General features: G+C 67.4%; 53 protein-coding genes (1 of these 53 cut by a window edge). 18 read left to right on the top strand and 35 right to left on the bottom strand.

The features are described 5' to 3' along the window. Positions 1 to 378: 378 nt before the first annotated feature. A complete protein-coding gene (locus VH326_RS07175; RefSeq protein WP_329631121.1) occupies positions 379 to 1356 on the bottom strand; it encodes an L-threonylcarbamoyladenylate synthase in 978 nt (325 codons plus the stop codon). Between the two features lie 40 nt (positions 1357 to 1396). On the opposite strand from VH326_RS07175, the gene VH326_RS07170 reads away from it, so the two are divergent. Next, the gene (locus VH326_RS07170; RefSeq protein ID WP_329631120.1) at positions 1397 to 3112 is read left to right on the top strand and encodes an acyl-CoA dehydrogenase; all 1716 of its coding nucleotides are present in this window, start codon (positions 1397 to 1399) and stop codon (positions 3110 to 3112) included. Continuing rightward, complete coding sequence (locus tag VH326_RS07165; protein WP_329631119.1) at positions 3109 to 3927, top strand: arylamine N-acetyltransferase family protein; 819 nt, start codon at positions 3109 to 3111, stop codon at positions 3925 to 3927. Before VH326_RS07170 ends, VH326_RS07165 begins: the two co-directional genes overlap by 4 nt. On the opposite strand, the gene VH326_RS07160 is transcribed toward VH326_RS07165, so the two are convergent. Both VH326_RS07160 and VH326_RS07155 read right to left on the bottom strand, forming a co-directional pair. Next, positions 3924 to 4271, bottom strand: a complete 348-nt coding sequence (locus VH326_RS07160) for a GntR family transcriptional regulator (RefSeq protein ID WP_329631118.1) — start codon at positions 4269 to 4271, stop codon at positions 3924 to 3926. The genes VH326_RS07165 and VH326_RS07160 overlap by 4 nt on opposite strands. 39 nt (positions 4272 to 4310) lie before the next feature. Then, the gene (locus VH326_RS07155) at positions 4311 to 4889 is read right to left on the bottom strand and encodes a nitroreductase (RefSeq protein ID WP_329631361.1); all 579 of its coding nucleotides are present in this window, start codon (positions 4887 to 4889) and stop codon (positions 4311 to 4313) included. Positions 4890 to 5002: 113 nt separating this feature from the next. Between VH326_RS07155 and VH326_RS07150 the strand changes: the two genes are divergently transcribed. Beyond that, positions 5003 to 6808 (top strand): peptide MFS transporter, encoded by a 1806-nt coding sequence (locus tag VH326_RS07150; RefSeq protein WP_329631117.1) that lies wholly within the window; start codon positions 5003 to 5005, stop codon positions 6806 to 6808. Between the two features lie 10 nt (positions 6809 to 6818). Here VH326_RS07150 and VH326_RS07145 read toward each other — a convergent pair whose 3' ends face one another. Together VH326_RS07145 and VH326_RS07140 are read right to left on the bottom strand one after the other, a co-directional pair. Next, a complete protein-coding gene (locus VH326_RS07145; RefSeq protein ID WP_329631116.1) occupies positions 6819 to 7820 on the bottom strand; it encodes an aldo/keto reductase in 1002 nt (333 codons plus the stop codon). After that, complete coding sequence (locus VH326_RS07140) at positions 7817 to 9088, bottom strand: dicarboxylate/amino acid:cation symporter (RefSeq protein WP_329631115.1); 1272 nt, start codon at positions 9086 to 9088, stop codon at positions 7817 to 7819. The genes VH326_RS07145 and VH326_RS07140 overlap by 4 nt, the downstream gene beginning before the upstream one ends. A gap of 71 nt (positions 9089 to 9159) precedes the next feature. Between VH326_RS07140 and glmM the strand changes: the two genes are divergently transcribed. Continuing rightward, a complete protein-coding gene (gene glmM, locus VH326_RS07135) occupies positions 9160 to 10500 on the top strand; it encodes a phosphoglucosamine mutase (RefSeq protein WP_329631114.1) in 1341 nt (446 codons plus the stop codon). A 68-nt stretch (positions 10501 to 10568) separates the two neighbouring features. Here glmM and VH326_RS07130 read toward each other — a convergent pair whose 3' ends face one another. The 4 genes from VH326_RS07130 to VH326_RS07115 are packed head-to-tail and all read right to left on the bottom strand — an operon-like array spanning position 10569 to position 14231. Continuing rightward, entirely contained in the window at positions 10569 to 10949 is a 381-nt protein-coding gene (locus VH326_RS07130; RefSeq protein ID WP_329631113.1) for a VOC family protein, read from the bottom strand. Beyond that, the gene (gene nudC, locus VH326_RS07125) at positions 10928 to 11833 is read right to left on the bottom strand and encodes an NAD(+) diphosphatase (RefSeq protein WP_329631112.1); all 906 of its coding nucleotides are present in this window, start codon (positions 11831 to 11833) and stop codon (positions 10928 to 10930) included. Before nudC ends, VH326_RS07130 begins: the two co-directional genes overlap by 22 nt. Further along, a complete protein-coding gene (locus tag VH326_RS07120) occupies positions 11830 to 13185 on the bottom strand; it encodes a serine hydrolase domain-containing protein (RefSeq protein ID WP_329631111.1) in 1356 nt (451 codons plus the stop codon). The genes nudC and VH326_RS07120 overlap by 4 nt, the downstream gene beginning before the upstream one ends. Next, entirely contained in the window at positions 13185 to 14231 is a 1047-nt protein-coding gene (locus VH326_RS07115; protein ID WP_329631110.1) for an A/G-specific adenine glycosylase, read from the bottom strand. The genes VH326_RS07120 and VH326_RS07115 overlap by 1 nt, the downstream gene beginning before the upstream one ends. Before the next feature lie 14 nt (positions 14232 to 14245). On the opposite strand from VH326_RS07115, the gene VH326_RS07110 reads away from it, so the two are divergent. From VH326_RS07110 to VH326_RS07100, 3 genes are read left to right on the top strand one after another with little or no spacing between them, the layout of a single operon-like run. Continuing rightward, positions 14246 to 14833, top strand: coding sequence for a DUF721 domain-containing protein (locus VH326_RS07110; RefSeq protein ID WP_414714256.1), 588 nt, complete (start codon positions 14246 to 14248; stop codon positions 14831 to 14833). Positions 14834 to 14855: 22 nt separating this feature from the next. After that, positions 14856 to 15593 carry a DsbA family protein gene (locus tag VH326_RS07105; protein WP_329631108.1) on the top strand — a complete coding sequence of 246 codons (738 nt, stop codon included), beginning with the start codon at positions 14856 to 14858 and terminating at the stop codon, positions 15591 to 15593. A 31-nt stretch (positions 15594 to 15624) separates the two neighbouring features. After that, positions 15625 to 19023 (top strand): chromosome segregation SMC family protein, encoded by a 3399-nt coding sequence (locus VH326_RS07100; protein WP_329631107.1) that lies wholly within the window; start codon positions 15625 to 15627, stop codon positions 19021 to 19023. Here the strand turns inward: VH326_RS07100 and VH326_RS07095 are convergent, their stop codons facing one another. Then, positions 19024 to 20427: an oligopeptide:H+ symporter gene (locus tag VH326_RS07095; protein ID WP_329631106.1), complete on the bottom strand. Its 1404-nt coding sequence runs from the start codon at positions 20425 to 20427 to the stop codon at positions 19024 to 19026. A gap of 77 nt (positions 20428 to 20504) precedes the next feature. On the opposite strand from VH326_RS07095, the gene VH326_RS07090 reads away from it, so the two are divergent. The 3 genes from VH326_RS07090 (at position 20505) to VH326_RS07080 (ending at position 24844) form a co-directional block, all read left to right on the top strand. Beyond that, positions 20505 to 21992, top strand: a complete 1488-nt coding sequence (locus tag VH326_RS07090; RefSeq protein WP_329631105.1) for a peptide MFS transporter — start codon at positions 20505 to 20507, stop codon at positions 21990 to 21992. Between the two features lie 192 nt (positions 21993 to 22184). Continuing rightward, entirely contained in the window at positions 22185 to 23429 is a 1245-nt protein-coding gene (locus VH326_RS07085) for a putative DNA modification/repair radical SAM protein (RefSeq protein WP_329631104.1), read from the top strand. Between the two features lie 32 nt (positions 23430 to 23461). Beyond that, positions 23462 to 24844 carry a UdgX family uracil-DNA binding protein gene (locus VH326_RS07080; RefSeq protein WP_329631360.1) on the top strand — a complete coding sequence of 461 codons (1383 nt, stop codon included), beginning with the start codon at positions 23462 to 23464 and terminating at the stop codon, positions 24842 to 24844. Positions 24845 to 24886: 42 nt separating this feature from the next. Here VH326_RS07080 and VH326_RS07075 read toward each other — a convergent pair whose 3' ends face one another. Beyond that, positions 24887 to 25837 carry an HNH endonuclease gene (locus tag VH326_RS07075; protein WP_329631103.1) on the bottom strand — a complete coding sequence of 317 codons (951 nt, stop codon included), beginning with the start codon at positions 25835 to 25837 and terminating at the stop codon, positions 24887 to 24889. A gap of 11 nt (positions 25838 to 25848) precedes the next feature. Between VH326_RS07075 and VH326_RS07070 the strand changes: the two genes are divergently transcribed. Further along, positions 25849 to 26478 carry a DedA family protein gene (locus VH326_RS07070; protein WP_329631102.1) on the top strand — a complete coding sequence of 210 codons (630 nt, stop codon included), beginning with the start codon at positions 25849 to 25851 and terminating at the stop codon, positions 26476 to 26478. On the opposite strand, the gene VH326_RS07065 is transcribed toward VH326_RS07070, so the two are convergent. The 12 genes from VH326_RS07065 to VH326_RS07010 all read right to left on the bottom strand — a co-directional run bounded on the left by VH326_RS07065 (position 26465) and on the right by VH326_RS07010 (position 36124). Further along, positions 26465 to 27163 (bottom strand): DJ-1/PfpI family protein, encoded by a 699-nt coding sequence (locus tag VH326_RS07065; RefSeq protein WP_329631101.1) that lies wholly within the window; start codon positions 27161 to 27163, stop codon positions 26465 to 26467. The two genes, VH326_RS07070 and VH326_RS07065, sit on opposite strands and share 14 nt — an antisense overlap. After that, positions 27163 to 28539: a hypothetical protein gene (locus VH326_RS07060; RefSeq protein ID WP_329631100.1), complete on the bottom strand. Its 1377-nt coding sequence runs from the start codon at positions 28537 to 28539 to the stop codon at positions 27163 to 27165. Before VH326_RS07060 ends, VH326_RS07065 begins: the two co-directional genes overlap by 1 nt. A gap of 5 nt (positions 28540 to 28544) precedes the next feature. Continuing rightward, on the bottom strand, positions 28545 to 29054 hold the full coding sequence (locus VH326_RS07055; protein WP_329631099.1) for a hypothetical protein: 510 nt from the start codon (positions 29052 to 29054) through the stop codon (positions 28545 to 28547). Between the two features lie 55 nt (positions 29055 to 29109). Then, positions 29110 to 29556, bottom strand: coding sequence for a hypothetical protein (locus tag VH326_RS07050; RefSeq protein WP_329631098.1), 447 nt, complete (start codon positions 29554 to 29556; stop codon positions 29110 to 29112). A gap of 25 nt (positions 29557 to 29581) precedes the next feature. Then, positions 29582 to 30118: a demethoxyubiquinone hydroxylase family protein gene (locus VH326_RS07045; RefSeq protein WP_329631097.1), complete on the bottom strand. Its 537-nt coding sequence runs from the start codon at positions 30116 to 30118 to the stop codon at positions 29582 to 29584. Then, entirely contained in the window at positions 30115 to 30585 is a 471-nt protein-coding gene (locus VH326_RS07040) for a disulfide bond formation protein B (protein WP_329631096.1), read from the bottom strand. Before VH326_RS07040 ends, VH326_RS07045 begins: the two co-directional genes overlap by 4 nt. Positions 30586 to 30592: 7 nt before the next feature. Beyond that, the gene (locus VH326_RS07035) at positions 30593 to 31918 is read right to left on the bottom strand and encodes a S41 family peptidase (protein WP_329631095.1); all 1326 of its coding nucleotides are present in this window, start codon (positions 31916 to 31918) and stop codon (positions 30593 to 30595) included. Positions 31919 to 31959: 41 nt separating this feature from the next. Beyond that, on the bottom strand, positions 31960 to 33156 hold the full coding sequence (locus tag VH326_RS07030) for a murein hydrolase activator EnvC family protein (protein WP_329631094.1): 1197 nt from the start codon (positions 33154 to 33156) through the stop codon (positions 31960 to 31962). Between the two features lie 4 nt (positions 33157 to 33160). Next, positions 33161 to 33583 (bottom strand): 23S rRNA (pseudouridine(1915)-N(3))-methyltransferase RlmH, encoded by a 423-nt coding sequence (locus VH326_RS07025; protein ID WP_329631093.1) that lies wholly within the window; start codon positions 33581 to 33583, stop codon positions 33161 to 33163. A gap of 103 nt (positions 33584 to 33686) precedes the next feature. Then, complete coding sequence (gene rsfS / locus VH326_RS07020; RefSeq protein WP_329631359.1) at positions 33687 to 34004, bottom strand: ribosome silencing factor; 318 nt, start codon at positions 34002 to 34004, stop codon at positions 33687 to 33689. A gap of 77 nt (positions 34005 to 34081) precedes the next feature. Then, positions 34082 to 34717 (bottom strand): nicotinate-nucleotide adenylyltransferase, encoded by a 636-nt coding sequence (locus VH326_RS07015; protein ID WP_329631092.1) that lies wholly within the window; start codon positions 34715 to 34717, stop codon positions 34082 to 34084. A gap of 132 nt (positions 34718 to 34849) precedes the next feature. Next, complete coding sequence (locus tag VH326_RS07010; RefSeq protein WP_329631091.1) at positions 34850 to 36124, bottom strand: glutamate-5-semialdehyde dehydrogenase; 1275 nt, start codon at positions 36122 to 36124, stop codon at positions 34850 to 34852. 75 nt (positions 36125 to 36199) lie between these two features. Between VH326_RS07010 and VH326_RS07005 the strand changes: the two genes are divergently transcribed. After that, a complete protein-coding gene (locus VH326_RS07005; RefSeq protein ID WP_329631090.1) occupies positions 36200 to 37279 on the top strand; it encodes a DUF3667 domain-containing protein in 1080 nt (359 codons plus the stop codon). 33 nt (positions 37280 to 37312) lie between these two features. Here the strand turns inward: VH326_RS07005 and ftsH are convergent, their stop codons facing one another. The 8 genes from ftsH to VH326_RS06965 all read right to left on the bottom strand — a co-directional run bounded on the left by ftsH (position 37313) and on the right by VH326_RS06965 (position 46730). Continuing rightward, entirely contained in the window at positions 37313 to 39271 is a 1959-nt protein-coding gene (gene ftsH / locus VH326_RS07000; RefSeq protein ID WP_329631089.1) for an ATP-dependent zinc metalloprotease FtsH, read from the bottom strand. A gap of 80 nt (positions 39272 to 39351) precedes the next feature. Then, the gene (gene tilS / locus VH326_RS06995) at positions 39352 to 40338 is read right to left on the bottom strand and encodes a tRNA lysidine(34) synthetase TilS (protein WP_329631088.1); all 987 of its coding nucleotides are present in this window, start codon (positions 40336 to 40338) and stop codon (positions 39352 to 39354) included. Next, positions 40316 to 41242, bottom strand: coding sequence for a tetratricopeptide repeat protein (locus tag VH326_RS06990; RefSeq protein ID WP_329631087.1), 927 nt, complete (start codon positions 41240 to 41242; stop codon positions 40316 to 40318). Before VH326_RS06990 ends, tilS begins: the two co-directional genes overlap by 23 nt. Positions 41243 to 41323: 81 nt before the next feature. Next, the gene (locus tag VH326_RS06985; RefSeq protein ID WP_329631086.1) at positions 41324 to 42277 is read right to left on the bottom strand and encodes a helix-turn-helix domain-containing protein; all 954 of its coding nucleotides are present in this window, start codon (positions 42275 to 42277) and stop codon (positions 41324 to 41326) included. Between the two features lie 95 nt (positions 42278 to 42372). Further along, a complete protein-coding gene (ptsP, locus tag VH326_RS06980; RefSeq protein WP_329631085.1) occupies positions 42373 to 44649 on the bottom strand; it encodes a phosphoenolpyruvate--protein phosphotransferase in 2277 nt (758 codons plus the stop codon). A gap of 58 nt (positions 44650 to 44707) precedes the next feature. Next, positions 44708 to 45262: a hypothetical protein gene (locus tag VH326_RS06975; protein ID WP_329631084.1), complete on the bottom strand. Its 555-nt coding sequence runs from the start codon at positions 45260 to 45262 to the stop codon at positions 44708 to 44710. A gap of 105 nt (positions 45263 to 45367) precedes the next feature. Continuing rightward, positions 45368 to 46075 (bottom strand): hypothetical protein, encoded by a 708-nt coding sequence (locus VH326_RS06970; RefSeq protein WP_329631083.1) that lies wholly within the window; start codon positions 46073 to 46075, stop codon positions 45368 to 45370. Positions 46076 to 46151: 76 nt separating this feature from the next. Next, positions 46152 to 46730, bottom strand: coding sequence for a YdeI/OmpD-associated family protein (locus VH326_RS06965; protein ID WP_329631082.1), 579 nt, complete (start codon positions 46728 to 46730; stop codon positions 46152 to 46154). 82 nt (positions 46731 to 46812) lie between these two features. On the opposite strand from VH326_RS06965, the gene VH326_RS06960 reads away from it, so the two are divergent. Both VH326_RS06960 and VH326_RS06955 read left to right on the top strand, forming a co-directional pair. Next, the gene (locus VH326_RS06960; protein ID WP_329631081.1) at positions 46813 to 47151 is read left to right on the top strand and encodes a PadR family transcriptional regulator; all 339 of its coding nucleotides are present in this window, start codon (positions 46813 to 46815) and stop codon (positions 47149 to 47151) included. Then, on the top strand, positions 47151 to 48119 hold the full coding sequence (locus VH326_RS06955; protein ID WP_329631080.1) for a hypothetical protein: 969 nt from the start codon (positions 47151 to 47153) through the stop codon (positions 48117 to 48119). The genes VH326_RS06960 and VH326_RS06955 overlap by 1 nt, the downstream gene beginning before the upstream one ends. A 3-nt stretch (positions 48120 to 48122) precedes the next feature. On the opposite strand, the gene VH326_RS06950 is transcribed toward VH326_RS06955, so the two are convergent. Continuing rightward, complete coding sequence (locus VH326_RS06950; protein ID WP_329631079.1) at positions 48123 to 49154, bottom strand: NAD(P)H-dependent flavin oxidoreductase; 1032 nt, start codon at positions 49152 to 49154, stop codon at positions 48123 to 48125. Positions 49155 to 49251: 97 nt separating this feature from the next. On the opposite strand from VH326_RS06950, the gene VH326_RS06945 reads away from it, so the two are divergent. Both VH326_RS06945 and VH326_RS06940 read left to right on the top strand, forming a co-directional pair. Next, positions 49252 to 49506 (top strand): endonuclease domain-containing protein, encoded by a 255-nt coding sequence (locus tag VH326_RS06945; RefSeq protein ID WP_329631078.1) that lies wholly within the window; start codon positions 49252 to 49254, stop codon positions 49504 to 49506. A 1-nt stretch (position 49507) separates the two neighbouring features. Beyond that, positions 49508 to 49924, top strand: a complete 417-nt coding sequence (locus tag VH326_RS06940) for a secondary thiamine-phosphate synthase enzyme YjbQ (RefSeq protein WP_329631077.1) — start codon at positions 49508 to 49510, stop codon at positions 49922 to 49924. On the opposite strand, the gene VH326_RS06935 is transcribed toward VH326_RS06940, so the two are convergent. Beyond that, positions 49921 to 51192, bottom strand: coding sequence for an aspartate kinase (locus VH326_RS06935; RefSeq protein WP_329631358.1), 1272 nt, complete (start codon positions 51190 to 51192; stop codon positions 49921 to 49923). The two genes, VH326_RS06940 and VH326_RS06935, sit on opposite strands and share 4 nt — an antisense overlap. 52 nt (positions 51193 to 51244) lie before the next feature. On the opposite strand from VH326_RS06935, the gene ubiG reads away from it, so the two are divergent. Continuing rightward, complete coding sequence (gene ubiG, locus VH326_RS06930) at positions 51245 to 51988, top strand: bifunctional 2-polyprenyl-6-hydroxyphenol methylase/3-demethylubiquinol 3-O-methyltransferase UbiG (protein WP_329631076.1); 744 nt, start codon at positions 51245 to 51247, stop codon at positions 51986 to 51988. A 25-nt stretch (positions 51989 to 52013) separates the two neighbouring features. Here ubiG and VH326_RS06925 read toward each other — a convergent pair whose 3' ends face one another. After that, complete coding sequence (locus tag VH326_RS06925) at positions 52014 to 53633, bottom strand: alkaline phosphatase D family protein (RefSeq protein ID WP_329631075.1); 1620 nt, start codon at positions 53631 to 53633, stop codon at positions 52014 to 52016. Positions 53634 to 53718: 85 nt separating this feature from the next. Here VH326_RS06925 and VH326_RS06920 point away from each other — a divergent pair, with 85 nt between their 5' ends. Then, positions 53719 to 55173, top strand: coding sequence for a hypothetical protein (locus VH326_RS06920; RefSeq protein ID WP_329631074.1), 1455 nt, complete (start codon positions 53719 to 53721; stop codon positions 55171 to 55173). Here the strand turns inward: VH326_RS06920 and VH326_RS06915 are convergent. Next, positions 55162 to 55700, bottom strand: partial view of a glycosyltransferase gene (locus tag VH326_RS06915; protein WP_329631073.1) — the final stretch only. 652 nt of this gene lie beyond the right edge of the window; only the last 539 of its 1191 coding nucleotides appear in the window; the start codon falls outside the window, past its right edge; its stop codon occupies positions 55162 to 55164. The genes VH326_RS06920 and VH326_RS06915 overlap by 12 nt on opposite strands.

The following is a 55700-nucleotide window of genomic DNA, read 5'->3' as shown; positions in this document are numbered from 1 at the left end:
ACCGTCATTCGCCGCCATTGCCCTAATTCCTGTCGCCCTTGCCAGCGATCGTCTCGCCGGGGCTTGCAATGTTGGATTTCGTATGACAGCGTTCCTTGTTTGTTCTTTTAGGCGCACAGGCATGATGAAGGTGATTGCCCAACCTCATCCCCGCCGATCGATGGCGCGGCTCGGCGCTTCGCTCACTGCGCCGCCTCGCGCCCGATTCCTTGCACGCGGATAGTGTGCCCTTGGTGTGATCTTTGGATCGCCCGCCACCGCAGACAGTGTCAACTTCGTGTCAACTTCCGCGCCCGCCTCAACCCTATGGCCAGTGCGAACATTGGGAACATTCGCGCCCGCCGGCTTCGGCCCGAGCGCGTGATTAGCGGTCGCCGATCACCTCGCCGCGGGGGCGGCCGCGCGCCGCAGCCGGTCGTTGATCGCCTCGCCGATGCCATCGTCGGGGACCGGCGCGACAGCGATCCTCGGCTTTGTTGACGCGTCGGCTTTGTGGAGTAAATCGAACAATCGCGTCGCCGCCTCGGTCAGGTCGCCCGTCGCCGACAGCGTGGCGTCGCCGGGGGTCGCGCCGAAGCCGATCATCCATTCGTCCGCGGCGGCGCGCGGCGCGTCGATGCGCAAGGGTTTGCGGGGGGCGTAATGCGACGACAATTGCCCCGGCGCCTCGATCGTCGCGGCGTCCTCGCCCCCGGTGTCGAAGCGGTCGACCCGCGCCTTGCCCGCCGACAGCGCGGCGAGGATATCGGCACCCGCGATCGGGCCGTGGCGCAGGATGCGGGTCATCCCGAACACTTCGCGCACGATGGTCGATTCGATGCCCTGGCGCGTCGGGCCGTCGTCGATCACCAGCGGGACGCGGCCGCCCAGGCTGGCGACGACATGCTCGACCCGGGTCGGGCTGATCGTGCCCGATGCGTTGGCCGACGGCGCCGCGAGCGGCTTGCCGCACGCTTCGAGCAGCGCGCGCATCGCCCGATGCTGGGGCACACGGATCGCGATCGTATCGAGCCCCGCCGTCACCAGCGAGGCGATCCCCGACGACGGCTTCACCGGCAGCACCAACGTCAGCGGCCCCGGCCAGAACGCCTTGGCCAGCGTCTCCGCGCGGGCATCGAACGCCGCCAGCTTCTTCGCCGCGGCCATGTCGAGCACATGGACGATCAGCGGGTTGAAGCTCGGCCGGCCCTTCGTGGCATAGATCCGCGCCACCGCGGCGCCGTCGGTCGCGTCGGCGGCGAGGCCGTACACCGTCTCGGTCGGCACCGCGACGCATTGCCCGGCGGCGATCAGCGCCGCCGCCTCGGCGATATTGTGCGCGTTGAACGGCAGGATTCGAGTGTTTGGCGGCTCCATATTCGGCGGCTATAGCGCGCCCGTCCGAGAGAGGAACCCGATGCCGTTCACCCCCGCGTTGCGCGAACAACGCTTCGTCCTGGATCATGTCGCTCGCTTGGCCGAGCTCGCGGCGACCGACCGCTTCGCCGGCGCGACGCCCGACATCGTCGACGCGGTGCTCGAAGGGATCGGCCAATTCGCAGCGGGCGAATGGGCGCCGCTCGCCCGCGCGGGCGATACCGAGGGCGCGAGATGGACCCCGGATGGCGTGAAGATGCCAGCGGGCTACGCCGAGGCCTATCGCGCCTACGTCGAGGGCGGCTGGGGGACGATCGGCGCGCCCGAAGCATTCGGCGGACAGGGATTGCCGTTCGTGCTGGCGAGCGCGGTGCTCGAGACTTTGGGGTCGGCGAACACCGGCTTCGCGCTTGCCCCGACGCTGACCGTGGGCGCGATCGAGGCTTTGCTCCACCACGGCACGCCCGAGCAGCAGGCGGCATACCTCCCGCACCTCGCGACCGGCGCGTGGACGGGCACGATGAACCTGACCGAGCCGCAGGCGGGCTCCGACGTCGGGGCGCTCCGGGCGACCGCGACCCCGCGCGGCGACGGGACGTGGAGCATCAAGGGCACAAAGATCTTCATCTCGTTCGGCGACCACGACATGGCCGACAACATCGTCCACCTCGTGCTCGCCCGGACGCCGGAAGCGCCCGAGGGCACGCGCGGCATCTCGCTGTTCCTCGTTCCCAAATACCGGCTGGATGCCGACGGCAAACCGGGCGAGTTCAACGACGTCCGCGTCGTGTCGATCGAGCACAAGATGGGGCTGCACGCCTCCCCGACCTGCGTGCTGTCGTTCGGCGACCATGACGGTTGCATCGGCGAACTGATCGGCCTCGAAATGGGTGGAATGCGCGCGATGTTCACGATGATGAACAATGCGCGGTTGAACGTCGGGCTACAGGGCGTCCAGATCGCGGAGGCCGCGACGCAGAAGGCGGTCGACTATGCGCGTGAACGCATCCAGGGCGCCCGCGCCGGCTCGCCCGACAAGACCCCGGTTGCGATCGTCGAGCATCCCGACGTCCGGCGCATGCTGATGCGGATGAAAGCGCAGACGCAAGCCGCGCGCGCGTTGGTCTATCTCGCGGCCAGCCAAGTGGATCGGGCCGGGATGGGCGACGAAGCCGCGCGCGACCGGCTCGAAATCCTCACGCCATTGGCCAAGGCGCACGCCACCGATATCGGCAACGAAGTCGCCAGCCTCGGTGTCCAGGTCCATGGCGGGATGGGCTATATCGAGGAGACCGGGGCCGCGCAGTTCTTCCGCGATGCGCGAATCTTCCCGATCTACGAAGGGACCAACGGCATCCAGGCCGCCGATCTGGTCGGACGCAAGCTCGGCCTGTCGAATGGTGCGGCATTCGCGACGCTGATCGCCGACATGCGCCGAGACGCCGAAAGCCCGGATTTGCGAAACCTCATCGACGCTTGCGACGAAGTCGGCCGCCGTCTCGCCACCGCCGATGCCGACGATCGGCTCGCGGCGAGCTATCCGTTCCTCAATATGCTGTCGGTCGCGGTTTGCGGGTGGCTGATGGAGTGTCAGGGCCGTGCCGCCGACGGCGGCGACGATTTCTGCCGCATGAAGCGAGCGGTTGCCGATTTCTACGGCGAGCAGATCGTCCCCGAAGCGCTCGGGCTGCAAGCCGCCGCGACCGCTTCAGCCGCCGCGCTCTACGCCATTCCCGCCGACCTGTTCGCGGCATGAGCTTCGACCTCGACGCCTATCTCGCGCGGATTCGCTTGCCCGCGCGAGCGACGGTCGACGCGCACGGGCTCGCCGCGGTCCAGCGCGCGCATCGGCTCGCCATCCCGTTCGAGAATCTCGACATCCGGCTCGGGCGCGGCATCCGCATCGACAGCGAATCGGTGTTCGCCAAGCTGGTGACCGCCAGGCGCGGCGGCTATTGTTTCGAGCAGAACCGGCTGTTCGGCGACGCGCTGGCCGAGCTGGGGTTCACCGTCCGACCGCTGCTCGCCCGCGTGTGGCTCGGCGCGAGCGAGACGCCGGGGCGGACGCATACCTTGCTGTTGGTGACGATCGACGGACAGGATTGGATCGCCGACGCCGGGTTCGGCGGCAGCTATGCGCCGCCGATGCCGCTGGTCGCCGGTGCCGAAGCCGGCGCGCCCGATGGTGCGCTGTTCCGGCTGAGCGAAGATCACCGCGGCTGGGTGCTGGCGCGCAACGGGCACCCCGCCGCAACCGATGGTCGAGGCGGCGGCGGCGACTGGATCGATCAGTTCAGCTTCACGCTGGGCCCCGTCGCGCCGATCGACCTCGCCATGTCGAACCATTGGACCGCCACCGCGCCGGGCACACGCTTCACCGATCTGGTGGTCGTCAGCATCGCGCTGCCCAACGGCTTCGCATCGCTGACCGACCGCAGCTATCGGCGCTATGCCGGCGGCGAGGAAACATCGGCGCTCATCGACGATCCGCGAGTCTATCGCATGCGGCTTGGCATGATGTTCGGACTTGATCTGAGCGCGGACGAAGTCGCCGCGCTGAGATTGTTCTAAGCGCGCTCGAGCAAGTCGGCGGCATCCAATCCGAGCAGATCGATATGCTCGGCGATTCGCGGCCACTGGTCGTTGATGAAGCGCTGGCGCTCGGCGACGCGCAGCTTCTCGGCGGCGCCGGGGAGAACGAACATACCGACCCCGCGCCGAACCTCGACATAGCCGTCGTCCTGAAAGCTCTGATACGCCTTTGCGACGGTGAGCGGATTGGCGCCATTTTCGGCCGCAAGCGCGCGAACCGAGGGGAGCTGATCGCCGGCGCGATATTCGCCGCGCAGGATCGCGGCCGCGATACCACCGCGCAGGCGGATATAGACCGGGCTATCGTCGTTGCTGAGTGACATGCTGCCTTAATACAGCAATTGGCGGACGCGTCCAGTCGATTAACCGCGCCAATGCGAAATAATCTTGTCCAAATCGGGACGCGGCCTTTCCTCCAATTGCTTCGCTGGCGTGCCGAGAAAGATGAACCCGGCGATCCGTTCCGGCGCCGCGCCGAACGCATCGCGCACCCGGTCGGAATAGGCCGCCCAGCCGGTCAGCCAGCCTCCGGCGAACCCCATCGCGTGCGCGGCATGCAGCAGGTTCATCCCCGCGGCGCCCGCCGACAGCTCCTGCTCCCATAGCGGGATGTGACTTTGCGGATTGGGCGACGACAGCAGGACGACGAGCGTCGGCGCCTGATGGGCGAATTGTTCGAAGCTCTCGATCTCCAGCCGCGCCGCCTGCGGGCGCTCGGCGCGATAGGCATGGATGATCAGCGCCGCGAGCGCGTCGCGCCGGTGCGCGGGCACCACCACGAAACGCCACGGCGCGAGCTTGCCGTGGTCGGGCGTCCGCGCGGCGATGGTCAGGATCTGCTCGAGCTGGGCCGCATCGGGACCTGGCGCGATCAGGTCGCGCGGCTTGCCCGAACGGCGCGTGGCGAGCAGCGAGAGCGGGGTTGAGGCGTCGTTGAACATGCCCGTCATCTAGGCACGCGGCGCGAGTATTTACACCCGGGGCTTTGCCGCTAGTGTCGCGCGCATCCGAACCGCCGCATTCGACGGCGACGCATGCTTCAGGGGAGTGCAGAATGGTCGAGACACCGACGGCGGACAGCCCGGCCGAACCCGATATCAGCCATGTCGATCCGACCGCGAAGAGCACTTGGCTCGGCCATCCCCGCCAGCTCGCGCGGCTATTCTCGATCGAGATGTGGGAGCGGTTCGGCTTCTACGGCATGCGCGCGCTGTTGGTGCTGTATCTTACCAAGCACTTCCTGCTCGCAGACCATGAAGCGAGTGGCATCGTCGGCGGCTTCCTGAGTCTCGTCTATCTCACGCCGCTGGTCGGCGGCTGGCTGGCCGACCGCTACCTCGGATCGAAGCGATCGGTGAAATTCGGCGCGTTGGTGATGGCGCTCGGCTACTTCCTCCTCTGCTTCGGCGGACAGCAAGGCACGCCCTACGCGACGATCAATGGCCAGCGGTACAACGTGACTCAGGCGGCGCCCGCCACCCCGCTCGCGATCAACACCGCGCCGCAGACGATCAATATGAATGGCAAGGTGTTGACGATTCACGGCATGCCCGACGGATCGGTTCAACTGCTCGGCGACGGCGGCGCGGTGGTAAATACCGTCCCCGCGCAGGCGTTCAGCTCGGGCGCGGATCGCCAGCCGTTCTACACGACCATGCTACTCGTCGCGCTGAGCCTGATCGTGATCGGCAACGGCTTCTTCAAGCCCAACATCTCGACCATCGTCGGCTCGCTTTATGGGCCGGGCGATCGGCGTCGCGATGCCGGCTTCACCATCTTCTACGCGGGCATCAACCTCGGCTCGATCCTCGGGCAGGCGGCGTGCCCCTGGCTGGTCAACCATTTCGGCTGGTGGGCCGGGTTCCTGATCGTCTCGTTCGTGCTGCTGATCGCCTATGTGCTGATGCAGTTCGATGGCGGGCGGCTGTCGGGGTATGGCGAGCCGCCGACGCAGACGGGCCGCGATCGCGCGCCGCTCATCTACCTTCTGTCGTTCGTTTCGGTGATCGTATTCTGGCTGGTGTTTCAGAACGTGATGACGACCCCCGAGGCGAAGCCGGGCGCCGGCGTGATCGGCTACCTGATCGCCACCCCGTTTCTCGGCAAGGTGCTGCTCGGGATATTCCTTGCGGCGGTGATCGGCATACCGATTTGGTCGTGGCGCGTCGGCGAAAAGGTCGAGCGCGAGATGATGCTCGCAGCGATCATCCTGGTCGTGTTCAACGTTACGTTCTGGGCGTTGTTCGAGCAGGCAGCATCGTCGCTGACGCTGTTCGCGGACCGCAACACGACGCTGGAGATATTCGGGTTCCACATGTCGGCCGCAGCGACTCAGCAGTTCAATCCGATCGTCGTCGTGCTGTTCGCGCCGGTGATGAGTTGGCTGTGGCTGAGCCTTGCCAAGCGCGGGTTGGAACCATCGATTCAGGTCAAGTTCGCGATCGCGCTGATGCTGGTCGGGCTCGGCTTCGTCGTGCTGGCGCTCTGCGGATCGACCGCCAACGAAGCCTTCCGGGTGTCGTTATGGTGGCTGGTGCTGACCTATTTCCTCCACTCGATCGCCGAATTGTGCATCTCCCCGGTCGGGCTTTCGATGATCACCAAACTGTCGATCGCGCGGATCGTAGGGATGATGATGGGGGTCTGGTTCCTGTCGATCTCGGTCGGCGAATACCTCGCCGGCGCCGCGGCGCAGTCAGCGGCGGTGAAAACGGTCGGGGGGCAAGTGACCAACCCCGAGCTCGCGCTCCACACCTATCTCCACACCTTCATGACCGGCGGCGAGCTGACGATCGGCGCGGGGGTCGTGCTACTGGTGATCTCGCCGCTGCTCAAGCGGCTGATGCATGGGGTGACCTGATCGGGCCGAGCTACAGCTTGACGCGTTTCATCCCGGCTTCGTTGTAGCGCGGACCCGCCGTGCCGCCCGCCGGAGCGGCTGCGGCAATCGCGGCGACGTCTTCCGCGTCCAGCGTCAGGTCGGCCGCCGCGGCCGAATCGCGCATCGTAACGCGGCGCTTGACCCCGGGGATGGGCACCACGTCATCGCCTTGCGCAAGCAGCCACGCCAGCGCGACTTGCGCATTCGACACGCCGTGGCGCTCGGCCACCTCGGCTATCGCATCCACGATCTTGAGGTTCTGCGGCAGCGTGTCCGGCTGATAGCGCGGGTCGTTGCGGCGCCAATCGTCGGCGGCGAGATCGTCGAGGCTGCGGATGCCGCCGGCCAGGAACCCGCGCCCGAGCGGGCTGTACGGCACGAAGCCGATCCCGTTGTCGCGACAGGCATCGAGAATCTCACCCTCGATGTCGCGCTCCCATACCGAATATTCGCTCTGCAGCGCGGTGATCGGGTGCACTTTGGCGGCGCGGCGCACGGTGTCGGCGGCGGCTTCGGACAGGCCGATGTGACGGACCTTCCCCTCGTTCACCAGCTCGGCCATCCCACCGATCGTTTCCTCGATCGGCACGTCGGGATCGACTCGGTGCTGATAGAACAGGTCGATCGTTTCAATCCCCAGCCGCTTGAGCGATCCTTCGCAGGCCCGCCGTGCATTTTCAGGGCTGCCGTCGACGCCCACGGCCTCATTGCCGCTCCAGCGCATCGCGAACTTGGTCGCGATCACCAGCCCGTCGCGCTTGCCCTTGATCGCCTCGCCGACCAATTCCTCGTTCGAGAATGGCCCGTACATTTCTGCGGTATCGAAGAACGTGATGCCGAGGTCGATCGCTTCGTGGATCGTCGCGATCGATTCGTCGTCGTCGGCCGCGCCATAGCGAATATTGCCGCCGCGGATCATCGGCATGCAGCCGATGCCGATCGCCGAAACCTTGAGGCCGCCGTCGTGGCGGCCGAGCGTGCGATACTTCATCCAGGCGTTTCCTCGAGCATCCGATCGGTCTCGCCTTGCGGAGCGCCTCCGCTTCTGGCCGCGATCGTAGCGGTAACGGCCACATCCATCGTCACGTTGCCGACCGTGCGAAATAAATCCGGCACGGTCTCGACCGCGACCAGCAAGCCCAGCGCTTCGATCGGCACCCCCATCGCGATCGATACCGGCGCGACCGAGGCGAAGAAGCTGATCGTGCCCGGCAGCGATACCGATCCCATCGTCGTGATCGCCGCGGTGGCGACCCCGGCGGCGAGCTGGCCGGGGCCGATCACGGTTCCGGTCAAGTGCGCGACGTAGAGCGCGACCGCGAGGTTCATGCCCGGGCTGGTCGCGCGGAACACCGCGACCGCGATCGGCAGCACGATTCCGGATGTGCTCGCCGGCGCGCCGAGCGCCTCGCTCGACCGAAGCATCGTCGGCAGTGAGGCGAGCGACGATGAGGTCGACAGCGCGACGACCTGGCTCGGCAGCACCGCACGCGCGAATCGCCCGACCCCGACGCGCGCTCCGATCGCCGCGATCGGATAGGCCGACAGCAGCACCAGAATGCCAATTGTCGAGACGGTCGCGATGTAATGCGCCAGCGCCCCGAACGCCGCGGCGCCGGTTTCCATCCCGACCCCGAACGCGAGGCAGAACACGCCGAGCGGCGCGAGCACCAGCACCCAGCCGATGATCACCACCATCGCGTCGGCGATCGCCTGAAAGAAATCGATCAGCAGCTTGCGCGACGGCGCGGGGAGCCGTGTGATCGCGAACGCGAACACCATCGCGAACACGGTGAGCGACAGGAACGCGTCGCTCGACGCCGCGGCGATGATGTTGGTCGGGACGATCGAATCGAAGAACTGGCCGAGCCCGGGCACTTGCCCGCCCGACTTTGCGCTCGACAGCGACGCGCGCAGCGCCGCCGCCCAGTCGGCGCGGAGCGGGAACAGGTTGAGCAACAACGGCGTGACGATCGCCGACATGATCGTGTTGACCCACAGGATCACGACGAACGCGATCAGCGCGCGCACCGCGATCCGTCCGGCGCGCGCCGCCTCGGCCGACGCGGCGATGCCGATCACCAGCAGCGCGACGACCAGCGGCACGATCACCATCTGCAGCCCGTGCAGCCACGCACCGCCGACGGGCTTGGTGAAGGCGAGCAGCCAGCCGCCGGCCCCCGGCCCCCATTTGGCGAGAACGATGCCGAGGACCAGCCCGGCAACCAATGCGGTCAGGATACGAAACGCCTGGCTCATGCTCGCCCTTCTCCGTTCGCCGCGCTAAGACGCGGCCAAGACGCGCAAGATAGCGAACGGAAACGGGGACGATGGCAAGAAAATATTTCGGCACCGACGGCATTCGCGGGCGCACCAACGCCGCGCCGATGACCGCCGGGATGGCGATGAAGGTCGGCATGGCGGCGGGCGCGCACTTCGTCCGCGGCGACCACAAGCACCGCGTCGTGATCGGCAAGGATACGCGCCTGTCGGGCTATATGATCGAAGCCGCGATGGAGGCGGGGTTCACGTCGGTGGGCATGGACGTGACTCTCGTCGGGCCGCTGCCGACCCCGGCGATCGGCATGCTGACCAAATCGATGCGCGCCGACCTCGGCGTGATGATCTCGGCGAGCCACAACCCGTACGCCGACAACGGGATCAAATTGTTCGGTCCCGATGGCTACAAGCTCAGCGATGCCGACGAGATGGCGATCGAGAAACTGATCGACGGCGAGGTGCCGCTAGCGCCTGCGCCCGAGATCGGCCGCGCGCGACGGATCGACGATGCCAAGGGCCGCTACATCCACTTCGCCAAGTCGACCTTCCCGGACGATCTCACGCTCGACGGGCTCAAGATCGTGGTCGATTGCGCCAATGGTGCAGCCTATCAGGTCGCCCCCTCGGCGCTGTGGGAATTGGGCGCCGACGTGATCGCGATCGGGGTCAGCCCGAACGGCACCAATATCAATGACCAGGTCGGGTCGACCGCGCCGCAGACGCTGTGCGAGACGGTGGTGGCATCGGGCGCGCAGATCGGGATCGCGCTCGACGGCGACGCCGACCGGTTGATCGTCGTCGATGAGACTGGCCGAGTCATCGACGGAGACCAGTTGATGGCGGTGATCGCGACCGGCTGGGCGCGCGCCGGGAACCTCGCCAATGGCGGACTGGTAGCGACGGTGATGTCGAACCTCGGGCTCGAACGCCATCTGGCGGCACAAGGCATCAAGCTGATCCGCACCGCGGTCGGCGACCGCTACGTGCTCGAGGCGATGCGCGGCCAGGGCTATAACGTCGGCGGCGAGCAATCGGGGCACATCATCCTGTCGGACTATGCGACGACCGGCGACGGGCTGGTCGCGGCGCTGCAGATCCTCGCCGAGCTGGTGCGCTCGGGGCAGCCGGCGAGCGAGCTGCTCCACCGCTTCGACCCGCTCCCGCAATTGCTCAAGAATGTGCGCTTCAAGGGCGGCAGGCCGCTCGACGATGCGGCCGTCAAGGCGGCGATCGCCGATGCCGAGGGCGAACTCGAAGGCAAGGGCCGGCTGGTGATCCGCCCCTCGGGCACCGAGCCGGTGATCCGCGTCATGGCCGAGGGCGAGGATGCGGGCCAGGTCGAAGCCGTGGTGGATCGCATCTGCGACGCCGTGAGGGCCGCGGCGGGCTGAACGGCCAGTCCCAAAAGTCACGCTAGGGTCACACTATCGCGATGTTCTGCGGCCCAAGGTTACACCGGTTAGCCGCCAGCGAACGCGATCAAATTGCCGTCGGGGTCAGCGAGGATGAAGGTTTGCGCACCCCAAGGCTCGGGGCGCAGCTTCTGGTGAAACTCGACGCCCGCCGCCGCGAACTCGGTGTAGAGCGGGGCGATGGCATCGGCGACGATCGTCGCGGCCAGTGCGTCGGCCTCGTGCACCCGGAAGGCGGGGTCAAACACCGGCCCGTCGACATGCCGCAGGTTGAGCCGGGCGCCTTCGCGCGCAACTTGCGCATAGAAGGGCGGATCGCCGTGGACGAAGGCCGCCGCAAACCCGATCCGCGCGAAGAAGGCGCACGACGCGGCGATGTCGGTGACGAACAATTGCGGCTCGGCGATCAGCACGCCTCGTTGGCCCATGCGGTCAGCAAGGTGTGCGCGATCGCGTAATGCGGTGGGCTGAGGAACGGTGCCGAAGGATCGCCCGCCAGCACCTTTTTCACATCGGCGCGCGCGACCCACATCGCGTCCTGCAACTCCCTGACGTCGAGCGTTATCGCATCGTCCTCCGCCACCCCGATGCACGCCATCATCAGCGAGGAGGGGAACGGCCAAGGCTGGCTCGCGACGTAGCGCACGTTCGATACGCGCACGCCGGCCTCCTCCCAAATCTCACGCGCGACCGCTTCCTCGATCGATTCGCCCGGCTCCATGAATCCCGCGAGCGCCGAATAGCGTCCCGGCGGCCATTGCGGGCCGCGGCCGACCAGCGCTCGACCGTCATGCTCGGCGATCATGATCACGACCGGATCGGTGCGCGGAAAATGCTCGGCGCCGCACGTGTTGCACAGCCGCCCCCAGCCCGCGCGGAACATCGCGGTGGCGTTCCCGCAATTCGGGCAGAAGCGGTGGCGGCTGTGCCAGTCGAGCACGCTGCGCGCGGCGGCGTAAGTCTCAGCCTCGCCCGGCTGCATCTGGTCGAGCGCGCGGAACAAGCTGGGCGAGCGGCCCGCCGGTGCGCGCATCCCGTCGATATAAGCGGCGAAGTGCGGCTTGCCGTCGATCAGCCCGAGCAGCACCAGCTCGGCATCGGCGGGCGCGTCGGCCAGGCTGGTCCAGCCGAGCGTCCCGTCGCCGCTCACTTCCGGCTCGAAATTCTCGAGCTTGAGCAACTTCGCGCGCCCGTCCCCCATCGCCGCCGCCAGCCCTTCGGGATCGTGGCGCAGGTGGTCGGCGCGATCGAGGGGACTGCCAGTAAGACCTGGGGCAGTAAAACCTGGGGCTGTGAAACCGGGTGCGATCACCGCCGCGCGTATCGCGCCATGTCGCTCTGGAGCGCCTTCACCGTGTCGGCGCGCAGCGGCCATTTCTCGCCGGGGAAATAATTGACCATCACCGTCCCCCGCATCTTCCTAACCGGGTTGACCCAGGCGATCGTCCCAGCCGCGCCGCCCCAGCCATAGGTGCCGACGCCCATCGAATCCGCCTTGTCCTCGAGGATCACCGATCCGCCCGCACCGAACCCCATTTTCGGCCCCATCGTGCCGCCCGTATTGCCGGGCAGCGATCCGAACTCGACACTGCGCGGCAACAGGTTGGACATGGCGAGCTTCGCGGTTTCGGCGCGCATGATGCGCACGCCGTCGAGCTCGCCATAGTTCTGCAGCATGTGCAGGAAACGGTCGTAATCGCTCGCCGACATGACGAGCCCGGCGCCGCCATAGGGAAAGCTCGGCGGCGTCAAATAGACCGAAGTCGCGGCCGGATCGAATGCGATCATCGTACCGCCGGGGCCGAACGCGTAAACGGTGGCCAAGCGGCCGACCTCGCTCCTCGGCACCGTCCAGAAGCTCGACCGCATCTTGAGCGGCTTGAAGATGCGGGTGTTGACGAAGGTATCGAACGGCATCCCCGACACCTTCTCGATCACCGCGCCCATCAGGTCGAGCCCGATCGAATAGCTCCACTTGGTGCCCGGCTCGGCGATCAGCGGCAAGGTCGCGAGCCGGTTGGCGAATTCCTGGATGTTGGGCGCACGGACTCGGCGCGACTGCGCTTCCCCCGCGGCGTTGATCTGCGCGGGATTGATGCCAAGCATGCGGTATCGTTCGAGCAGCGTCCCTTTCGCCCCCACCGGCTGGCCGAGATCGTAGCCCAGCCCGGCGGTGTGCGTGAGCAGATTGCGGATCGTGATCGGCGCCTTGGCCGGGTGCGTGGCATCGACCGACCCGTTGGGATCGTCGAGCACGCGCATCGTCTTGAACGCGGGGAGCACGTCGCTGAGCGGCTCGTCGAGGCGGAGCTTGCCCTGATCGATCAGGATCATCGCCGCCATCGCGGTGACCGGCTTGGTCATCGAATAGACTCGCCACAGGCTGTCGAGCCCGGCGCGTCTGGCGTCATCGTCGCGCGCGACTCGCCCGGCCGAAACGAACAGTGTCGGGCGATCGCCGATACCGAACGCGCCGACCACGCCGGGCGTCTTGCCGCTCGCGACGTACGAATCGAACAGCGCCTGAGTCGCCGGCAACGGGCTGGCGCGGGCGGGCGCAAGCTGCGGCGCGGGGGCGACGGCGGTCTGCCGCGCGAGGGCGCCGCCGGCGAGCAACGCCGCGAGCGCGCCACCGGTCAGAACGGGAGTAAGAAACGCGCGCATCAGGCCCCTCCTCCTATCGCTTCGGCCGCTTTGGCGAAGACCGTGGGCAGCCCCGCTTCGCGCAACGACTCGATCGGCCACCAGATGGCGCCGTCCCCGGCTGCATGCCGCTCGACGCGCGCGGTCGCAAGCGCGAGTTGCAAATCGAAATGGGTGAAGCCGTGCGCGACCGTGGCGTTGCGCAAGCGCCAGTCGCCGACGATCGGAGCGTCGGTCACGCCCGGCGGATGGCCAGTCCATGACCCGGTCGGCAGCGCGCGCATCCCGCCGAGCAGCCCCTTGGGCGGGCGGCGGACGAGCAGCACCTCGTCGCCCGCTTGCGCCCAGAAGATCGTGCCATGGCGTTGCGGCTTGGGCGGCTTGGCGGGCTTCACCGGAAACGCCTCCTGATCGCCCGCCGCATACGCCGCGCAAGCGCCGCGCAGCGGGCAGAGCAGGCAGCGCGGGTTACTCGGCGTGCAGATCGCGCTGCCAAGGTCCATCATCGCTTGCGCGAAATCGCCCGAGCGGACGGGCGGAGTGATCGATTCGGCGGCGGCGCGAACGGCTGACTTGGTGCCGGCGCGGAACAGGCGCGAGGCGACTCGCTCGACATTGGCGTCGACCACCGTCGCCGGCTCTTCGAACGCGATCGCGGCGATTGCGGCGGCGGTATAGTCGCCGATCCCGGGAAGCTGGCGCAATGCGGCTTCGGTGGTCGGGAACGCGCCCGCATGCTCCGCCACCACCACCTTGGCGCAAGCGACGAGGTTGCGGGCACGGGCATAGTATCCAAGGCCAGCCCACGCGGCCATGACATCGTCGTCGGACGCCGAGGCGAGGCTAGCGAAATCGGGCCAGCGCTCGATCCAGGCGGCGAAGCGCGGAGCGACGGTCGCCACACCAGTCTGCTGGAGCATCACCTCCGACAGCCACACGCGATACGGGTCGGGCACCTCGCCCGGCGAGGCGCGCCACGGCAGCTCGCGGCGATGCCTGTCATACCAGCCGAGCAAGTCGTCCGCGATCGCCCCTGACGGCGTTGGTGGAGAATGCTTGGCGGCCACCCCGTGGCTATGGCATGGATGAAGCGATGAGCAAGCGCGCCACCCCCAAGGCTCCGGCCCAGCCCAAGGAATCCGGCCGCCCGCGCGGCGGGCCGGCGCGCGCGGTGGCCGATTTGCTCCCGCGCGTCGGCGGCGCGGCGTTCAAGCGCTACGGCTTCGTCCAAGCGGGGATCGTCACGCGCTGGGCGGAGATCGTCGGGGCCAAATATGCGGGCGTGTCGACGCCCGAATCGATCCGTTTCCCGCCGGGCAAGAAAGCCGACGGCGTACTCACCGTGACGGTCAAGGGCGCGCACGCCGCGATGATGCAGCACATCGCGCCCGAGATCGTCGAGCGGGTCAACCGCTTCTTCGGCTATGCCGCGGTCGCGCGGTTGGTGCTCAAGCAAGGCAACGTCGCGCCGCGCCCGTCGCGCACCGCGCCACCGAGCCTGCGCGCGATCGAGCCGCCCGCCGCACTCGGCGACGGATTGCGCGCGATCGCCGATCCCGAATTGCGCGCGGTGCTGACCGCGCTTGCCGCCGGCGTCGCCGCGACCAGCGGCCCGCCGATCGTCGGCGATGAGCTCAAGTCGCTCGTCGTTGCCGGAAAAATTCGATGACCTTCGCCTGATGGAGTTCCCAATGAAGTTTGCTGCCCTGCTCGCTGCGTTGCCGCTGCTCCTCGTTACCGCGTGCGGCGGCGGGGATGCCAACACCACCGCGCCCGCGGGCAGCGTCGCTGCGGTCAAACCGCCGGCGGGCAAGAACTGGCTCGAAACGGTCAGCAAGACGCCCGAAGGCGGGTTCCGCATGGGCAATCCCGACGCGCCGCTCAAGCTGGTGGAGTACGGGTCGCGCGCTTGCCCGTATTGCGGGATGTTCGACGCCGAGGGTTTCCCCGTGCTCAAGTCCGATTACATCGCCACCGGCAAAGTCAGCTACGAATTCCGCGAATATCCGATCCACGGCGCGCTTGACCTCGCGCCGATCCTGCTCGGCCAGTGCACAGGCGACACCGCCACGTTCTTCCCGCTGCTCGACCAGATGTTCAAGAACCAGGAAACGCTGTTGCAGAACGAGCAGGCGGTCTCCGCCAGGGTCCAGGCGATGCCGAACCCGACCCCGAACCAAGTCGCCACCGCTTATGCCGAAGGGCTTGGTTATATCGATTTCATGAAGCAGCGCGGGTTGCCCGAGGACAAGGCGCGTGCCTGCCTCAACGATCCGGCGGGCATCAAACGGATCACCGATCAGGCCAAGTTCGCCGAGGACAAGTTCCAGGTCAACTCGACTCCGACCTTCATCCTCAACGACGTCAAGCTCGATTCGGTCGATACCTGGGCGAAGCTGAAGGCCGTGCTCGCGCAGCGCGGCGCCTGACCGCCGCCGGCGCTGGGGGGCCACCGACGTCATGCAGATAAAAAGACTGCGCCTGTCGGGGTTCAAGAGCTTCGTCGACGCGGCCGATTTGCGGATCGAGCCGGGGCTGACCGGCGTGGTCGGGCCCAATGGCTGCGGCAAGTCCAACCTGCTCGAGGCCTTGCGCTGGACGATGGGCGAGAACAGTCCGAAGTCGATGCGCGGGTCGGGCATGGACGACGTCATCTTCGCCGGCACCGACAACCGCCCCGCGCGCGACTTCGCCGAAGTGGCGATCCTCGCGGAGATCGACGGCGGCGAGACCGAAGTGGTGCGCCGGATCGAACGCGGCGCCGGGTCGGCGTACCGGATCGACGGACGCGACGTGCGTGCGAAGGACGTCGCCCTGCTGTTCGCCGACGCCGCGACGGGAGCGCATTCGCCGGCTTTGGTCAGCCAGGGGCGGATCGGCGCGGTGATCGCCGCCAAGCCCGCCGAGCGCCGCGCGATGCTCGAGGAAGCGGCTGGGATTGCGGGGCTGCACGTGCGCCGCAAGGACGCCGAGCAGAAACTGCGCGCGACCGAGGCCAACCTCGCGCGGCTCGACGAGATCATGAGCGATCAGGAGGCGCGGGCGAACGCATTGCGGCGGCAGGCGCGGCAGGCCGAGCGCTATCGGGAGCTATCGGACAGGATCCGAGTCGCCGAAGGACGGATGATCTTCGCGCGCTGGCGCGACGCGGCGAACGCCGCCGATGCCGCCAAGGCGGACGCCGCGCAATGCGAGGAGAAGGTCGCGCAGGCGGCCGAAGCGCAGCGCGCCGCGGCGGCGCATCAGACCGCTGCCACCGAAGCACTGGCGGAGGCGCGATCGGCGGCGATGGCCGCGCGTGAGGCCGCGAGCGAAGCGGCGCATGCGCTGGCGACGTTGCGCGCCGAATACGGCGCGGCCGAGCGGCGGATCACCGAGCTCGCCGGCCAGCGCAGCCGAATTGCCGAAGATCGCGAGCGCGAGGGTGCGCTGGCCGTCGACGCGGCCGAGGCGCTGGCGCGGCTCGAGGCCGAGGTAAAGGCACTGGCCAGGCGCGCCGACGAGGCTGCGGCACGGCTCCCCGCGCTCGATTCGACCTTAGCCGAGGCCGAGCGCGCAGCCCGTGACGCCGATGTCGCGCTGGCCCAAGCGATGAGCCGGCAGGCCGCCGAGCTCGCCGACGCGCGCGTTGCCGAAGCGGCGGCGGCGGCGGCGAAGGCACGCCACGACCGCGCGTTACGCGACCAGGCGACGCTAGCGGCCGAGTTGAAGACGCTCGGCGATGCCGCGCCGCTGCGCGACGAGCGAGCACGTGCGGTCAAGGCGCGAACCGACGCGCTCGATTCGGCGGAAACCGCTCGAACCGCGCGAACGCGCGCGGACGCCGACGAACGCGCCGCGCAGGAAGCGCGCGACGCCGCCGAACAAGCACGCGCGGCGGCGCGCGCGGAGCTGGCGACGATCGAGAGCGAGTTGCTCGCGCTCGAAAAGGCGACTCGGCCGGCCGGGCGCGACCGCTTGCTCGACCATGTCCGCCCCGCGCCCGGTTACGAGCGCGCGCTGGCGGCGGCGCTCGGCGACGATCTAGAGACCGGGCTCGACGCCACCGCCGACCGCTATTGGGCGGGCGCCGAGCCGCAGCCGGGCGATCCCGGCGCGCACGGGCTGTCGCGGCTCGGCGATCACGTCGGGGCGCCCGCGGCGCTCGCGCGGCGGCTGGCGCAAGTGCTCGTCGCCGAGGCCGATACCGGCCAGAACCTCGCGGTCGGGCAAAGGCTGGTGACGCTGGCGGGGACGTTGCGGCGGTGGGACGGCTATGTTGCGCGGAGCGGCGGAGCGGCAGCAGCGGAGCGGCTCGAACGGATCAACCGGCTGGCGGCGCTCAACAAGGCGCGGCCGCAAGCGCAAGGCGCGCTCGACAAGGCGAATGCCCGGCTCGACGCCGCCGAAGCGAAGATCGCCGCGGCACGCACCGAGGCGGCGGCGGCGCGCGCGTCGCTCGAGCGCGCCGACGCTGCGGCGCGCGACGCGAGCCGCGCCGAGGACCGTGCCACGGCGCAGTTCGAACGCATCGAAGCGATGCGCGCCGACCTCGATACGCGCGGACGCCGCGTGGCGGGCGAAGTCGCGGAGGCCGAAGCCGAGTTGCAGCGGGCGGAGGCGGCGCGCGCGTCGCTCCCCAACGGCGCCCATACCCGCGCCGAGGTCGCGCAATTGCAAGCCGAGGCCGAGACCCGGCGGTCGAATGCGTCGAACGCGCGCGCCGAGCGATCGGCGGTCGACCGTGCGATTGCGGCCGACCGCGAACGGCTTGCCGCCGCCGAAGCCGAGCAGAAGGGCTGGAAAGAGCGCGCCGGCGAGGCCGCGAAGCGGATCGCGGACATGGCGAAGCGCGCGGCCGCGCTAGCGGCCGAGGCCGAGGCCGCCGCGGCGCGGCCGGGGGAGCTCGCCGCGCAGATCGAGGCGGGCGACGCGAGGCATGCCGATCTCCGCGCCGCCGCCGATACCGCCGCGGCGGCCGAACGCGACGCCGAGGCGCGCGTCCGCAGCGTCGAGGAAGCCGCACGCGTCGCCGCCGAAGCGCTGTCGCTCGCACGCGAGGCACGCGCCGGGGCGGCGGCGCGCGCGGAGAACCAGGATCTGCGCCGGATCGAGATGGCGCGGCTGTCGGGCGAGCGCTTCGCCTGCCCGCCGCCGCTGCTCGGCGAGCGCGTCGGGTTCGACACCGAGTGTGTCGGCGACCCGCAGGACGAATCGGTCGCGCACGACAAATTGCTGATCGACCGCGAGCGGCTCGGCCCGGTCAACCTCGTCGCGGAAACGGAGCTTGCCGAGCTCGACGCGGCGCGGCTCGACGCGGCGGGCGAGCGCGACGAGCTGGGCCAAGCGGTCAGCCAGTTGCGGGGATCGATCGGCACGCTCAACCGCGAGGGGCGCCAGCGGCTGCTCGCCGCGTTCGAGGCGGTCAACGGCCATTTCCAGCGGCTGTTTTCGACCTTGTTCAACGGCGGCGCGGCGCGGCTCGAGCTGATCGATTCGGACGATCCGCTCGAAGCGGGCCTGGAGATCATGGCGCAGCCGCCGGGCAAGAAATTGCAGTCGCTCACGCTGCTGTCGGGCGGCGAGCAGGCGCTGACAGCGGTCGCGCTGATCTTCGGGCTGTTCCTGACCAACCCGGCACCGATCTGCGTGCTCGACGAAGTAGATGCGCCGCTCGACGACGCCAATATCGAGCGTTTCTGCGACTTGCTCGACCGCATGACCCAGGAAACCAACACCCGCTACCTGATCGTCACGCACAACGCCGTGACGATGAGCCGCATGCACCGCCTGTTCGGCGTGACAATGGTCGAGCGCGGGGTGAGCCGTTTGGTGTCGGTCGATCTGGGCGGGGCGGAAACCTTGCTCGCCGCCGAATGATCAGGCCGGTTGGGGCCGGAGCAATTTTCCGAACGCCAGCTTCACCAGCAGGAATATCGCAGCGGCGCCTAGGATCGCGGCAACGTGGATGCCCCAGAATTGGGCCGGGGGCATGATGTCGAGCCACCCACCGACCAGCCCGACCAGCAGGTTCGCGGCGAACAGGAACAGGTAATAGATGCCGATCATCGTCGCGGCGATCGCGCGCGGCGCCGAGCGCGAATACAGCGCCAAGCTGACCGGGAAGAAGTTCGCGAAACCGAGATTGTTGAGCGTATTGACGACCAGCGCCACCCATAACGGGATTTTGCCGCCGGTCGCGACATGCTGGCTGGCGACCACCGCGACTAGGATGAACGCAAGCGAGGAAATGAGGCAGCCGACCACCATCTTGGTCAGCTCATCGGGTTCGCGCCGCCGTTTCCCATACCAGCGCCAAAAGATCACCACGCCGCCCAGCGTGAAAAAGCCGGTGATCGAATCGAACGAGACCAGGAACCCGGTCGGCATGCGGTACCCGAACAGCATGAACTCGTAGGACCGGTCCGCCCACACCAGATACGCGTTGAAGAATTGCTGGTTGCCCAGCGCGCCGATCGCCAGCACCGGGATCATCGCCAACAGCAGGATGAGAACCTTCCAGTCGCGCGATGTCATCGCGGGCGCGGGCTTGGCGGCGACCGCGCGCGCGACTCGCCGGTCGGGCGGCAAATGGCGACGGCCGCTCAGATAGACGATCAACCCGATCAGCATCCCGACGCCCGCGGCGCCGAACCCCCAATGCCACGCGATGTTGTCGGCGAGCGAACTGCACACCAAAGGCGCGAAGAACGCGCCGAAGCTGATCCCGAGATAATAGATCTGGAACGCGTCGGCGGTGCGGTTGTCGCCTGGCCCATAGAGCGCGCCGACCTGGCTCGCGAGGTTGCCCTTGAGGCAGCCCACACCGAGCACGAGCAGCAGCAGCGCAAGCAGGAACGACACCTCGAACGCCATCATGAAATGGCCCGCGGTCATCAGCAGCGCGCCAAGCGTGATCGTCCGCGTCTTGCCCAGCCAGCGATCGGCGACGATGCCGCCCAGGATCGGCGTCAAGTAAACGAGCGCGGTGTACGCGCCGAAGACATGCGACGACAGCGCCTGCGTGGTCGGCGCGGCGCCATAAATGAGCGCGAGCACGCCGCTGAACCAGCCGAACCCGGCGACATTTTCGATATGGCCCGGGAGCAGCAGTACCTTGACCATGTAGAGCACGAGCAAGGTCTGCATGCCGTAATAGCTGAACCGCTCGAACGCTTCCGTGCCGGCGATCACCGGCAGGCCGAGCGGATGTCCGAGAAACTCGCGCTTGTGCGGCGGGCGCATCAGTGCGTCGGGGCGAACGTCCGGTTCTTCGATCGTCATTGTCCGCTTCCCCCGCCAAAGAAGCAAAACCTAGCGCGATGCTTGCCCGACGCCAAACGCTGCGGCACGATCGTGAAATGAGCCATGCGCCGCCCACAACCGACACCGGCTTTTTCGGCCACCCCAAGGGCCTCGCCTACCTCGCCTTCACCGAATGCTGGGAGCGGTTCAGCTATTACGGCATGACGTCGCTGTTGACGCTGTACATGGTCGAGCAGTTGTTCAAGCCGGGCCATGCCGAGCACGTGCTCGGACTCGGCGCGCTGCGTCATCTGTTCGCGTGGCACGGCGCGTTGAGCGATATCGCGTTCGCCTCGCTGATCTATGGCTGGTATGGCGGACTGGTCTATTTCACGCCGATCCTAGGCGGGTGGATCGCCGACCGCTGGCTGGGCACCAAGGCGACGGTGGTGACGGGCGCACTGTTGATGTGCGCCGGGCATCTGGCGATGGCGTTCGACGCGTCGTTCCTGATCGCGCTGCTCTTACTGATCTGCGGATCGGGATGCCTCAAGGGCAATATCTCCGCGCAGGTCGGCGATCTCTATCCGGCCGCGGCGGAATCGCGTCGGACGCAAGGGTACACGATCTTTTCGGCGGGTATCAACGTCGGCGCGGTGCTGGGGCCGCTGACCTGCGGCGGGATCGCGGCGTTGTACGGCTGGCATGCCGGGTTCGGAGCAGCGGCGGGGCTGATGATGCTCGCGCTGATCGTCTACCTCGCCGGACAGCGACACCTCCCCAGTGGGCGAACGCAGGCCGACCGGGCCGAGCTGCCGCCGATGACCGCCGACGAAAAGCGGCGCACAATTCTGCTCGTACTGGTCGCGGCGATGACGCTGTTCCCCACGATCGCCTATCCGATGATCTGGAGCATCGGGGTGCTGTGGGTCGACCAGCACGTCGCGCTCGGGCCGGTACCGGCATCGTGGTTCAATTCGGTCGACGCGTTCGCCTCGATCGTCGCGGTGCCGCCGCTGGTGGCGGTGTGGGCGTGGCAGGCAAGGCGCAGGCGCGAGCCGTCGGACGTCGCCAAGATCGGGATCGGCGCGCTGTTGACCGGCGCGTCGGCCTTGTTTTTCGTGGCGGGCGACTTGCTCCCCGGCGCTGGCGGCAAGACCAATGTCGGCTGGGCGCTGGCGGGCTTTTTCGGGATGGGCGTGGCGTTTCTCTATTACTGGCCGGTGCTGCTCGCGCTGGTCAGCCAGGCCGCCCCCCCGTCAGGTCAAGGCGACCATGATGGGCGGGGTGTTCCTGTCATTCTTTCTCGGCAGCGTGATCGGCGGGTGGGTCGGCAGCTTCTACGACCAGATGACGCCGGCTTCGTTCTGGACGATCGACGCCGCGATCGGGATTGCCGGCGGGTTGCTCGTGCTGGCGGTGGCGCGACCGCTGGCGCGCGCGCTCGAGCCCGCTACCTGATCAGCAGCGGCAGCCCGCCGCCGAGCAGCCCGACCGTGGCGATGAAGAAGCCCGCCATCAGCTTCGCGTTGGTGGCCCCGGTGACGCCGGCAAGGGTCGCGTTCTCGCGGTACCACGCCTTGAGCGCGACGATTCCCATATAGAGCCCGGCGAGCCCGACGACGATGCCGATCCATGCGAGTACCATGCGCGCTTCCCCCTCAATTGAACGATGCGCCCGAGCCTAGGCGCTGCAAGCGCGCGCGCCTTGTAGGAAAAGGTCATCCGGCACGGTGCGTCGGGGCTGCTGAATAAAAGACAGTGACTTGTCGAGCGCGAGAACATAAAAGGAACACGTGCCGCAGCTCGATACCCGCCAAAAGCTCGCAATCCTCGCCGACGCCGCGAAATACGATGCGAGCTGCGCGTCATCGGGGTCGGTGAAGCGCAATTCGCGCGGTGGCAAGGGAATCGGATCGACCGATGCGGGCATGGGCATCTGTCACGCTTACGCGCCCGACGGCCGTTGCATCTCGCTGCTCAAGATCCTGCTGACCAACTCCTGCATCTTCGACTGCCATTATTGCATCAACCGCAAGAGCTCGAACGTGCGCCGCGCGCGGTTCACGGCGGAGGAAGTGGTGCAGCTGACGCTCGCTTTCTATCGCCGCAATTATATCGAGGGGCTGTTCCTGTCGTCGGGAATCATCGGATCGTCCAACTATACGATGGAGCAGATCGTCGAGGTCGCGCGCAGCTTGCGCGAGGAGCACGATTTTCGCGGCTATATCCATCTCAAGACGATCCCCGACGCCGATCCCGAGCTGGTGCACCGAGCGGGGCTGTATGCGGACCGCGTGTCGATCAACGTCGAGTTGCCGACGGTCGGCGGGCTCAAGCGGCTCGCGCCGGAAAAATCCGCAACGCAGATCGAAGGCGCGATGGCGGCGACCAAGGCGGACATTCTCGACACTGCGGACGCCAAGAAACGCTACAAATCGGCGCCGCGGTTCGCGCCGGCTGGGCAATCGACCCAAATGATCGTCGGCGCGGATGCGGCGACCGACCGCGACATCGTCACGCGCGCCGCCGGGCTGTACGGCAAGTTCGGGCTCAAGCGAGTCTATTACTCGGCCTTTTCCCCCATCCCCGATGCCAGTGCGGTGCTGCCGTTGAAGCGCCCGCCGCTGATGCGCGAGCACCGGCTGTATCAGTCCGACTGGCTGATGCGGTTCTACGATTACAGCCCGCAGGACGTCGCGGACGCCGCCGACGAGACGGGTATGATGCCGCTCGACATCGACCCCAAGCTCGCTTGGGCACTCAAATTTCGCGGGCGGTTCCCGGTCGACGTCAACCGCGCCCCGCGCGAGATGTTGTTGCGGGTGCCGGGGCTCGGCACGCGCGCGGTCGACCGAATCCTCACTGCGCGGCGCTGGCGGCGGCTGGCGCTCGCCGATGTCGGGCGGCTGACCGTCGGCCTCGCCAAGGTGCGGCCGTTCCTGATCGCGAGCGACTGGCGCCCGGTGGCGCTCGCTGACAAGCTCGACGTCAAGAGCCTGGTCGCGCCTAAGGCCGAGCAGATGGAATTGTTCGGATGAAACCGCCGCCGCCGCTCGCCGGTTGATTGGCGATGCGCGTCGTCACGATCGAGGCCGAGGACGATTTCGACGGCTGGCGCGACGCGGTGCGCGGGCTGGTGCTCGACCAAGTCCCGCCCGACCAGGTCGTCTGGCAAGTCGGCGACGGAGCCGGCGAACTGTTCGCGGGACAGGGGTCCTCGGGCGCGGCGCCGGCGCGCGCGTTCTCGGTGCCGCGGCCGTTCATCGACCTCGCGCGCAACGCGATCCTGCACCGCGACCGCGAGCGCTTCGCGCTGCTCCACACCTTGCTGGTGCGGCTGCGCGACCATCTGAAGCTCCTCGAGGACCAAGCCGATCCGCTCGTCCGCCGCGTCGAAAGCTTCGCCAAGGCGGTGCGCCGCGACATCCACAAGATGCGGGCGTTTGTCCGCTTCAGGGAAGTGCAGGACGACGACGGCGCGCGTTACGTCGCGTGGTTCGAGCCCGAATTCCACATCGTCCGTGCGAACGCTGCATTCTTCGTCGACCGCTTCGCGTCGATGCGCTGGTCGATCCTGACCCCGGAGCTATCGATCCACTGGAACGGCAAGCGCCTCAGCGAAGGCCCTGGCGCGAGCAAGGCGGATGCGCCCGATGGCGATCCGGTCGAGGCAGTGTGGAAGACCTATTACGCCTCGATCTTCAACCCGGCGCGGGTCAAAGTCGGCGCGATGCTCAAGGAGATGCCGCGCAAATATTGGAAAAACATGCCCGAAACCGCGTTGGTGCCGCAGCTGATTGCGAACGCGCAAAGGCGGGAGAGCGAGATGGTGACCACCGCCAAGACCAAGATCGGCGGCAATATCGAGGCGGCGTGGCACGCTTTGCGCGAGGAAGCGATGGGGTGCACGCGCTGCCACCTCTACAAGCACGCGACGCAGACCGTGTTTGGCGAAGGGCCGGTCGATGCCCGGCTGGTATTCGTCGGGGAACAGCCGGGCGATCAGGAGGATCTGGCGGGGAAGCCGTTTATCGGCCCTGCAGGGCAGATGTTCGACCGCGCGCTCGCCGAGGCGGGGGTCGACAGGGCGCGCGTCTACGTCACCAACGCCGTCAAGCATTTCAAATACGAGCAGCGCGGCAAGCGCCGGATCCATTCGAAACCCGACGCCGGCGAGATCAGCGCGTGCCGCTGGTGGATCGAACAGGAACTGGCGATCGTGAAGCCGCAAGTCACGGTGGCCCTCGGCGCGACCGCAGCGCGTTCGCTGTTCGGCAAGGTCATGACGATTAGCCGCGAACGCGGCCGCGCGCATCAGCTCCCCGATGGCGGCGAAGCGTGGATCACCGTCCACCCGAGCTTCCTGCTACGCCTCCCCGACCCGGACGCGCGGCATGCCGAATATGCGAAGTTCGTCGCCGACCTGAAGGCGATCGGCAAACGCATCGATTGATTTCAAAGATTAGCGCTGCAAACCCTAGTGCCCTCGCCGGCGCTAATGTTTGAAGCAATTCTCTCTATGCCAGCGCAAATAGTGCGCGTGCGGCCGCTCATCGGATCGGTCCGGAGCCAACGCGCGACCGGTAGAATTTATCATGCCCTTTACACCATCCGGATCATTGACCTGACGCGATACGAGTATCGACAAGTCGTCGTCCAAGCCGATGAGCCCGCGATCGAACATCCAATGCGCGGTTCCGCTGAGCGCAAGTCCATTTTGTAGGCTGTCTGGACCCCCCGCCTCAACTGGCCGGATATGCGCGGCTTCTACCTCGGCGCGCCCGCCGCCGTTGATCAGCTTCAATCCGGTTATCGCGCAGCGCGCGCCGTAGGCTTTCAAGACGACACGCCGAAACGCGCGATCACGGACTACCCGGGATACCAACGTCGTGGGCCGGTCAGTAATCTCGAAGCCAAAGGGCGAACGATCATCCTGCACGCGATCAGCCAGATTCCCGTCAAGGCGCGGCAGGATACCTTTCTCTTCGGCCAGTCCTCGGTCAACGATTCGCCGAAAGTCCGCGGGCGACAACGGCCGGACGGCCCATTGGGCATTGATCAGGTCACGCTCGACCGCCCCGTCGGCATCGGCGCGAGGCACCGGATCCGGAAAGTCGATATACGACCCCGGTTCGATCATCGCATAATACATCCCTTGCTCGCTGGCGTCTGGGACGATCGATTCGACCTTCGCGGTGGCGAAATAGCCCTTGCTGTCCGGTACCTTAACCGGCTCATAATACACGACCCAATCGCCAACGATCGGCCGGGCGCGATCCAAGTACTGCCGGGGGAAATGGTAACGCTCAGCCGGGGTGTCGTCGTAGCGCGAATCTTCTCGATGAATGAACACGCCGAAAGACATCGGCTGTGTGTAATCCGCGCGAATGTACGCCGCAACAATCTGCTTGGCGTGCGACTTGACCAGTCGGGCGCGCTCCCGCATCGCGCGCGGCCATGATCGAACGCATTCTGGGCTGGCTCGCCGGCATCGTCATCGCAGTGATTTCGGCGCTGGGCTATTTCGGCATCACCGGGCTGATGACGCTGACCGCAATGGGCATCGCGATCCCGTCCGAGCTGATCATGCCGTTCACCGGCTTCCTCGTCGCGCAAGGCAAGTTCAGCCTGGTGGGCGCCGCGACCGCCGCCGCGATTGGCGAGAATATCGGCGCGGCGATCGCGTACCAGATCGGCAAGAGCGGGGGGCGCCCGCTGATCCTGCGCTACGGCCGCTACGTGATGATCGACGCGCCGCATGTCGACGCGGCGGAACGGTTCTTCACCCGCTGGGGGAGCGCGGCGGCATTGGTCGGACGGTTGCTGCCGATCGTGCGCAGCTTCATCGCCTATCCCGCCGGGATTGCGCGAATGAATCGCGCCAAGTTCCACCTCTACACCACGCTCGGCTCGTGGCCGTGGTGCTTCGCGCTGGCGTGGATCGGCATGAAGCTTGGCAAGGCTTGGGACACCGATCCGCGGCTCAAGGCGGCGTTTCACTCGGCCGAACTGGTGATCGTGGCCTTGGGGGTCGCGGCAGTCGCCTTCTATATCTGGCACCGCGTTCGCGGCGTCAGGAAAGGCTGAGCTTGTCCGCCACCGCGCGCGTGCGGGCGTCGCGGTCGCTCGCCATTCGCGCCACCATCTTGCGGTAACGGTCGAGAATCTCGGGCTCTACCTTGTCGGGCGATCCGGCGTCGAACGGGGGCGCTGGATCGTATTCGATGCTGAGCTGGACGAACTTGGCATGGTCCTCTCCGCGGATCGCCGCGACCAAGGCCAGCCCGAAATCGATCCCCGCGGTGACGCCGCCGCCGGTCACGCGGTTGCGGTCGAACACCACGCGCTCGTGCACCGGAATCGCGCCGAACAGGGCCAGGTTATGATGCGATGCCCAATGCGTCGTCGCTCGATAGCCGTCGAGCAGCCCCGCCGCGCCGAGCAGCAGCGCACCGGTGCACACCGCCGTCACCCATTCGGCTTGCGCGCCCATCCGCCGCACCCAATCGACCGTTTCCGCATCCTCCATCGCCGGCACGACGCCGAATCCGCCTGGGACGAACAGAATGTCGGGCACGCGCGCAGTGGCGAAGGTCGCCGTCGGCTGGAGCGTGAAGCCGGCGTCGGTCGCGATCGGATCGAGCGACTTCGCGACCAGTTCGATGCTGGTATTGCCCATCCGGGTCAGCACTTGTGCGGGTCCGGTGAAATCGAGCTGAGTCATGTCGGGGAACAGCACAAAGCCGATATGGATCGCAGGGATACTGGCCATCAGGGACCTTTCGGTTGCGACCGCACGAGCAAGACTGCGAGCGGGATTGCGAGGATCAGGTAGAGCGCGACGCCGGCAAACGGACTCCAGCCGAGAAAGTCGCTTGGCAGCGTGCGCAGCGTTCCCGTCGCCCAGTCGGTCTTGAGGATCGGATCCCACAACGGAAAGCGATAGGTATCGGGCGTGGTGATGTTGGCCGCAGCGATCGCAAGGTTGATCGCGACCGACAGCCCGAGCAGCACCAGCGCGAAGGCTCGTTCCCACCAATAGACCGTCTGTGCCCAGAACGCCGCGAATCCCAAGGCGAGCAACCCGATCGCCGGGATGGCATGGCGCGGGCCGGTCGAATGCCCGCCGTCCCAATAGACATAGGCCGAATTGACCAGCAACACGACGATTGCGGCCACCGCCAGCATCGCCGCCATCCCGCGCTGACGCTTGCCGAGCTGCCACAGTCCGAACGGCGCGACGATCAGGATCGGCGCGACCCACACTATCCCGCGGCGCAACCCGACGATGATCTCGGACAGGACGGCGAGGCTGGGAACGGTCAGCCCGAACAGCCCCTCGTTCATTCCCGCAAACCCGACCACGCCTTGATAGCCGAGCCGCACCGGCGTTCCGAACGCGATCATGTTGTATGCGACGAAGGGGACGATCAGCGTCGCAGCACCCGCCGCCGCTGCGATCCCCAGCAAGCGCGGCGTGCGCAGCCGTGCGGCGCCCCACACCGCGACGACGCTCCCGGCGAGCACCGCCTGGAATTCGATGAGCACCGCCAGGCCCAGCGCGGCCCCGGCGAGCGCGGCAAATCGCCCCGTTCGCTCTTCGCCCGCGCGCCACAATACCCAGGTCGCGATCACGAACAAATCGGCGACCGGGGCGTGCCCAAACAAGGTCGTCGACCAGCCCCAGACCGGCGTCCCGAGCGCGAAGGCGGTCGCGGCGAACAGTGCGCCGCTCGCGCTGCCGGTCGTACGCAGCGCAAGATCGTACAGCGCGACCGCCGCGAGCGCGGTCAGGATTGCGCTCACCGTCGCGACCGCCAGCCGCAATCGCTCGGTCATCCAGTGTTCAAATGCCGGGTCCCAGACGGTGTCGGGGATCGGCGGGCGCGTCGACAAGCGATCGGCGGCGGCGGCCGCGGGCAGCGCGAGCAGGGTCATCCCCGGCGCCTTGTCGAGATAGACATGGCTATCGAACTGCGCCTTGTCGATCGTCAGCCGCTGATAGTCGTCGATCCGCCCGCGCTGCCCGTCGATCAGCGAAATCGCCGCGAAAGTTCGGGTCGAATTGTTGGGGTTGAGTGCCCACGACCCGAACCACACGCACGACAGCCAGACCAAGACGAACAGCAGCAGGCGCGTGCGAGCCACGCCGCTCAGCCGAACAGCCAGTGACCGAGCAATCTCGTCTCGATCAAGGTGAAATAACCCGCGACGAGCAATGCGCCGGTGACCAGCCCGCGCACCGCGCGGCGGTGGGCGGCGACATTGTGCGCTCGCGCGGTCAGCCACACCGCCGGCGCGATCGCCAACGTCACCGCCGACAGGATATGGATGATGCTGAAATGGCCGGGATGGCTGAGCCGCACGAAGAACGAAATCGCCGCCGTCGCGACCATCGCCGCCACCCAGATCTTGCCGAGCAAACGATGCGTATTCGTGCCGCGCGGACGGAGCAGCATGTACGGCGTCAGCGCGAGCGCGATCAGGATGGTGCCGAGATGCGCCCAGACGATGCCGGGCACCGCGGACCATTGCGTACGGCCCTTGACGAGCGCGAGCAGCACGATCGCGAGCAGCCCGCTCGCGGCGACGGCGAGCGCCCGCTCATACGCGTCGGGCGCGATCGACCGCAGCGGCTTCGATTTGACGAACAGGCTGGCCATGAATCCCCCGATTGCGCGGCCACACTAGCCGCGCGACCGGGGCTTGCGAACCCGCTTACTGGCCTTCGGTCTCGGCCTTCTTGCGGTCGCGATTTTCCTGCTTGGCCTCGCGGAACTGCTGCTGCGAGCAGCCGAGCGATCCGCCCGGCCCGATCGCCGAGCACGACCCGATCCCGCTCGCGCCGGTGTCGAGCGTGCCTTGCGCGCGCAATGCCCAGGCCTGGTTGCTCGGCGTGACCTTGAACTCGCGTAGTTCCTTGGGGACTCGGAACTGCTCGGCGGCATCGCGGCGCGTGCAGATCACGATCTCGTTGCCGCTGGCATCGGTCGGGCAACGCTCATTGCCGTAGAGCACGAGCACGCCGTTGATGGGCGCGTTCTTCGATACCGCGCCGGGCCCGCTGGGCTTGGGCGGCGGCGGCGTGCCCGGCCCTTGCGTCTGTTGCGCCGCGGCGGGCAGCGCGATCGTCACGGCGAGCATCCCGATCATGATCCTGCGCATTCGCATCCTCCTCCCAACCGTCGCGCTATACGCGCTTGGCGGTAGCAATTGCCAGCCGGCAACCGAGCCGGATCACCGCCGACATCAGCGGATAGACCGGCGCGCTTTCCGCCCCGTGCGCCAGCGCCGTGTCGCGATGCTCGACCTCCTCGGCTTGGAACGTCGCGATCGCCGCCGACAATTCGGGATCGCTATCGCCCAATTGCTGAAGCTGCTCTGAATAATGCTTGTCGATCTCGGTTTCGACCGCGGCGGTGCACGCCATCGCCGCTTCGGGACCAATCGCCGCGGTGACCGCCCCGAGCGCGAAACCCGCGACGTTCCAGAACGGCTGGAGCAAGGTCGGGCGCACGCCGCGCCGCGCCATCATGGCATCGAAGAACGCGCGGTGGCGTTCCTCCTGCCGCGCCATCCCGGCGATCTCGCGCGCGGCGATGCTACGGTCGCCCATCACGGCGAGCTGTCCTGCGTAGATCCGCGTCGCGCCATATTCGCCGGCCTGATCGACGCGGATCATCGAATCGGTCGCCGGACGGCGATCGCCGGGGCGCCAGCCGCTCATGCCGCGCGAGTCCGCCGCACCAGGAACCAGCCGATCACGCAGGCGCCGGCAAGCGAGACGATCGCGTTAAACCCGGCGAGGCTGATGCCGAACAGCGTCCATTGCGGCGAATCGCACCGCACCACGGGCGCTTTCATGATGTCGGCCAGGATGTCACCGCTGGTGCCGAAGGTCGCGGTGCAAGGGGTGAAGCCAGGCCACCAATGATATTCGACGCCCGCATGCGCGACGCCGATCATGCCGCTGACCGCGATCGCCACCGCCGCCAGCGCGACGAGCATGCGTTTCGGCGTGTGCGGCACGAACGACAGCAACGCGATGACCAGCGCGGCGTAATGCGGCCAGCGCTGCCAATGGCACATCTCGCACGGGTAGAGATGCCCGAACAGCTGAAAGCTCCACGCGCCAGCGAGCAATGCCGCCGGGATCAGCAGCGCAAGCGCGCGGGCCTTGGCGAAGCTCGTCATGCGCGTCTCACCGCTTCGCCATCGCCGCCGGCACGCGCGACAAGCGGCCAAGCGTCTGGAGCGCGTAGTAAAGCTGGAAGTCCGTCACGCCGCGCTTCTTCAATTCGTCGGGGGTCGCCGCGAAGCGCGGGTCGGTCTTGGTGTCTTCCTCGAGGATCGCGTTGTCGGCCTTGACCGCGTTGACCAGATGCCGGCGCAGATCGGCCTCACGGAAGATCGGGCGCGACTTGTAATCGGGGTCGGAAATCTGCGGCACCGAGATGTCCGGACGAACGCCGCCCTCCTGCACCGATCGGCCCGACGGCGTGAAATAGCGCGCCGTGGTGAGCCGCAAGGCGCTGTCGGGACCGAGTTGCAGGAGCGTCTGGACCGATCCCTTGCCGAAGGTGCGCTCGCCCATGATCAGCGCGCGGTGATGGTCCTGGAGCGCGGCGGCGACGATTTCGGAAGCGCTTGCGGTCCCGGCATTGACCAGCACGATTACCGGGAGCCCCGCGGCGACGTCGCCCGGGCGTGCGTAATAGCGCTCGATATCGGCCTTGTCGCGCCCGCGCTGGCTGACGATCTCGCCGTCGGACAGGAACGCGTCGCTCACCTCGATCGCCTGGCTCAGCAACCCGCCGCCATTGTCGCGCAGATCGACCACGTACCCGAGCGGCTTGTGCCCGAGCGACTTGTCGATCGCGACAATGGCCCCGCGCACATCCGCACCGGTATTCTCGCTGAAGGTGTTGATGTTGAGATAGCCGATGCCGTCCTTGACTTCCCACTTCACCGGCTTCTGGACGATGACTTCGCGGACCAGGCTGACCTCGATCGGCTTGTCGCGGCCGGGGCGGACGATCGTCAGCGCGATTTTGGTGCCGGGCGCCCCGCGCATCGCCTTGACTGCTTCGTCCAGCGTGCCGCCGAACAGCAACTGGCCGTCGATCTGCGTGATATAGTCGCCCGACTTGATCCCGGCGCGGAACGCCGGCGTATCTTCCTGCGGCGCGATCACTTTGACCGCGCCGTCCTGCATCGTGACCGACAGGCCGAGCCCGCCATAATTGCCGTCGGTCAGGATCTTCATGTTCTGAAAATCGAGCGCATCCATGTAGCTCGAATGCGGATCGAGACTGTTGAGCATGCCGTCGATCGCACCGCGGATCAGCATCTTGTCGTCGACCTTGTCGACGTAGTTCGCCTTCACCTGGTTGAACACCTGCATGAAGGTGTCGAGCTCGTGATAGGTGTCGCTGTCGGACGCCGCCGAAGCGGCGGTGACCGCGGGGACGAGCGCGAGCGCGCCGGCGATGGCGGTCGCCTGGAGCCAGGAAAATGCACGAGCCATGGGTAAGGTAACGATCCGATCGGAAGAGGGGGCGAATCTATTTAGCCGGTCAGCGCGACCGGGTCCACCGGGCGGCCTTTGCGGCGAAGCTCGACGGTGATGCGGCGATCGTCGCCGCTCTGCGCCGCACCGATCAGCGCGCCCTGCCCGACCGCTTCGTCGATCCGGACCGACAGCGTGCCCAGCCCCGAGATGAGGGTCGTCCAGCCGCCACCATGGTCGATGATGACGACGTTGCCATAGTCGCGGAACGGCCCCGCGAAGACGATCTTGCCCGCGGCGGGCGCCAAAACGTCGGCCTCGCCCGCGACCGCGAAGGTCAGCCCGCGCGACGTGACGCCGCCGTCGGAAACCTCGCCGAACCCGGTGACCAGCTTGCCGGTCACCGGCAGGCGCCAAGGTGCGGACGCCGTGGTCCAGGGCAGCGGCGCGGACGGCCCCTCGCCCGGCTGCGCCGGACGCGGCAGCGGTCCGGCGAGCTGCGCGAGGCTGCGGCCGGTCGTCGCGGCATCGCCGGTGACTTGCATCTGGTCGACCAAGTCACGCGCGCGTTCGCCGAGGCCGATCGCACGGTCGCTTTCGGCGAGCGCGGTGCGGCTCAAATCCTGCGACTTGAGGCGGTGCTCGGCCTCGAGTCGGGCGAGCGCGATTCGGTTGGTCTCGAGCCGGCGGCGGCTTTCGGTCAGGCTCTGCGCCGCAAGCACGGCATCGGCGCGCAACCGGCGCGTGCGATCGAGGTCGCCGCGCAAGCCCGCCGTGCGCGCTTGGACCAACGGCAACGTGCTGCCCAGCACCGCGCGGACATGGACGAGATCGGTGACCGACCCCGGCTGCATCACGCTGACCGCGCTGGGCTTGAGCGCGAGCGAGCAAAGCGCAGCCACGAGGCGCGCGATCGGCCCTTGCTGCACCGCAAGCCGCTGCTGCTGATCCCCCAGCAAGCGGTCGACCAAAGCAATTCGCGCGGTCGCCGCGGCGATGTCGGCTTGCGCTTGCTGCACCTTCGCGCCGAGCGCCCGTTCCTCGGCGAGCGCCTTCGCCGCTTGGTCGCGCTCGGCACCCGCGGCAGCGTCGAGCTTGGCGGCGCGATCGGCGGCGGCGGCGGATTGTGCGCGCGCCTCAACCAGGCGGCGCTGCTGGTCGGCGATGTCCGACGCGGCGCCGGATTGTGCATTGCCCTGCCCCGCCGCGATCGCGACGGCGAAAGGCAACAGGACGAGGGCGTAGGTAGCCTTCACGACCTTACCCTTCGCGATGATAGGGGTGGTTGGCAAGGATCGACGTCGCGCGCCACAATTGCTCGGCGAGCATCGCGCGCGCCATCATATGCGGCCAGGTCAGCCGCCCGAACGACAGCAGATAATCGGCTTGTGCGCGCTCCGTGTCGGAAAAGCCGTCCGCCGCGCCGATCAGGAACCGCACTTCACGCACCGCCTCGTCGCGCCACTTGCCGAGCCGCTCGGCGAAGGCGACGGAGCCGGGCATATCGCCGGTTTCGTCGAGCAGGACGATTTTGGTTTGCGGGTCGAGCGCGGGCAGCTTGTCGCCGGTGTCGGGGAGTTCGGTGACCTTGGTCGGCCAGCCCACGCGCTTCAGATAGCGGCCGACCAACTCGGCCTCCGGGCTGCGGCCGATCTTGCCGCGCGCGACGATGTGGATCAGCATCGCTCAACCCCGTTCGTGTCGAGCGAAGTCGAGACACGACCACGGACATCTCGAATGCGTGTCTCGACTGCGCTCGACACGAACGGGCATTGGTCCGATTCGATCAGTGCGAAACCGGCACCGGCGCGTCGCCGAACGCCCACATCCGCTCGAGATTGTAGAAGCTGCGCACTTCGGGGCGGAACAGATGGACGATCACGTCGCCGGCGTCGATCAGCACCCAGTCGGCCGTCGGCAGCCCTTCGATCCGCGCGGACCGCCCGGTCTCGGCCTTGATCCGCTCGGCGAGCTTCTGCGCCATCGACGCAACTTGCCGGGTCGATCGCCCGCTGGCGATGACCATGTGATCGGCGATCGAAGACTTGCCGGCGAGCGGGATCGAGATGGTGTCGACCGCCTGGTCGTCGTCGAGGCTCGCCATGACGAGCCGGTGCAGCGCCTCGGCGCCTTCGGCGTCGGACGAACGATACGCATTGGGAGATGTGGCCAAGTCGGTTCCTATGGAGTGGGTGGGTGTTCGGGTTCGGCGTGGCGGCGCAGATAATGGCGTTGCCAGCCGGGGTCGGCCGCACGCAGCCGGGTCGCGGAGGTCGGATCAGGGCGAAAGCGCAGCAGCACGAGGGCCGGCAATCTCCACGTCGTCCAGTTCTTCGCCTGGTGTGCGGGCCGGAAAAAGCGCCGCAACCAACCCATGGCGGGAAACGCCCGGGCAGCCTGATCATAGCCCGGCCGGGCGATCACCGCAATCGGCATCGACTTGGCAATGTGGCGCCAGCCCTTCCACTGGTCGAAGGTGATGAGGTTATCCTCGCCCATCAGCCAGATGAAATCGATCCGGCGATAGAGCCATCGCAACCGCGCGAGCGTATCGACGGTGTAGCGCGTGCCGAGGCGTTGCTCGATCGCCGACACCTTGATCGGGGCGTGCGCCGCCATCTTGCGCGCCGAGGCGAAGCGCACCGCGAACGGCGCCATGTCGGTTACCTTGTCCTTCAACGGATTGCCCGGCGAGACCAGCCACCACACTTCGTCGAGCCCGAGCGCCTCGATTGCCGCCAGGCTGATCGCGCGATGCCCCGAATGCGCCGGGTTGAACGAGCCACCGAGAAGACCGACGCGCAAAGCACCGGCCATCAGCGGGCCGACCAATGCGCAATGACTGGAAGTCTGGCTGTCGTCGGAACAGGATAGAGGCGGCAAGCGTCGATCATGTCGCCCCGATAGTCGGGGTTGCCCACGCGGGGAAGCGTTGCGTTGGCTGAACGATCAGGGACGCGTTTGGCCCGAACCGCGACCGATCCACTTATAGGTGGTGAGCCCCTCCAGCGCGACCGGCCCGCGCGCATGCAGCCGCCCGGTGGCGATGCCGATCTCTGCGCCCAGGCCGAATTCGCCGCCATCGGCGAATTGGGTCGAGGCGTTCCACAGCACGATCGCGCTATCGACTTCGGCGAGAAAGCGTTCGGCGGCGGTGGCGTCCTCCGCGACGATGGCGTCCGTGTGGTGCGATCCATGCGCGGCGATATGCGCGAGCGCGGCGTCGAGGCCGTCAACGACGCCAGCGCTGGCGATCGCGTCGAGATATTCGGTGTCCCAATCCGCGCTGCTGGCGGCGGGCAGCACCGGGGCGATTGTACGGAGCGCATCGTCAGCGCGAATCTCGCAGCCGGATGCGTCGAGCGCGGCGATCAGCGCCTCCTTATGCGGATAGGCTTGGTCGATCAGCAGCGTCTCCATCGCGCCGCAAATCCCGGGGCGGCGCATCTTTGCGTTGATGACGATCCTTTCGGCCATCGTGGGATCGGCAGAGGCGTGGACGAAGACGTGGTTGATGCCGTCGAGGTGCGCGAGCACCGGCACGCGCGCTTCGGCCTGGACTCGCGCGACCAGGCCCTTGCCGCCGCGCGGGACGATCATGTCGATCGCGCCCTTTCCCGCCAGCATCGCGCCGACCGCGGCGCGATCGGTAACCGGCACCAGTTGCACCGCCTCGATGGGCAGGCCGGCCGCGTCCAGCCCAGCCAGCAACGCCGCGTGGATCGCCCGATTGCTTTCGATCGCTTCGGACCCACCGCGCAGAATTACCGCATTGCCGGCGCCGAGACATAAAGCGGCGGCGTCGGCGGTGACGTTCGGTCGGCTTTCATAGACGATTCCGATCACCCCGATTGGCACGCGGATGCGTGACAGGACGAGGCCGTTGGGGCGTTCGGTGGTGTCGATGATCTCGCCGACAGGATCGCGCAGGGTCGCGATGGTGGCGACTCCGTCGGCCATCGCCGCGACTCGCTCGGGCGTGAGCTTGAGCCTCTCGAGCATCGCCGCCGACAGGCCCATCGCAGCGGCGCTCGCCATGTCGACCGCGTTGGCGTCGAGGATTGCAGCCTCCGCCGCGCGGATCGCGGTGGCCATCGCTTCGAGTCCGCGGACCTTGTCGCTGCTCGATAGGCCGGCCAGAACGCCTGCCGCGACGCGCGCGCGCCGCCCCATCGCCGCGATCAGCGCGTCTGCATCGATCTCGACGTCGACGATATCGCTCATCACGGCTGCGTATCATGCGCGCGGGGCGGACCAAAACGGTATCGCGTTTCAAAGCGGCGATGCTATCCACCGCGCATGAGTGGAGGAATCGAACTGGCCGGCGACATCGCGACTGGCGCATTGCTCGGTCGTGCGGTCGAACCGGAGGCGGGCGAGCGGAGCGGAGACCGCGCGCGCGGCGTCTGCCTCAATTGCGGCACCGCCTTGATCGGCGAATTCTGCCACGCGTGCGGGCAGAACGGGCATGTCCACAAGACGCTGATGTCGATCGGGCACGACCTTCTCCACGGCGTGTTCCATTTCGAGGGCAAGGTCTGGCGGACGCTGCCGATGCTCGTCGCGCATCCGGGCAAATTGACTCGGCGCTATATCGACGGCGAGCGAGCGCGCTTCGTCTCCCCGCTCGCATTGTTCCTGTTCTTCGTCTTCCTGATGTTCGCGTCGATCAGCAGCCTGGGTGGCGGCAGCGGCGTCAATTTCGACGAGACGCCGCGCTCGCGCGAACAGCGGATCGCCTCGCTCGACGGCCAGATCGCCAAGACGCAGGCCGAACTGACCAAGGCGCAAGCCGTGGCGGCGAAAGGCGGCCCCGATGCCGACGACGCGGGGGGCGAAGTCGTGGGATTGAAGGCGACGCTGCAAGGTCTCAAGGTCGCGCGCAGCACGGTGGCGACGAGCAAGGACGGCCATACCCGCGTGACGCTGAGCGATGCCAGGACCGGGTGGGCGCGGCTCGACCATGGCATCGCCAAAGCCAACGCCAATCCCGAGCTGGCGCTCTACAAGCTGCAATCCTCGGCTTATAAATACAGCTGGGCACTGATCCCGATCTCGGTGCCGTTCGTAGCGTTGCTGTTCCTGTGGCGGCGAAAGTTCAAGCTCTACGATCACGCGATCTTCGTGACCTATTCTCTGTCGTTCATGATGCTGCTCATCACCGTGGTCAGCTTGCTGGCGCTGATCGGGGCACCGGGCTGGCTCTACGGCTGCATGATCGCGTTCGCGCCGCCGGTGCACATCTTCGCGCAGCTGCGCGGCGCGTACGGGTTGCGCTGGTTCTCGGCGCTATGGCGCACGATCGTGCTCGGAATTTTCGCCAGCATCACGCTGAGCTTGTTCGCGATGCTGTTGCTCGGGCTCGGGCTGATGGAATAAGCGGGCGCTCCCCGGTTGGGAAGCGCCGCTGATTCAGGCGCCCGCTGGCGCAGCGCTGCCGAATGGACCGGCCGGCCGCTTGGTCTTCGGGATCGCCGATCCGCCGACCGGCAACGGAGTCGATGGCGCGCCGGGATCCGGACGGCCGATATCCTCGCCAGCGATGATCTTCTTGGTCTCCTCGCCCGACAGCGTCTCGTACACCAACAGCGCCTCGCCCAAGCGGTGAAGCTGCTCGATGTTTTCGGTCAGCACCTTGCGTGCGACGCTCTCGGCCTCCTCGACCAGCACACGCACTTCGGAGTCGATCAGCTGCGAGGTTTCCTCGGAGATGTGCGCGCGGCTGCCCATATAGCTCGGCTCTTCCTCGCGATAGTTGAGCCAGCCGAGCTTCTTCGACATGCCGTAATCCATCACCATCGCGCGCGCGGTGCGAGTCGCCGCCTGCAGGTCGCTCGATGCGCCGGTGTTGAGCTCGTCCTCGCCATAGATCAGCTGTTCGGCGATTCGCCCGCCGAAGCTCATCGCGAGCTCGGCCTTCATCTGCTTCTGGTTGCGGTTGAGCATGTCGCGTTCGGGCATCGTCCAGGTCACGCCCAGCGCGCGGCCGCGCGGGATGATCGTGACCTTGTGCAACGGATTGTTGCCGTCGACGTGGAGCGCGACGATCGCGTGCCCCGCCTCGTGATACGCGGTGGTCTTCTTCTCCTCCTCGGTCATCACCATCGATTTGCGCTCGGCGCCGAGATAGACCTTGTCCTTGGCCTGCTCGAACTCGAGCATCGCGACCAGCCGCTTGCCCTTGCGTGCGGCGAGCAACGCGGCTTCGTTGACCAGGTTGGCGAGATCGGCACCCGAAAAGCCCGGCGTGCCGCGCGCGAGCACGCGCGCATCGACGTCGGGCGCCAGCGGCACCTTGCGCATATGGACCTGAAGGATCTGGATCCGGCCCTCGATATCGGGGCGCGGCACGTTGATCTGGCGATCGAATCGGCCCGGGCGCAGCAGCGCGGGGTCGAGCACGTCGGGCCGGTTGGTCGCGGCGACGATGATGATCCCTTCGTTCGCCTCGAACCCGTCCATTTCGACCAGCAGCTGGTTGAGCGTCTGCTCGCGCTCGTCATTGCCGTTGCCAATGCCGGCGCCGCGATGACGGCCGACCGCGTCGATTTCGTCGATGAAGACGATGCACGGCGCCGATTTCTTGGCTTGCTCGAACATGTCGCGCACGCGGCTCGCGCCGACGCCGACGAACATCTCGACGAAGTCCGAGCCTGAAATGGTGAAGAACGGCACGCCGGCCTCGCCCGCGATCGCGCGGGCGAGCAAGGTCTTGCCGGTGCCGGGCGAGCCGATCAGCAAAGCGCCCTTCGGAATCTTGCCGCCCAATCGGGCGAACTTGGTCGGGTCCTTGAGGAACTCGACGATCTCCTGCAGTTCCTCGCGTGCTTCGTCGACGCCGGCGACATCGTCGAACGTCACCTTGCCCTGCTTTTCGGTGAGCATTCGCGCGCGGCTCTTGCCGAACCCCATCGCCCCCGACCCGGACGACTTCTGCATCTGGCGAAGCACGAAGAAGGCGATACCGAGCATCAGCAGGAACGGCAGCGACTGGACGAGGATATATTGCCAGATGGAGGGGCCCTCGTCGGGCTTGGCGATGACATCGACATTGGCTGCGCTGAGCGCCGGGTAAAGCTGCGGATCGGGTGTCGCGGGCGTCGCGGGCAGATTGGCACGAAAGGTCGAACCATCCTGGAACGTGCCGTTGACCACCGTGCCGGCGATCTCGACCTTGGCGACCTTGCCTTCCTTCACTTGGTTGAGGAACGCCGAATAGGACAGGCCCTTGCCGGGCGCCGCCGCCGATCGGCCGTCGACCATCGTCACCAGCAGCGCGAGCGCGACGAGGACGCCCACCCAGATCATCAGGTGCTTGACCCAGTTGTTGCCACCGCCATCGGGGCCGGGCTGCCGGTCGTTCTCGTTCATGATAGTCGATTACCTTTCGTCCTTCCCAAGATAAGCGACCAAGCCTTAATGGCAATGGAACAGCGCCGGCTTTGGGTCGATCAGCGCGATCGCCGCGGCGGGGCCATGCGAAAACGCCACGCGACGCGGCCGTCGGAGGTGGCGTGCGCCGTGCCGATCGTGTCGCCGAGCATGGCACGTTCGCCCGATTCGAGCGTGTTGACGAAGCGGACCAAAGCAGGCCCGCGCAGATCGGCATCGGGGTCGAGCCGCTGGAGGCAGCATTCGACGAGGCGACGGCGCAGTTCGAACGGCAAGTCGTCTGGCCAAAAGGTGATGCCGTCATCGCCGGTTTCGACCTGTTGCGCTTCGAGCCGCCGCACCGTCCAGGCGATCGCATCCTCGGCATCACTCAGCGCGCTGGCGCTGGTTCCGAACCGGTCGGCGTCGAGCCAATCGACCCCCGCGAGCGCCTTCCGCAATCGCGCCCGGTCGAAACGGTCGCTGACATTGCTCGGATCGTCGATCGGCACGATGCCTTGCGCAGCGACGATCGCGGCAAGCTCGGCGCGGCGCCAGCCGAGCAACGGGCGGACGATTCGCCCGCCCTTGGCGCGGATCCCGGCAAGCCCAGCGACCCCGGCGCCGCGATTCAGCCGCATGATCAACGTTTCGAGCTGATCGTCGGCATGATGCGCGGTCGCGATCCGCTGGGCGCCGATCCGCGCGGCGTGCTCCTCGAGCAACCGATAGCGGAGCGTGCGGGCGCGCGCCGAGACATTGGCGGTGCGGCCGGCGCGATCGGGCAGCGGCGCGACGAGGATTGAATGATCGATGCCGCGCTGGGCACATAGAGCCGCCACCCATTCGGCTTCATCGGCCGATTCGGCGCGCAGGCCATGATCGACGGTTGCCGCGCGGCAGCGATCCCCGAGCGCGGCATGCGCGAGCAACAGCAAGGCGACGCTGTCGGGCCCGCCCGATACCGCAACCAGCACGCGGTCGTCGGGATCGGCCAGCGCCGCGACGTCGCGCGCAAACCGCGCGACTTGGTCGGCGCTCAGCTCATTTGCACTTGTAGGTGGCACGGCCCCTGTCGGCTTCGGCGCGCTGCGCGGCGGTCAGCTTGTCGCCATAGACGTCGCCCACCTCCTTGTAGACCTGGCAGATATCGGGCGCCGGGCGCTTGAGCACGACCAGCGACCGGGCGAGGTTGAACAGGCTGTCGGGCGCGCGGTCGCCATCGGGAAGCTTCGAATAATTCTCGTAGAAGATCTGCGCCGCATCCTTGGCGCGATCGTCGTCGAGATAGACGAGCCCGAGCACGTTCTGCGCGCGGCTGACGAGGCGATGCTTGGGAAAGCGCGTGCCGTATTTTTCGAGCTGCGCCTCGGCTTCCGGATAAAGCCCGGCCTTCCACAAGCGGTAGCCGTAATTGTAGGCGTAGGTTGCCTTGTCGGCGGCATCGGTACCGGTCGGCTTGGGCACCGCAGCAACGCGATCCGCGCGCGCGGAGTCGGCGGCGGCGCTCGGTTTCGGCGTCGCCGGCGCGGGCCGAGCGGGTCTGGCCGGCGTGTCGTCGGCCGCTTCGTTGCCCCCGGCCGCCGATGTCGGGCGGCTTTCTTCGAGCGCCCTCAGCCGCGCATCGGTCGCGCGCCGATACCCGGCGAAATCGCCCTCGAGCTGCTGCAGCCGGTGCTCGGTAGTCTCGACCCGGTTGGTCAGGCTCGCGGTCGCGCTTTCGACCGCGGCGACGCGCGCCTGAAGGTCGGTCAGCGGCGCGCTGGCGGGGGTGCCGGCAGCAGTCGTCGAGGCGTCCGGCGGCCCGATCTCGGGCTGGACCAGCGGTCCGCCGCCATTCTGGCGCGACAGCACGCGCTCGACCGTGTTGAGCCGCTTTTCGACCTGACCGACGCGCGCGTCGAGCGAAAGGCTCTGAGCCTGCGCGCCGACCGGCGCCGCGGCCGCCAGCCCGGCGATCATGACCGTCATCACAAATTTACGCATACCAATCCCCGCTTCATCCCGAACATCAATCTATCGCGGATCGAATCGCCGCGCCACTGCCGGAATTTAGGGCGTCGGCGTCGGCGCCGCGAGCGGATCGGATAGCGTCGGTGGAGCGAGCGTTGCGCGCGGCTTGGGTGTCGGCGTCGGGCGTGGCGGCGCGAAGGCGGGCGGCACGCTGCTCGGCGTCGCGCTCGCTACCGGCGCGGGCGTGGGCGCGGCGGCCGGGGTCGGCTGACCAGTGCCCCGCGCCTGCAACGCCGCGGCGGATACCGGCACGGCCTTGATCGCTGCATGCCCGGTGCCGAGCGGCGCGACTTGCGATCCGTTGACCATCACCTGGACCAGATCGGGACGCGCGACATTGGCCATCGGATTGTCGGCATCGGCCGGGACGTCGAAACGTTCACCGGGCGCCATCGTCTTTTCGAGCAGGACCTTGCCGGTCGCGTCGTAGATCTTGACCCATACGCTGCCGGTTGCCATCAACGTGACCTGCCCGGCGCCGACGGGCGCGGGAGTCGGGGTCGCTTCCGGCGCGGCGGCGATGGTGTTTTCGGGGATCGCGAGGGTCGGTTCGTCCGATCCGCGGAACAGGCCGGTGCCGTACCAGACGATCACCCCGAGCAGCACCAGCACGGCGATTGCGCCCGCCGCCATCGCCAGCCCGCGCGACGGCAGGCGCTTGGGGTCGCTTGGCTCGTACGCGGAATAGTCGGTAGACGGCGCGACCGGCAGTTGCGGGCTGTTGCGCACTTCGGCGGCGATCGCCTTCTCGTCGAGCCCGACCACGCGAGCATAAGCGCGTGCGAACCCCACCGCATAGGTGGGTGAGGGCAGCCCGTCGAAGCGGTTCTGCTCGATCGCCTCGAGGTGCCGAGTCGGCACGCGCGTCTGGTTGGCGATGTCGGCGAGCGTCAGGCCCTGCGCCTCGCGCGCCTCACGCAGCCGGTCGCCGGCGCTCTTGGGAAACAGCGACGCCTGGTCGGCCCCCGCCTCGCCCGCCCGATCCTCGTCCATTGGCATATTCTCCGGCGTAAGGGTTGCGACCCCATGCTTCGGCCCTTCGCCCGTTTTCGGCTGTCGGCCAAAGCCCGACCGGCTGTCAACGGCGCTTAGGCAAGCTCGACGTGGTTTCGGCTCGCCCAATCGGTCAGCGCGGCGCGCAAATCGCGCGGCGGGCTGGCGAGCAGGCGCGCCATCTCGGCCATGATACCGGCGCGGTCGAGACTCCTGACCATGGCCTTGATCGGACCGACCGCAGCCGGAGTGATCGACAGCCGCTCGATGCCGAGCCCGACCAAAGCCATCGCCTCGAGCGGGCGCCCGCCCATCTCGCCACAGACCGTCAGCGTCACCCCGGCCTCGGCGCAAGGCGCCACTACGCGCTTCAGGAATCGGAGGATCGACGGGCTCAGCCAGTCGTAGCGCTCGGCGAGTTTGGGATTGGCGCGGTCGGCGGCGAACAGGAATTGAGTCAGATCGTTGGTGCCGACCGAGAGAAATTGCAGGTTGGGCAGCAGCACGTCGAGCTGCTCCGCCAGCGCCGGCACTTCGAGCATCGCGCCGTAGCGGATTTCGGATGGCAGCCGCTTGCCGCGCTGCGCAAGCCAGACGCGCTGCGCCTCGAACAGCGCTCTTGCCTCGTCGAATTCCCACGGTTCGCTGACCATCGGGAACATCACGTTGAGCGTTCGGCCGCCCGCCGCCTCGATCAGCGCGCGCGCCTGCGCTTTCATCAACCCGCCGCGTTCGAGCGCGAGCCGAAGCGCGCGCCAGCCCATCGCCGGGTTCTCCTCGTCCTCGTCATGCGTATTGAGGTACGGCAGCGCCTTGTCGCCGCCGATGTCGACGGTGCGGAACACCACCGGCTTGTCGCCGGCCGCGTCGAGCACGTCCTTGTACAGCCGCAGCTGGCGCTCGCGCTGCGGCAGCGTCGCCGAAACGAGGAACTGGAATTCGGTGCGAAACAGCCCGATGCCGTCGGCGCCGGTGACGTCGAGCGCGGCGACGTCGTCGCGAAGCCCCGCATTGCACATCACGGTCAGCCGCACACCGTCGGTAGTGATCGGCGCTTCGGCCTTGAGCGCGGCGAACGCCGCGCGGCGTTTCTGGCGCAGGAGGAGCTTGGCGTCGAACGCCTCCTCCATCACCCCCGACGGTCGGACCAGCAGCGATCCGCTGCCGGTCACGTCGAGCAGCAGGAGGTCACCCTCGCCGACATGCTGGCGCACGCCGCGTACGCGCCCCAACACCGGCACCCCCATCGCGCGTGCGACGATGATGACGTGCGCGGTGAGCGACCCTTCCTCGAGCACCACGCCCTTCAGCCGCCGGCGGTCATATTCGAGCAATTCGGCCGGGCCGAGGTTGCGCGCGATCAGGATCGTATCCTGGCGAAGCCCGAGCTGCGCCGCGGTGCCCATCTGGCCCGACACGATCCGGAGCAGGCGATTGGAGAGGTCCTCGAGATCGTGCATCCGGTCCTGGAGCAAGGGATCGCCGATCTGGCGCATCCGCATCCGCGTGCGCTGCTGGACTCGCTCGATTGCCGCTTCGGCGGTCAGGCCGGAATCGATGGCTTCGTTGATCCGCCGCGACCAGCCCTCGTCATAGGCGAACATCTTGTACATCGCGAGCACCTCGTCGTGCTCGCCGCCGACGCCGAACTCGGCTTGCGCCGCCATCCGGTCGATCTGTTCGCGCATCTTGTCGAACGCGGCGTACACACGGTGGCGCTCGGCCTCGGTGTCCTCGGCGACGGTGTGCTCGATGGTGATTCGCGGCTGGTGATAGACCGCGTGGCCGATCGCCATCCCCTCGACCAGCTTGAGCCCGTCGAGCCGGGCCGCCGCCGTCGATTGCGGGCGAGACGCCGAGTCGCCGCGCTGGTCGACGAGGCCGGCATTGGCGATCAGCTCGGACAGCACCATCGCCACCGTCTGCAGCGCCTCGATCTCGACATCGGCGTACTTGCGCGGATCGACGTGCTGGACCGCGAGCACGCCGACCGAATCGCCGCGGCGGATGATCGGCACCCCGGCGAAGCTGTGGAACTCGTCCTCCCCCGTTTCGGGGCGATAGGCGAAATCGGGATGCGCGGCGGCTTCGTCGAGGTTCAATGTCTCGACGTTCTTGGCGATCGTGCCGACCAGCCCTTCGCCCAACGCAAGCTTGGTGACGTGGACCGCCGCCTGATCGAGGCCCCGCGTCGCGTAAAGCTCGAGCAGCCCCTCGCGCAGCAGGTAGATCGAGCAGACCTCGCTATCGAGTGCCTCACCGATGATCCGAGTCACCGCGTCGAGCTTGGCTTGCGGACTCGACCGCGCCGCCATCACCTCATGGAGGTTGACGAGGATTTCACGAGCAGAAGCAGCGGCAGTGACGGCCATGCCGACCCGCTAGCAGGTTGACGGCGGCGGCGCCATTATCGCCGCCGCGCTCAAGCCTTTAGTGCTGCATACCCGGCGCGACCGGTACCGCGGCCGAGATCGCGACCACCGCAGTCGGACTGGGATCGCCCGCGAACTGTGCGCCCGAATCGCTCCAGAACGGCGCTTCGAGCGCGGGCAGTTCGGCGACCGCGAATTGTTCGAGGTCGCGCGTGTCGACCGCCGCGATCCGGGCAAGCTCGGTCTTGGCGGTCGCGCAGAATTGCGCCTGCGCGGCCGGCTGCGCGAAGAAATTGTACAGCCGAGTCATGTCGCGCTCGCGCGCATCCTGCCAGCCCGCGCCGTATTGCGCCTTGTACCGCGCATCGACCGCGGCGTTCGCGGCGGCGAGCTCGGCCGACTGGCCGCGGATCAGCGCATTATACTCGGCGACGGTGGTCGTCTCGTCGGCATCGCGGCAGCCGAGCGCCGCCACGTTCAACGCGACGCGGACGTGGCATAGGCTTTCGAGCGGCGACAAATTGGTGGTGACGACCGCCGGACGAAACGTCTGCGCCGCGGTGGGCGCTCCGGCAAGCATGGCAGCCGGCAGCAAGGCATAGAAGATACGCATGGTTACAACCCCCTCTGCGCCACCCCGCGTGGCGCATCCGGCAGGCTGATCCCAACTCGACCAACAACGCGTTGAGAGATCGCGTCAACCGGGCGTTTACGACGTTCAGGGCGTGCGGAAGATCGCCGGATCGACGCTCAGGCGTGGCAGCCGCGCAGGCGGTGGCGCCGGGCTGATCGCCGCCGCCATTGCCAGGGTCGCAGCCGGGCGTTGCGTGCGCCAGGCATCATAAGCGCGGTAGAAATCGGTGAACGGGCGGTCGATCGCCGCCATATGCGCGGTCGCGAACTGCGACAGCGCGGTCGGGCCGACCGCCGCCATCTCATCGAGCACGCGGTCGGCGGCTGCACAGAAACCAGCGCGCGCCGGAGCAAGCGCGAAGAAGTTGTACAAAGCGGTCATCGCATCGTCGTAGCGATCGCGCCAATCGCCGCCGCTCGCGCGATATTCGGCGGCGAGGTCGGTTTCGGCACGCGCGAGACTGGCCGCGTGCGTGCGAAGCGCGGCGTTGTACCGCGCCGCGATCGCATCGCCGGTCGGGCCACGGCACGCGAGCGCGGCGACGTTGAGCGCCGCACGCAAATGCCAAGTCGCCGCCGCGGGCGAGAGGTTGCGGTTGGGGGTCGGGTAGCTGCCGTCGGCGAGGGGCGACGGGATCGCCATGCCGGGGGTCGCGCCGATTGGCATCGCGACGGGTATCGGCGCGGGCGCAACGGCGGGCGGCGAAAGGTCGGCAACCGGGAGGGGCTTGGCGGCGCAGGCCGACAGTATAAGCGCCAGCGCGAACGGGACGATACGGGGACGGTGATCCACGGTCTTCTCCTGCCCCCCGGCAGGCGAAGACTGTGCCCTTTTAACGGTTAATATCGCGTAAGCCGTGATCCCGCGGCTAGTGGATCGTCTCTCCCGCCGCGCACATCGCTACGAACTCCGCGATCCGGCGCTTGCGAGTCGCGGGCTTCTTCGCGGTCTTGACCCGGTAGAGTATCGCGTAGCGGTTGGCGCCGGTCAGCGTATCGAAGAACGCGCCCGCGCCGGGCTCGGCGTCGAGCGCGGCGGCGAGGTCGGCCGGCGTTTCGGCGGTCGAGGCGGGCGCATAGGCCGCGTCCCAACGGCCGTCGTCCTTGGCGGCATCGATCGCGGCCTGGCCAGCCGGCGTCATTCGGCCCTCGGCAACTAACTCTTCAGCGCGGTTCCGGTTTTTCTCCGACCATTTGCTGTTGGTTTTGCGCGGCGTGAAGCGCGTGAGGAACCACGCGTCGTCATATTTGTCGATCTGCCCATCGATCCAGCCGTGGCACAGCGCCCCGTCGATCGCCTGAGCCTTGGTCAGCGACGACGCGTCGTTGCCGGCCTTTGCGAGCTTGAGCCACAATCCCCTGGCATCGCCCGGCTGCTCGCCGAGCCACTTCTCCCAGGCCGCCAGATTGGCGAAGTCGAGGACGGGCAGGCCTGCCTTGGTCTTCATAAATCTGACCTGGCAGTGGAGGCTTGACTCGACAACTACTGTACGTCATACAGTGTGTGACATACACCATGTGAGACACAGCTTGGCCGAAGATGATCTCTTCGAAAAAATGCGAGTCGAGCTTCGCCGCGGGTCGCTGGTGCTCGCCGTGCTGGGGGCGCTCCGCGAGGAGCGCTACGGCTACACGCTGCGCCAGAGCCTCGAAGACGCCGGGCTGCCGATCGACGAAGGCGCCCTCTACCCGTTGCTGCGCCGGCTCGAAACGCAGGGGCTGTTGACCAGCGAATGGCGCGAGGACGCCAAGCGCACCAAGCGCTTCTACCGGCTTTCGGCCCAGGGCGTGGAGATGCTCGCGCAATTGCTCCGCGAGTGGAATGCCATTTCCGACTCGATCCTCCGCCTCACCGAAAAGGACGTGTGATGGACCTTATCGACCGCTACCTGACGGCAATCCGCTGGAGCTTGCCGCGCGCCGCCAACGCCGACGACGTGATCGCCGAACTGCGCGACCTGATCGCCAGCCGGATCGAGGATCGCGAGGAATCGCTCGGCCGCCCGCTCGACGAAAAGGAGATCAGCGCGTTGCTGCGCGACTTCGGCCATCCGCTGGTGGTCGCCGCGCGCTATGGCACGCAGCAATATCTGATCGGGCCGGACCTGTTCCCGTTCTACTGGTTCTCATTGAAGGTCGTGCTGGCGCTGAGCGTCGTGCTGCTGATCCTGTCGGGTGTCGGCGACATCGTGTTCGGTGGCGATCCGCTTCGGTCGCTCGTACGTGCTTTTGGCGGCGCGTGGTGGTCGCTGCTCGGCAATGCCGGGCTCGTGACGCTAATCTTCGCGGTGATCGAACGCACCGGCTGGTTGACCGACCACCTCAATCGCTGGTCGCCCGAGCGACTGCCCGACCTGCGCGACCTCAAGCTCAAGAACGAGCGCAAGAGCCCTTGGGAAGCAGCCCTCGAGATGGCGTTCGGCGTCGGCTTCGTCCTGTGGTGGGTCGGACTGATCCCGCTGCCGATCGCCTGGAGCAATGTAGAGGGCCTGACGCTGACTCCCGACCCGATCTGGGTCGCGATGTGGTGGCCGATCCTCGCGCTGATGATCGCGCGGCTGGCGTTCAACCTGGTGCAATGGCTGCGCCCGCGTTGGAAGGCAGCGCGCATCGGGCTGAACGTCGTGACGACGGTAAGCGCGGTCGCGACCCTGGCGCTGATCTACCAGGTCGGCCATTGGATCACCGCAAGCTCCGCGACCCTGCCCGCCGCCCGTGTTGCCGAGATCGACCGCAGCACGAATCTAGGCATCCATTACGCGATCATCGTGGTCGGCGTGATCTGGATATTCCAATGCGCCAAGGAAATCTGGGTCGTGGCGATGGCGCGCCGTTGAACGTTACGCCGCGCGCTTCTCCAGCGCGTGGGCGGCCTCTTCCATCAATTGCGCGATGATCTCGGCGACGGGCTCTTCCCTGGTCACCATCCCGACCGATTGCCCCGCCATCAGCGACCCGTGCTCGACATCACCATCGATCACCGCGCGGCGCAACGCGCCCGCCCAATAATGCTCGATCTGGAGCTGCGCTTCCATCATCTCGACCTTGCCCTCGTCGAGCGCTTGCGCGACCTCGCGCTGCTTGGCGGTGAACAGCTCGCCCCCGGCATTCTTGAGCGCGCGCACCGGAATGACGGGCAAGCGCGGGTCGATCTGGACGCTCGACACCGCATCGCGCGCAGAGGCGCGGAAGAACGCCTTCTTGAAATTGGGGTGGGCGATGCTTTCGGTCGCGCAAGCGAAACGCGTGCCGAGCTGGACACCGGCGGCACCCATGTCGAGATACGCGCTGATCGCCTCTCCGCGCCCAATCCCGCCGGCGACGAACACCGGGACTTGTTCGGCCACTTCGGGCAGGATCTCCTGCGCGAGCACGCTGGTCGAGACCGGTCCGATATGTCCGCCGGCCTCCATCCCTTCGACCACCAGAGCGTCGACGCCCGACCGGATCAGCTTCTTGGCGAGGCTCAATGCGGGGGCGAAGCAGATCACCTTCGCACCGGTCTCCTTGATTGCTTCGAGCGAACCCTTGGGCGGCAGACCGCCCGCGAGCACGACATGCGTGACCTGATGCTTCGCGCACACGGCGATCAGATCGAACAGCATCGGGTGCATCGTGATAAGGTTGACCCCGAACGGCCTGGACGTGAGCGCCTTGGTCGCGGCGATCTCGGCATCGAGCAGTTCGGGCGTCATCGCCCCGCATGCGATCAACCCGAACCCGCCGGCGTTGGAAATCGCCGCGACGAGGTTGCGCTCGGATACCCACGACATCGCGCCGCACAGGATCGCGACCTCGCTCCCGAGGAAGTCGACACCCCGCGCCATGCGGCGGGCAAGGCGCTCGGCGCCGATCGATAAGGATGCTGTCATGGCGGCGGGTTAGCCGCAACGACCGCCATCTTCTAGCCCTCTCCCGCCTGCGGGAGAGGGTTGGGCGAGGGTCTTATTTCTTCTACTCTTCGCAACGATGGGAGTCGTAGACTTCGCCTGTCTTGAGGCCTTGTTGATCGTCGAGATAGACGGCGGACAGCACAATACCGACCGCGATGCCGGCGAACGATGTTTCTCGAATGCTAGGGTTTGCGAAGTCCTTCGTTTCTGGAACGATGATGTGCTCGAAAACATCGCCGGGGTAATGGATATCATCCGGACAGCTTTGAGCCGACACATGGAAGAAGAAAGACCCTCGCCCAACCCTCTCCCGCAAGCGGGAGAGGGCTAAGATGCAACAGGCGGCCACCGAAATCGCGATCGAGACTGCGGGGCAAGGGCTGTACGACTGCACCGATCAGGTGATGGCATGGGTCGCAGAATGCGGAATCGAGACCGGCCTCCTCACCTTGTTCGTCCGCCACACGTCCGCATCGCTGCTGATTCAAGAGAATGCCGCGCCCGCCGCGCGACGCGACCTGGAGCGATATTTCGCGCGCGTCGCGCCCGAATCGCGCGACTATGAGCATGACGACGAAGGCCCCGACGACATGCCCGCGCATCTGCGCGCCGCGCTCACCGCGACGAGCCTATCGATCCCGGTCGCCAACTGCCGCCCGGTGCTCGGCACATGGCAAGGCATCTATCTGTTCGAGCATCGCCGCGCGCCGCATCATCGGCGGATCGCGCTGCACTTGATCGGCGACTAGGCCGCTTCCTCCGCGTCCAGCCCGTACGCCGTATGCAGCACGCGCACAGCAAGCTCGGTCTCGTCCTCGTGGATCAGCACCGACACCTTGATCTCGCTGGTGGAGATCGCCTGGATGTTGATCCCCCGCGCGCCCAGCGTGGTGAACATCGTCGCGGCGACGCCGGTGTGGCTCTTCATGCCCACCCCGACCACGGAGATCTTGGCGACGCGGGTGTCGTGGACCAGTTTGTCGAACCCGATCTCGCCCTTGGCCGCGTTGAGCGCGTCGATCGACCGCGGCAGGTCGACGGCGGGGACCGTGAAGGTCACGTCGGTCGCCGCGGCGTGCTCTGCGGTCTGGTGCGCGATATTCTGGATGATCATGTCGACATTGATCCCGGCGGCGGCCAACGGCGCGAAGATCGCGGCGACCGATCCGGGCGTGTCGCTGACGCTGGTCAGCGTGATCTTCGCCTCGTTCTTGTCGTGCGCGATGCCGGTGATCAGCTGGCGTTCCATGTCTTCGATCTCCTGTTCGCCGACGATCATCGTGCCGGGCAGCGTGTCCGCCATCAGGGCATCGTCGGTCACGAACGACGACAATACCTGAACTCGGACGTTTTCCTTCATCGCCAAGCCGACCGAGCGGGTCTGGAGCACCTTGGCCCCGACGCTCGCGAGCTCGAGCATTTCCTCATACGTCACTTGGCGCAGCTTGCGCGCGCGCGGCACGATCCGCGGGTCGGTCGTGTAGACGCCGTCGACGTCGGTGTAGATGTCGCAGCGATCGGCCTTCATCGCCGCCGCGACCGCGACCGCCGACGTGTCCGACCCGCCGCGGCCGAGCGTGGTCAGCCGGGCTCCATCGGCGACACCCTGGAAACCCGGGATCACCGCGACCTCGCCTGATGCAAGCGCCTTTTCGAGCGCGGCCATGTCGATCTCCTCGATCCGCGCCGAGGCGTGCGCGTCGCTGGTGCGGATCGGAAGCTGCCAGCCGAGCCAGCTGCGTGCCGGCACGCCGAGCGCCTGAAGCGCAATCGCGAGCAGCCCGCTGGTCACTTGCTCGCCCGACGAGACGACCACGTCATATTCGCGCGGATCGTAGAGCGACGACGCCTCGCGGCAGAAATTGACCAGCCGGTCGGTGTCCCCGGCCATTGCCGAGACGACCACCGCCACCTGGTTTCCCGCCTCGACCTCGCGCTTTACGCGGCGCGCCACGGCGCGGATTCGCTCGATCCCCGCCATCGACGTGCCGCCGAATTTCATCACGATACGCGCCATCGGCTGCGGGAAGTCCTTTGGAATGCCGGAGCGGCGCTGATAGGAAGCGCGCATGACCGACGCAACCGTAACGTCCGTACCTAGCATCGACCCGGACGAGGCCGCGCATTTCGGCAAGCTCGCGAAGGACTGGTGGGATCCCAAGGGATCGTCGGCGATGCTCCACCGGCTCAACCCGCCGCGGCTCAAATATATTCGCGAGCAGATCGACCATCATTGGCGGCGCAACGGCGTCGGCTTCACCCCGCTCGCCGGCAAGCGCGCGCTCGACATGGGGTGCGGCGCGGGATTGCTGTGCGAGCCGCTGTCAAGATTGGGCGCGAGCGTGACGGGGGTCGACGCGGCGGCGGAGAATATCGGCGTTGCTCGCGCGCATGCCGAGCGATCGGGGCTGACGATCGACTATCGCGCGGGAGCGGTCGAGGCGGTGGCGGGCGAGACGTTCGACCTCGTCACGTCGATGGAGGTGATCGAGCACGTCCCCGATCCGGCGCGCTTCATCGCCGGGCTGGCAGGCGCGCTGGCGGAAGGAGGCCTGATGATCCTCTCCACCCCCAACCGCACGCCCTTGTCGCGGCTGGCGATGATCACGGTCGGCGAGGGCACGGGAATGATCCCCAGGGGCACGCACGATTGGGACAAGTTCCTGACACCAGACGAATTGTGTACGTTGGCCGAGGTGGCGGGGCTGAAGGTGGTCGACACCGCCGGCCTCGGCTTCTCGCTCGGCAGGGGGTTCTATGTCGGTGAGGACAAACGGCTCGATTATTTCGTGACGGCGGTGCGCGCGGGCTAGCCCTCTCCCCGAGAGGAGAGGGAGTTTAGGCCATCACATCCCGACCCCGCGCCACCGTAGCGGTGTGCCCCACCACCGCCCGCGGCGAACGAGTCTTGACTGAATCGACGAACAGCCAATCGTTGGTCACGCGCTCGGGCGTGATCGTCATCGCCATATAGCCGCGCCGCGACGTGTCGCACCATTTGAGCTCGCGGTTGGCCGCGACCAGGGCGGTGGCGACGACCTTGGGGTCGGTCTTGACCGCGCTTTCGTAACCGTTCGACGTCACGCTCTGACCGGCGAACTCGACCCCGGCGGGCTTGCCGTCCTGGCCGAGATCGTAGGCCCAGGCATTGTGGCTGTCGCCCGAGATGACGACGAGATTCGCGCCCGCCGCCTGCGAGGTCTTGAGGAAGCGCGCGCGTTCGGCGGGATAGCCGCCCCACGAGTCGTAGTTGAACGGCAACCCGACCTTGGCGGCCTGAATTCCGGCGAGGACGTAATTCTTGGCGCGTTCGCCGGCGCCCGGATCGAGCCACCCGAGCGCGTCGGCCGGCATCACGGTATTGCCCATGATCGTGCCGAAGCCGACGATCTGCCACTTTTGCCCCGCTTTTACCGATCGGCGCAACGCGTGGAACAGCCAGTCCTGCTGTTGAGTCCCCATCATCGTCGCGGCGGGGTCGGTCCAAGGCCCGTCGCGGAATGCCTTCAGCGCCGCGCCGGGATCGGCCGTTCTGAACAGCGGCGCGATGTCGGGCTGTTTGGTGCGCGCGAGGTCGCGAGTCTCGGTCCGGAACAGGGTCGCGAGGCCGCCGATCTCGTAGGTCTTCCACGGCTCGTCGCTGATCGGCATCCATTCGCGATACGCCTGAAGCCCGGCGATCTTGCGCAGCGTCCAGTCGCCTTCGTCGGCTTGATGGTTCTCCGCCCCGCCTTCCCAACTATCGTTGGCGGTTTCGTGGTCATCGCATTGCGCGATCATCGGCACGCGCGCGTGGAGCGCCAGAAGGTCGGGATCGCTGCGATAGCTCGCATAGCGCAGGCGGTAATCGGCGAGGTGGATCAGCTCGTTGGCGGGCTCGGTCGTGCGCACCTGGTCCTTGAGCGGCGGGTAGCCGCCCAATTTATACTCGTAGAGGTAGTCGCCGAGATGGATCGCAAGGTCGATGTCGTCGCGGGCCGCGGCGTGCGCGTAAGCGTTGAAATAGCCGAACGGCATGTTGGCGCACGAGAAGATCGCGGCGCGGAACGACCGCGTCTGGTTGGCTTCGGGCAACGTCTTGGTCCGCCCAACCGGCGAGCGCGTGCCATCGGGCGCGACGAAGCGGTAGAAATAGACATGGCCCGGCCGCAGCCCGGGCACGGTGATCTTGGTCGTCCAGTCGCGCCATGGACCGGTGATCGCCACGCCGCCGCCGACGATCCTGGCGAAATCGGGCGTGTCCGCCATCTCGACCGCGACATGGACCGGTTTGCCGTCGGCGGGGACGTAGCGAGTCCATAACAGCATCGAATCGCTCGCCGGCTCGCCGCTCGCGATGCCGTGGGTGAAGCCGGTGGCATCGGCGACATTCGGCGTCTGGGCGAATCCGGGCACGGCGTACGCCCCCAGCCCCAGCGTCCCGGTCATCAGCAGCGAGCGGCGATCGATCCTGAGCATCGCATTCTCCCCTTATCGGCGCCGTTTGCTCCGCGGGCGTGGCGCTTTGATGACAGCCGAGCGGGCCGCTGTTAGGGGCGCGAACGTGACCCCCACCAAGCCTCTCGACGCCATCGCCCGCCTGCCGCGCTGGGCGCTGTTGTCGTTGGCGGCGATCATCGCGCGGGTGGCGACGTTCGGCAACCCAATCGTGCATGTCGATGAGAGCTTCTATTTCGTAACCGCGCGGGCGATGCTCGATGGCGCGCTGCCTTATGTCGACATCTGGGACCGCAAGCCGATCGGGCTGTTCCTGCTCTACACGCCCGCCGCCGCGTTCGGGCTGCCGCTCGGCATCTGGGTATACCAGGCAATGGCGCTCGCGGCGGTGGTCGCGACCGCGCTGCTGATCGCGCGGCTCGCCGATCGCGCGGGGTGGCGGCGCGGGTCGATGGCGGCGGCACTCGCCTACGTCATCTGGCTCGACCTGCTTGAGGGGCAAGGCGGGCAGGCGCCGGTCTTCTACAATTTGCTGATGGTAGCCGCGGCGGTGCTGATCGCGCCGAGCGGGCGCGATCACCTGGCGGGCGCGCGGTTCCGCCGCGGGCTGCTCGCGATGCTGCTCGTCGGCGTGTCGCTCCAGATCAAATATTCGGTGGTGTTCGAAGGGCTGTTCTTCGGGCTGTGGTGGATGTGGCGCGAATGGCGCAAGCGGACGCACGCCGTGCCGCTGCTGGCGGCGGCCGCCCTGCTGGCGCTCGCCGCGTTGCTGCCGACCGCGCTCGCCTGGGGTTATTATGCCGCGATCGGGCAAGGGCAGGCGTTCGTCTACGCCAATTTCGCGTCGATCGCCGCGCGCCAGGGCGACCCGATGGGCGAGCAGCTCGGCAATCTGTTCAAGATCGCGCTGATCGCCTCGCCGTTGTTCGCGGCGGCGACCCTCGCTTATCTGCGCGGGGACCGGATGGGGTTGCGCGGCTGGATGTTCGGCTGGCTCGCCGCGGCAGTGTTCGGGCTGCTCGTGTTTGGGTCGTGGTTCGACCATTACGCGCTGCCGCTGCTGGTGCCGCTTTGCGTTTGCGCCGCGGGGTTCGCCGACGATCCGCGCCGGTCGCGCAAGATCACGATCGCAGTGCTGGCGGTCGCGCTGCTCGGCGGCGAGGCGACCGTTATCGTCAAGCGGCTCAATCGCGGCGGCCCGGCGCAGTTGGCGCGAGTGGTCGACGCGATCGGGCACGGGTCGGGCTGCCTCTACGTCTATTCGGGCGATACGATGCTCTATCCGATGAGCGGGCGCTGCCGGCTGAGCCGCTACGCCTTTCCGAGCCATCTCGGTCGCAAGCGCGAACGCGGCGCGATCGGAGTCGACCAGCGCGCCGAGGTCGAACGTATCCTCGCATTGAAACCCGCAGTGGTGGTGATGCGCGCGCCTTATCTGGGAGAGCGGCCGGAGCTTCGCGCGATCGTCATCGAGCGGATGGCCAAGGATTACAGGCTGCGCGCGCAATTGCCGCTCGGCAATGATCGCCTGTCGGTGTTCGCGCTGAAGTCAGGCGGCTAGAACGCCGCGCTTGCCGTCGCGTTCGGCGATGCACGCGGCATAATGCGCCATCAAATCGACGACGTGCTCGCGGTCGGTGCGCACGCGTCCGGCGGCGACCATCGCCGCCTTGCGCAGGATCGCGGGTTCGCGCGCGAACAACCGCTCGATCGCGCGCGCCGAGTCGGCACCGTCGCGCGCGCGATACGTCTCGCTGGTCAGCGGGTCGGCGACCTCGGCACAGCCGCCGGTGTCGGGAACGATCAACGGCAAACCCGACGCCATCGCCTCGGACGGGACCAGCCCGAACGGCTCGCCCTCCGATCCGTGGATCAGCGCGTCGCAGCTCGCCATGATCCGCGCCAGCTCGGTGCGGGCGTAGACCGGGCGGAACATTCTGATGTGCGGGCTGCCCGCGATCCGGGCCTCGAGCCGCTTGCTCTCGGGCCCGGTGCCGAGCAGCATCAGCCCGACCGGCAACCGGTCGGCGGCGCGCTCGACCGCGTCGATCACCATCGCCCAGCGCTTCTCGCCGTGATGCCGTCCCA

The sequence above is a fragment of the Sphingomonas sp. genome (genome assembly GCF_036269755.1).
Classification (GTDB): Bacteria; Pseudomonadota; Alphaproteobacteria; order Sphingomonadales; family Sphingomonadaceae; genus Sphingomonas.
The sequence above is the reverse complement of the archived record's forward strand: the minus strand, read 5'-3'. Positions and strand labels throughout refer to the sequence as shown.

What these genes read in the sequence shown, in the direction of transcription:
- VH326_RS07175 (WP_329631121.1), bottom strand. Translation starts at nt 1,356, where the DNA reads ATGGAGCCGCCAAACACTCGAATCCTGCCGTTCAACGCGCACAATATC.
- VH326_RS07170 (WP_329631120.1), top strand. Translation starts at nt 1,397, where the DNA reads ATGCCGTTCACCCCCGCGTTGCGCGAACAACGCTTCGTCCTGGATCAT.
- VH326_RS07165 (WP_329631119.1), top strand. Translation starts at nt 3,109, where the DNA reads ATGAGCTTCGACCTCGACGCCTATCTCGCGCGGATTCGCTTGCCCGCG.
- VH326_RS07160 (WP_329631118.1), bottom strand. Translation starts at nt 4,271, where the DNA reads ATGTCACTCAGCAACGACGATAGCCCGGTCTATATCCGCCTGCGCGGT.
- VH326_RS07155 (WP_329631361.1), bottom strand. Translation starts at nt 4,889, where the DNA reads ATGTTCAACGACGCCTCAACCCCGCTCTCGCTGCTCGCCACGCGCCGT.
- VH326_RS07150 (WP_329631117.1), top strand. Translation starts at nt 5,003, where the DNA reads ATGGTCGAGACACCGACGGCGGACAGCCCGGCCGAACCCGATATCAGC.
- VH326_RS07145 (WP_329631116.1), bottom strand. Translation starts at nt 7,820, where the DNA reads ATGAAGTATCGCACGCTCGGCCGCCACGACGGCGGCCTCAAGGTTTCG.
- VH326_RS07140 (WP_329631115.1), bottom strand. Translation starts at nt 9,088, where the DNA reads ATGAGCCAGGCGTTTCGTATCCTGACCGCATTGGTTGCCGGGCTGGTC.
- glmM (WP_329631114.1), top strand. Translation starts at nt 9,160, where the DNA reads ATGGCAAGAAAATATTTCGGCACCGACGGCATTCGCGGGCGCACCAAC.
- VH326_RS07130 (WP_329631113.1), bottom strand. Translation starts at nt 10,949, where the DNA reads ATGGGCCAACGAGGCGTGCTGATCGCCGAGCCGCAATTGTTCGTCACC.
- VH326_RS07120 (WP_329631111.1), bottom strand. Translation starts at nt 13,185, where the DNA reads ATGCGCGCGTTTCTTACTCCCGTTCTGACCGGTGGCGCGCTCGCGGCG.
- VH326_RS07110 (WP_414714256.1), top strand. Translation starts at nt 14,246, where the DNA reads ATGGATGAAGCGATGAGCAAGCGCGCCACCCCCAAGGCTCCGGCCCAG.
- VH326_RS07105 (WP_329631108.1), top strand. Translation starts at nt 14,856, where the DNA reads ATGAAGTTTGCTGCCCTGCTCGCTGCGTTGCCGCTGCTCCTCGTTACC.
- VH326_RS07100 (WP_329631107.1), top strand. Translation starts at nt 15,625, where the DNA reads ATGCAGATAAAAAGACTGCGCCTGTCGGGGTTCAAGAGCTTCGTCGAC.
- VH326_RS07095 (WP_329631106.1), bottom strand. Translation starts at nt 20,427, where the DNA reads ATGACGATCGAAGAACCGGACGTTCGCCCCGACGCACTGATGCGCCCG.
- VH326_RS07090 (WP_329631105.1), top strand. Translation starts at nt 20,505, where the DNA reads ATGAGCCATGCGCCGCCCACAACCGACACCGGCTTTTTCGGCCACCCC.
- VH326_RS07080 (WP_329631360.1), top strand. Translation starts at nt 23,462, where the DNA reads ATGCGCGTCGTCACGATCGAGGCCGAGGACGATTTCGACGGCTGGCGC.
- VH326_RS07075 (WP_329631103.1), bottom strand. Translation starts at nt 25,837, where the DNA reads ATGCGGGAGCGCGCCCGACTGGTCAAGTCGCACGCCAAGCAGATTGTT.
- VH326_RS07070 (WP_329631102.1), top strand. Translation starts at nt 25,849, where the DNA reads ATGATCGAACGCATTCTGGGCTGGCTCGCCGGCATCGTCATCGCAGTG.
- VH326_RS07065 (WP_329631101.1), bottom strand. Translation starts at nt 27,163, where the DNA reads ATGGCCAGTATCCCTGCGATCCATATCGGCTTTGTGCTGTTCCCCGAC.
- VH326_RS07055 (WP_329631099.1), bottom strand. Translation starts at nt 29,054, where the DNA reads ATGGCCAGCCTGTTCGTCAAATCGAAGCCGCTGCGGTCGATCGCGCCC.
- VH326_RS07050 (WP_329631098.1), bottom strand. Translation starts at nt 29,556, where the DNA reads ATGCGCAGGATCATGATCGGGATGCTCGCCGTGACGATCGCGCTGCCC.
- VH326_RS07045 (WP_329631097.1), bottom strand. Translation starts at nt 30,118, where the DNA reads ATGAGCGGCTGGCGCCCCGGCGATCGCCGTCCGGCGACCGATTCGATG.
- VH326_RS07040 (WP_329631096.1), bottom strand. Translation starts at nt 30,585, where the DNA reads ATGACGAGCTTCGCCAAGGCCCGCGCGCTTGCGCTGCTGATCCCGGCG.
- VH326_RS07035 (WP_329631095.1), bottom strand. Translation starts at nt 31,918, where the DNA reads ATGGCTCGTGCATTTTCCTGGCTCCAGGCGACCGCCATCGCCGGCGCG.
- VH326_RS07025 (WP_329631093.1), bottom strand. Translation starts at nt 33,583, where the DNA reads ATGCTGATCCACATCGTCGCGCGCGGCAAGATCGGCCGCAGCCCGGAG.
- rsfS (WP_329631359.1), bottom strand. Translation starts at nt 34,004, where the DNA reads ATGGCGAGCCTCGACGACGACCAGGCGGTCGACACCATCTCGATCCCG.
- VH326_RS07015 (WP_329631092.1), bottom strand. Translation starts at nt 34,717, where the DNA reads ATGGCCGGTGCTTTGCGCGTCGGTCTTCTCGGTGGCTCGTTCAACCCG.
- VH326_RS07010 (WP_329631091.1), bottom strand. Translation starts at nt 36,124, where the DNA reads ATGAGCGATATCGTCGACGTCGAGATCGATGCAGACGCGCTGATCGCG.
- VH326_RS07005 (WP_329631090.1), top strand. Translation starts at nt 36,200, where the DNA reads ATGAGTGGAGGAATCGAACTGGCCGGCGACATCGCGACTGGCGCATTG.
- ftsH (WP_329631089.1), bottom strand. Translation starts at nt 39,271, where the DNA reads ATGAACGAGAACGACCGGCAGCCCGGCCCCGATGGCGGTGGCAACAAC.
- VH326_RS06990 (WP_329631087.1), bottom strand. Translation starts at nt 41,242, where the DNA reads ATGACGGTCATGATCGCCGGGCTGGCGGCCGCGGCGCCGGTCGGCGCG.
- VH326_RS06985 (WP_329631086.1), bottom strand. Translation starts at nt 42,277, where the DNA reads ATGGACGAGGATCGGGCGGGCGAGGCGGGGGCCGACCAGGCGTCGCTG.
- ptsP (WP_329631085.1), bottom strand. Translation starts at nt 44,649, where the DNA reads ATGGCCGTCACTGCCGCTGCTTCTGCTCGTGAAATCCTCGTCAACCTC.
- VH326_RS06975 (WP_329631084.1), bottom strand. Translation starts at nt 45,262, where the DNA reads ATGCGTATCTTCTATGCCTTGCTGCCGGCTGCCATGCTTGCCGGAGCG.
- VH326_RS06965 (WP_329631082.1), bottom strand. Translation starts at nt 46,730, where the DNA reads ATGAAGACCAAGGCAGGCCTGCCCGTCCTCGACTTCGCCAATCTGGCG.
- VH326_RS06955 (WP_329631080.1), top strand. Translation starts at nt 47,151, where the DNA reads ATGGACCTTATCGACCGCTACCTGACGGCAATCCGCTGGAGCTTGCCG.
- VH326_RS06950 (WP_329631079.1), bottom strand. Translation starts at nt 49,154, where the DNA reads ATGACAGCATCCTTATCGATCGGCGCCGAGCGCCTTGCCCGCCGCATG.
- VH326_RS06945 (WP_329631078.1), top strand. Translation starts at nt 49,252, where the DNA reads ATGGGAGTCGTAGACTTCGCCTGTCTTGAGGCCTTGTTGATCGTCGAG.
- VH326_RS06940 (WP_329631077.1), top strand. Translation starts at nt 49,508, where the DNA reads ATGCAACAGGCGGCCACCGAAATCGCGATCGAGACTGCGGGGCAAGGG.
- VH326_RS06935 (WP_329631358.1), bottom strand. Translation starts at nt 51,192, where the DNA reads ATGGCGCGTATCGTGATGAAATTCGGCGGCACGTCGATGGCGGGGATC.
- ubiG (WP_329631076.1), top strand. Translation starts at nt 51,245, where the DNA reads ATGACCGACGCAACCGTAACGTCCGTACCTAGCATCGACCCGGACGAG.
- VH326_RS06925 (WP_329631075.1), bottom strand. Translation starts at nt 53,633, where the DNA reads ATGCTCAGGATCGATCGCCGCTCGCTGCTGATGACCGGGACGCTGGGG.